We start from the raw sequence: 55469 nt of genomic DNA, 5'->3' as shown, positions 1-55469 counted from the left end.
TCGTCACGGCCGCCGAGAACTGCATCGGATGAGACGGCACGACGTGCGTGAGGCCGGCCCAGCCGCCGATATCGCGGGTGGCGATCCACATCGACGTCATCAGAAGCACGAACATCAACGGCACGGAGACGCGCGACAGCACATCCATGCCGCGATATCCGATGATGGCCGTGATGGAAAATCCGAAGCCGAAGAGGATCATCAGCGGCGTGGTAACGGAGGCCGGCCACCCGAGCAGCTTGACCAATACGACGGCCACCGTGGCGGTTCCCCATGCGTACCAGCCGAGTTCGGCGAAGCCGAGCAGAAAATCGGACAGCTTGCTGCCGATTTCCCCGAAGCAGAAGCGCCCCATCAGCACGGCATTCAGGCCGCTGCGGGCGGCAATCAGCGCGAGCGACGCCGCATAGGCGGCGAGCAACAGGTTTCCGATCACGGCGATCTGGATCATGCCGACGACGTCGAAGGCGACGCCGATCTTGCCGCCGGCAAACATCGTTCCGGTGAAGAACGTGAAACTCAACAACACCATCGTGATGGACAGGAATCCGGTGCGTTTCTCGAGCGGGACTTCGCTTAGCGAGAATTCTCCGTGATCCGATTCGTCCGTCGGGCGTGAATCCTGGTTCGTGGGCATCTGGGCTCCCGTCAGCGATTGGGTTGGGTCCGAAAGGGTTTGCGAGGGCGATGTGTGGACAGATGACGCTCTGTTTCAGCGCGTCATTCTCTCCGGCCAAAATTTTCACGATCGTAAAATTTGGGACGGGCGGATGGGGCGAAACATCACCGGACTGAGTGAAATGCCGATCGAGTCGCGAAAGGGGCGTGCCGGACAATCAAGCGGGTTTTCTCGGATCGCGGGAAGACCTGCGTGAATCGCCCGATCGGGATTTGTTTCGTGAAACGCATGCGCGACAAAGCGGAATATCGGTGTGAAAGTCAATAGAAGAGTCTAAAAGTTCTGTATTCGATCCCGATGCGCGGAAGCCGTGCCGGCGGGCCCGGCCACGCAGCGCCTGGTGAGGCTCGCGCGGACTTTGCCGCGGCGGGCTTTGCTTCACCGGCCGGCTTGCGTGCGCGAGGCGCGGGTCGACGCAATCGAATCGGTTTGTTTTATTGTTCATTCGCGCGCATCGTTTCATTTAAACCGGATATGCAGCGCGTCCGGTTGCGATTTATTGCAGCGCGGTGCACAATCGTTCACAAGTGCAATAAATCCGCAGCGGATTTTCTCAGCGGCACGAATACTCCCCGCCATTCACTGCACGCCATTTCGGCGGGCGCACGATCGTGCGTCAGGCTCGGCGGCGCGACTGCCGATTTCCGGTATATCGCGATCACGGAGCACATACGCCCGAGGCACGATGCCGTTGGCCCATCGGCCGGCCGGTCCCGACAGTACAGCATGGGCGCAACATGGCGACTTCCATCGACCTCAATCTTCTCGTCGTTCTGGACGCGTTGCTGTCCGAGAACAGCGTCGTGGGCGCGGCCAACGCGCTCGGCCTGAGTCCGTCCGCACTCAGCCGCTCGCTTGCGCGGCTGCGGGTGATGACGGGCGACCCGTTGCTGGTGCGGGCAGGGCGCGATCTCGTCCCGACCCCGCGCGCGCTCGAGTTGCGCGACAGGGTGCATGCGCTCGTCATGGAGGCGCATTCGGTCATGTGCCCGTGCGAACGGGTCGACATGAGTACGCTCAAGCGCACGTTCTCGATTCGCGCGAACGAGGCATTCGTCGAGACGTTCGCGCCGGCTCTGCTCGAACACGCGTCGCGCACCGCGCCCGACGTGCGGCTGCGCTTCGCGCCCAAACCCAACAAGCATGTCGATGCGCTGCGCAACGGCGACATCGATCTCGAAGTCGGCGTGATCGGCCAGGCCGGCCCGGAGCTGCGCGTGCAGGCGCTGTTTCGCGACCGTTTCATCGGCGTGGTCCGCGCGGATCATCCGCTGGCGACCGGCGAGATCACGCCGCAACGCTTCGCGTCGTTTCCGCAAGTGGGCGTGTCGCGCCGCGGGCAGTTCAACGGCCCGATCGATACGCTGCTCGATTCCCTCGGCATCGCACGTTCGGTGACCACCGTCGTGTCGAGCTTCCCGACCGCGCTGTCGCTCGCGCGCAGCTCGGACTTCGTCGCCAGCGTGCCGGAGCGGCAGACCGAGCGGTCCCGCGTCGGCATGTACAGCTTTACGCTGCCGCTGCCGATCGCGGACCTGACCGTCTCGCAGATCTGGCACCCGCGTTTCGATCGCGACCCCGCGCATCGCTGGCTGCGCGATTGCGTGCGCAGTATCTGCGCGCCGCGCGTTGCCGATGCGATCGCCCGCTAGCCGCGCGGGCGCTTCGATGTGACGCGCCATGCAACCCTGGTGGCATGCGTCAACGTCATTGATATATTGCGTTTCGTGCATCTTCCGAAGCGTAAATCGATTCGGTATGCTCGATTCCGTTCGGACGACACTTGAGATAATAGGCAGGGCAATTTTCGCTTTTGAATTCGCCGAACATTCGTGACGCCTTTAAATAATAAATATCCAATCCGAGGGGTATGTGAATTGAGGTGAACATTGGAAATCGTGAATCTGACATATTGGCGTCTTATTCTGGATGGGGATACGAATGGTTCAGTTTGCAGCGAATATAGCGACTCCCGCGGATGTCACGTTGAGTATGCGCGAATGCGAGGTGTTGCGATGGGCGGCGGAAGGGAAGACCGCGTATGAGATCGGCGTCATTCTCGGCTTGACCGAGCGCACGATCAATTTCCATATTTCGAGATCGATTGTGAAGCTCAACGCGTCCAACAAGACCAATGCGGTCGTGAAAGCCGTGTTGATGGGCCTGATCGTGTTTGCATGAACGGGCACCGGGGCGTCCGTCCGTGGACCCCCGGTTGCGGCATCAGATCGCGCCCTGGAAGGACAGCACGCGCGTCCTGAACTCTTCCGGCACCGGCACCGTGGTCTTGCTGCCGTAGTCGAACATCACGTGCGTGGACACGGCCCGCGCAACCACCGCATGATCGTCGGCCGAATCCTCGGCGTCCGCCTGCCCGTCGCGCACCATCAGGTATTCCAGTTCGAAGCTCTTCGAGCCGAATCGCGTGACGCTGCTGCGGACCGTGATCGTATCGCCGTACTGCGCGGGCTTCAGATATTCGCACGAGGTCTTGACCATGATGTGCGGCAGCTTTTCCGAATAGGGCAGCTCGAGCAGATCGTGCATGTAGGTCAGGTACGCGTGCTGCAGATAATCGTAATAGACGGGGCTGCTCACATGGCCCATCGCGTCCGTTTCCCGATACTTCACGTCGATTCGGGTTTCAAAATATTTTCTTGTCATTACCAGGCTCCTTGGCAGAACGGCGGGTGAGAACGTGTTTGTGCAGGAGTTAAGTTAGACGTGATCCGCATATCGGAATACTGTCGGAAATCACAGATATCCACTATGTGAAATGCTTCTGAGATAAATGACAGTATCCCCGGGGATTTGACCGCGCTCTAATTGCCTCCGTAAATCGGCATCCGATCAGCGAGAGTGGAGCGTTAAATGGAAAAATCCGTTGGGGCAGCGTTGACGCAAGGCGTGGCGGTGATCAGTGCGCAGCGGTTGCGCGCCGAATTGCCGTGCGATCCCGGCCTGGCACGGTCGATCGGCGATGCGCGGCGCGCATTGGCGCGCATCATCGCGGGCGAGGACGACCGGCTTGCGCTGATCGTCGGCCCGTGTTCGATCCATGACGCGGAGGCCGCGCTGGCGTTCGCGCGCCGGCTCGCGCCGCTGCGCGAGCGGTACGCCGATGTGCTCGAGATCGTGATGCGCGTCTATTTCGAAAAGCCGCGCACCACGGTCGGCTGGAAAGGGCTCCTGAACGACCCGTATCTCGACGGCAGTTTCCGGATCGAGGACGGCCTGCGCGTCGCACGCAAGGTGCTGCTCGGCATCAATGCGCTGGGCCTGCCGGCCGCGACCGAATTTCTCGATCCGATGACCGCGCCGTATCTCGACGACCTCGTGTCCTGGGGCGCGATCGGCGCACGGACGACCGAATCGCAGATCCATCGCCAGGCGGCATCGGGGCTCGACCTGCCGGTCGGCTTCAAGAACGGCACCGACGGCAACGTGAAGGTCGCGATCGACGCGATCCGCGCGTCGCGCGTGTCGCACAGTTACCTGAGGTCGTCCGTCTCCGGCAGCGTGGAAATCGCGACCACGCGCGGCAATCCCGACACGCATATCGTCCTGCGCGGCGGCAAGACCCCGAACTACGACGCCGCCAGCGTCGCGGCCGCCTGTGCCGCGCTGCGCGACGCGCATCTTCCCCCGTATGTCGTGATCGACGCGAGCCATGGCAACAGCGGCAAGCAGACGCGCGCGCAGATCGACGTCTGCGGCAACCTCGCCGCGCAACTGCATCGCGGGGAGCGCGCGATCGTGGGCGTGATGATCGAGTCGTTCCTCGTCGAGGGGCGGCAGGACCTGGTGCCGGGCACGCCGCCGGTGTTCGGCCAAAGCATTACCGACGCATGTCTCGGCTGGGATCACACGGCCGAGCTCGTCGAGCAGTTGGCTGCCGCGGCGGTTGCGCGGCGGCGTTCGCCAGCCGGCTTCATCGCGCACGGCGCCGCCGTCGCGATGCAGGCCGCTTCTTACTGAAAGGAGCTCTCTTGAACTCACCCATCGACATCGCCCGCGCGCTCGACTGGAAAGGCGACGGCGCCAGCCGCACGCCATACGAGGCATATACGAGTGAAGCGCTGTACCAGCGCGAACTCGAGCGCCTGTTCTACGCGAATCACTGGTGCTACATCGGCCTCGAAGCCGAAGTGCCGTCTCCCGGCGATTTCCAGCGCACGGAAGTCGGCGAGCGATCCGTCGTGATGACGCGCACGGAGGACGGCGAAATCGTCGTCTTCGAAAACGCGTGCGCGCACCGCGGCATGCAGTTCTGCCGCGAGCGCTCGGGCAAAGCGAAGGATTTCCACTGCCCGTATCACCAGTGGAACTACGACCTGAAGGGCAACCTGATCGGTGTGCCGTTCCGGCGCGGCGTGCGTCAGGGCGGCACGATCAACGGCGGCATGCCGGCGGATTTCGATCCGGGCAAGCACGCGCTGCGGCGCCTGCGCGTGTCGACGCGCGGCGGTGCCGTGTTCGCGTCGTTCGACGAGAACGTCGAATCGTTCGAGGATTTCCTCGGCCCGCGCATCCTGCCTTACTACGATCGCCTGTTCCACGGCCCGAAGCTGACCGTGCTCGGCTACACGCGGCAGCGCGTGCCGAGCAACTGGAAGCTGATGGTCGAGAACATCAAGGATCCGTATCACGCGGGGCTGCTGCATACCTGGTTCGTCAACTTCGGCCTGTGGCGCGCGGACAATCCCGCCAGGCTCGTGACCGATGCGCATCACCGGCACGGCGCGATGGTGTCGATCCGCAGCGGCGGCGGCGGCGGCGAGGTGACCCACAACGTGACGAGCTTCAAGGAGCGCATGACGCTGCACGATGACCGCTTCCTCGATGTCGTGCACGAACCGTGGTGGGGCGATCCGACCGTCGTGATGCTCACGCTGATGCCGAGCGTCATCATCCAGCAGCAGGTCAATGCGCTGTCGACGCGTCGCATCCGGCCGATCGGCCCGGGCGTGTTCGACTACGTGTGGACGCATTTCGGTTTCGAGACCGACACCGAGGAGATGACGCGGCGGCGCCTGCGCCAGGCCAATCTGTTCGGGCCGGCCGGTTTCGTGTCGGCGGACGACGGCGAGGTCATCGAATGCGTGCAGCAGAGCTTCGAGCAGATCCAGCACGGCAACGTCTACAACGAACTCGGCGGCCGGCAGATCGACGAGCAAACCGACCATATGGTCAGCGAAACGCTGGTGCGCGGCATGTACCAGTACTGGCGCCAAGTGATGGAGGCCTGAATGAGCACGATCACGACACGAACGGACCGGCTGGCCGCCGTGCCCCACGCGAGCGACGCGAGCTTCGAGGATTTCTACGCGCTCGTCCAGCTCAACGCGCGGTATGCGGCCGTGCTCGACGGCGGCGACTGGGATGCGTGGCCGGAATTCTTCATCGAGCAATGCAGGTACACGGTGGTGCCGCGCGAGAACCACGAGCGCAACCTGCCGCTCGCGGTGATGGATTTCGAGAGCAAGGGCATGCTGAAGGACCGCGTCTACGGGATCAAGGAGACGCTGTTCTTCGACCCGTACTACCAGCGCCACGTGATCGGGCTGCCGCTCGTCACGTATCTCGACGACGCGGCGATCGAGGCGGAGACGAACTACGCGGTGCTGCGCACGAAGACCGAGCAGATGAGCGACGTGTACAACACGGGGCGCTATCTGGACCGGATCGTGCGCACGCCGCAGGGGCTGCGTTTCGAGTCGCGCATCTGCGTCTACGACAGCGAGATGATTCCGAACTCGCTGATTTATCCGATCTGAACGAGGTGCCGAAAGTGACTACGGAATGGATCGATGCGGTCGCGCCGGAAGCGGTGCGCACCGACGGAATACTCGGCGTCTGGGTGGGCGGCCGCGACATCGCGCTGTATGCGGTCGGCGACGAGATCTTCGCGACCGAGAACCAGTGCACGCACGGCGACGCACGCCTGAGCGACGGTTTCCTGCTCGACGACGAGATCGAGTGCCCGCTGCATCAGGGGCGCTTCAGCGTGCGGACCGGCATCGCGCTGTGCGCGCCGCTGACGACGTGCGTGCGCACCTATCCGGTGAAGATCGAGAACGGCCGCGTGTTCGTGCAGCTCGCGCCGGCCGATGCGGCGGCGCCGGCGGAGGTGCGGTCATGAGCGCGTACGTGGTGTTCGATATCGACGTGCACGACGTCGACGCATACCAGGCGTACCGCCGGCTCGGCGCGCCGACGGTGGCCGCGTACGGCGGGCGCTTCCTGGTGCGCGGCGCCGAAGTCGAGACGCTGGAGGGAGACTGGGCGCCGAAGCGCGTCGTCGTGCTCGAATTCGAGTCGGCGGAGCGCGCCCGCGAGTGGTATCGGTCGGAGGGCTATCAGGCCGCGAAGCGGTTGCGCGAGCCGGCCGCGCGGACGATCGGCATCCTCGCCGACGGATACGTGCCGGCCGCCGGCGATCCACGTTAAGCGGTGCAGGTGAAGGGGCTCCGCGTCGTGTCGAGCGGCGCTGAGCCCCTTTTTCATTTGGGGTGCCGTCGAGCGCGACCGGCACAATCGATTCATCGGCGATGGCGATGCGATCCGGCAGATGCCTTCGCCGCCTTTCGGCGGCCCGGTTACCCGGTCGGTCGCTCCCGTCGGGCGAGGCGGGTTCCGGATATGTCCCCTCGCACGTTTTCATCCATGCCGTTGCCCGGCGCACGCAGCGGCTGTGCATGCGCGGGCGCGCTTTGCCGTCAGGAGCGCATCACGCATGGCGGTAGCGGATCGACCAGACCGTCAGCAGCGTCGCGCCGAACAGCAGCAGGCAGCCGAACGAGAAGTCGTTCAGCGCGAGCATGTGCGCTTCGACGTCGATCGCATGCGAGACCGACGCGAGCGCGCCGGACGGCGACAGCCCCGCGTGATCGAGCCGCGCGAACCAGTCGCCGGACGCGAAATCGTACGGCGTGATGTGGTCGACGAGATAGGTGTTGTGCACGCGGGAGCGGCGCTCGAAGTAGGTCGGCGCAACCGACGTCGCGACACTGGTGCCGATCCGCCGCAGCGCGTTCTGCAGCCCGGATGCCGCGGGCAGCCGCTCGCGGGGCAGCCCGGCGAGCGACAGCGACACGAGCGGCGTGATGAAGAACGCGGTGGCGGCGCCCATCAGCAGCGAATTGGCGGCGATGTCGCCGATCGTCACGTCGCTGTTGAAGTGCATGCGCCAGAACGAGGCGGCGCCCCAGCCGACGAGCGCGACGGTCGCGAGCAGGCGCGGGTCGGTACGGCCCTGGAAGCGGCCGAGCAGCGGCGCGATCACGATCCCCGCGAGGCCGAGCGGCGCGGTGGCGATGCCGGCCCAGGTGGCCGTGTATCCCTGCTGGGTTTGCAGCCACAGCGGCACGAGCACCAGCGCGCCGAAGTAGAGCCCGAAGCCGACCGTGATCGCGAGCGTGCTCGTCGTGAAGTTGCGGTCCGCGAACAGCCGCAGGTCGACGATCGGATGGCTGTCGGTCAGCTCCCAGAGGATCAGCGCGACGAACGACACGACGCCCACGACCGCCAGCATGCGAATTTCGCCGGATGCGAACCAGTCGAGGTTCTGGCCGCGATCGAGCAGCAGCTGGAACGAACCGAACGCGGCGGTGAGCAGCAGCAGCCCGACGACGTCGACCGGCAGCCGCCGCGTCGCGTTGTCGCGTCCCGCCAGCAGCCGCGCGAGCACGCCCAGCACGAGCACGCCCGGCGGCACGTTCACGTAGAAGATGTACGGCCAGCTCAGGTTGTCGGTGATCCAGCCGCCGGCGATCGGCCCGAGCACCGGCGCGACGAACGTCGTGGTCTGCCACACGGCCAGTGCGACGTGGCGGCGCGTCGACGGGAACACCGCGAGCAGCAGCGCCTGGGACAGCGCGGTGATCGGGCCCGACGCGGCGCCCTGAAGCGCGCGAAACAGCAGCAGCGACTCGAAGTTCGGCGCCATCCCGCACAGGATCGACGTGAGCACGAACAGCAGCACCGACACGCGGAACAGCCGCACCTGGCCGAAGCGCTGCGTGAGCCAGCCGGTGAGCGGCAGCGTGATCGCGAGCGGCGTCGCGAACGAGGTCAGCATCCACGTGCCCATGTCCGGTGCGACGCCGAGATCGCCCGCGATGGTCGGGACGGCGACGTTCGCGATCGTCAGGTCGAGCGTCTGCATGAAATTCGCGACGCTGACCGCGATCGCGACGAGCGCCAGCGGCATGCCGGCGAGCGGCTCAAGCGGCAGTTTCGGCGCCGCGTTCCGGGCGAAGAAGCGCATCGTCAGGCTCCCGGTGCGAGCGGGCGCGCGCCGCTGTTCGCGCGAATCGTCTTGGCGACGAGCGTATCGCCCGCTTCGTCGTCGGCACGATAGATCGACGTGGCGTCGATCGACCTGCGCGCTTCGGGCGCACGGGCGGGCGGCGACGCCGATGCGGTGCCGGGGCCGTGATCGATCGGCACCGATGCCGTCATCGACAGGCCGATGCGCAGCGGGTGCGCGCGCAGCTCGGCGGGATCGAGCGCGATCCGGACCGGCACGCGCTGGACCACCTTGATCCAGTTGCCGGTCGCGTTCTGCGCGGGCACGGCCGCGAAGGCGGCGCCGGTGCCGGCTTCGAGCCCGACGATGCGCCCGTGGAACACCACGTCGCTGCCGTACAGGTCCGAGAACAGCTCGACCGGCTGCCCGGCGCGCATGCCGCGCAGTTGCGATTCCTTGAAGTTGGCCTCGACCCACACGTGATCGAGCGGCACGAGCGCCAGCGACGGCGTGCCGGGCGAGACGTGCTGGCCGACCTGCACGACCCGGCGCGTGACGAGCCCGCCGAGCGGCGCGCGTATTTCGGTGCGGCGCAGCGCGAGCGCCGCGCTGCGGACCCGGGACGCCGCCGCGCGCACGAGCGGATTCGTATCGATCGACGTGCCGTCGGTGCGCGCGAGCGTCGCGTCGTACGCGGCCTGCTGCGCGTTCAGCGCGGCTGCCGCGCCGTCCATCGCATCCCGCGCATGGCGAAGATCCTCGCGCGACACGCCGCCGTCTTGCGCGAGGCTCAGCCGGCGCTGCAGGTCGTCGTTCGCCTTGGACCATTCGGTGCGCCGCACCCGGATCTGCGCTTCTTCGCGCACCGCGTCCGCATGCGCGGTGCGGTATTGGCGCACCGCGTGCGCGAGTTGCGCGACCGCTTCGTCCAGCGCGAGCCGGGCATCGGTCTTGTCGACGCTGAACAGCAGGTCGCCCGGACGGACCCAGTCGGCGTTCTGCACGCGCACCGCGTCGACGGTGCCGCCGATCTGCGGCGAGATCTGCACGACGTCGCCGGACACGTACGCATCGTCGGTCGTCTCGGTGCCGCGGGTGGTGGCCCACACGACGGCGGCGAGGCCGGCCGCGCCGGCGAGCGCGATGAAGAACCAGCGGAAGTAGCGCCGTCGCGCGCGTTGCAGCGACGGCTCGGCGGCGGGGGATTCAGGACGGTTCATTGCGTGACTCCAGTGGAAGTGGTGCCGCCGAGCGCGGCGATCAGGCGGGCATGCTCGATCGCGAATGACGCATCCGCACGCGCGACCGACGCGCGATCGTCGAGCAGCCGGCCTTGCGCGAGCAGGACGTCGAGGTAGCCGGAAATGCCTTTCCGGTAGCGCTGCGTCTCGATGTCGTAGGTCTGTTGCGCACGCGCCAGCGCTTCGCGCTGAAGCGCGCGCTGCCGGCCGAGCGTATCGATCTGGACGAGGGTGTCGCTGACCTGCGCGAGCGCGTTGACGACCGTGTCGTCGTACACCGCGACGGCGGCGTTGTAGGCGGCGGTTTGCGCGCGCAGGCCGGCGCGCAGGCGGCCGCCCTCGAAAATCGGCAGCGTGATCGCGGGGCCCGCGCCGAACGTGCCGCTGTTGCCGTGGAACAGCGCGCGGAAGCCGAAGCTCTGCACGCCGGCGAAGGCCAGCAGGTTGACGTCCGGATAGAACGCGGCGCGCGCCGCGTCGATGTTCGCCGCTTCGGCCTCGACCCGGTAGCGCGCGGCCAGCACGTCCGGCCGGCGGCCGATCAGCGCCGCGGGCAGGACGGCCGGCATCGGCAGCCCGGCTGCCGGCGGCGCGGCAGGCTTCAGCGCATCGGCGTAACCGGGCCCCCGGCCGACGAGCGCGGCGAGCCGGTGGCGCAGCCGGGCCGACTCGGCCGCATGCGTGTTGATGTCGGCCTGCGCGTGCGGGATGGGTTCGCTCGCCCTGAGCACGGCGACCTGCATGTCGAGACCGGCATCGGCGCGTTGCGAGGTGAGGCGGAGCAGATAGCTGTGCTGCTGCAGCGTATCGCGTGCGATCGCGAGCAGTTGCTGTTCGAGCGCGAGCTGCAGATAGGTTTCGACGATCGCCGCCTGCAGCGACACGGTGGCCGCGTGCTCGAGCGCGCGCTGCTGGTCCGCGCGCAGCGCGGCGGCGCGCGCCAGCGCGTGCTGCCGGCCGGCGATGTCGAGATCCCACGACGCGCCGAGGAGCGCCTGCGCGTCGACTTGCCAGTGTCCGGCCGCGGGCGGCGGCGTCCGGTAGCTGCCCGGCAGGCGGGTCGGCACTGCGCTCACCGTCGCGCCGAGCTGCGGCAGCAGCGCGGCGCTTTCGACGTCGGTGTCGGCCAGCGCCTGCGCGACGCGTTCGCGCTGCGCCTGCAGCGTCGGTGCGCCGGCCAGCGCATCGTCGACGAGACGATCCAGCTGGGCATCGCCGAACGCGGTCCACCAGCGTTCCGCGATCGTCGGCGCGCCGGTGCCGGCGGAGCGGATCGCGGCGCCCGCATCGAGCTGCTCGACGGGGGTGATCCGGGCCGCCGGGCGTTGCGGGCCGAACGGGGCGCAGCCGGCGAGCGCGAGCGCGGCGAGCGCGGGAACCAGGCGGCGGGCGCCGCGCGCTCGGTCGATGAGGAAGGGCATGGTCGGTTTCCTGTGACGCGATGGCGAACGATTTATATCTAAAAATATATCTTTAGATATTATTTGACGATCGGCAACTGTCAGAAATGGCAGTCGGCCGAACCGGCCGGCATCGTTGAAACCGCTGAAGGGGACGGATAAGGTCGCGCGGGTTACGCCATCGCGAGCGCGTCGAGCGCTGCCGCGAGCGTTTGGGCGACGGACTGGCCCGACGTGTCGATGCGGCAGTGCGCGCAGGCGTGGTACAGCGATTCGCGCGCGTCGTGCAGCGCGGCGAGCGCCGCGCGCGGGTCGGCGACGTTCAGCAGCGGGCGGGACGCGTCGTCACGCGTGCGGTGCCACAGGGTGTCGAGATCGCTCGCGAGATGGATCACGAAACAGCGCTGGCCAAGCCGGGCGCGCGTATCGGCGCGCAGCACGGCGCCGCCGCCGGTCGCGAGCACGAGCGCCGGCCCGCGCGTCAGCGCGTCGATGACGTCGGCTTCGCGCGCGCGGAAGTCGCCTGCATGGAATTGCGCCGCAACGGGCGCGCCGAAGCGGCGTTCGAGTTCGCGGTCGGCGTCGACGAACGGCAGCGCGAGCGCGCGGGCCAGTGCGCTGCCGAGGGTCGTCTTGCCGGCGCCGGGCATGCCGACGAGCGCGATGCGCGTCGGGCCGGCCTGCTGCGGGCGCGGGCTCACAGGCGGCTCCGCAGCGACGGGGCGCGGCGCGTCACGGCGGCGATGCGCTGCATCCGGACGTAATTGGCGAGCGGGTCCAGCGCATCGGTGACGAAGGTGTGAGGTGCGCCTGGGGGCGTGTCCAGCGCGATGCCGGCGACCACGAGCGAGCCGTCGCACAGTGCGTCGGTGAATGCGCCGATCCGGGCGCCAAACGCCGGCGACGCAGCGCCGAGATCGGCGACGACGCGGCGCGAGCGCGGCCAGTCGACCGGCTCGGCCGCGCGTGCCGGCCAGCGCGCCAGCAGGCCGCCGGGCAGCGGCGTCGCGGCCCGTGCAGCGGACGTTTCGAGTACCCGCCAGGTCAGTGGCGCGACGGGCAGGCACGCGCGCCAGCGGCTATAGGCGGACGCCGCGGCGTCGCCGATCGCCACCGCCGGAAGCTGGAGCCGCGCGCAGCGCCGCAGCAGGCACGCGGTGTCGGCGGCATCCGGCGTGCCGCGCACGAACGGCAGCAGCTCCAGTTCGTCGTCGTATTCGGCGCGCAGCGCGCGCAGCCATCGTCCGGCGGCGAGTGGCAGGCAGCCCGCCGCGGCGATGCCGCACAGCACGAGCAGGCGATCGTCGCGACCGTCGCGAATCGCGAGCAGCCGGGCGGCGACGCGGGACGAAGCAGGCGCCGTCGTCATCACGCGGCCGGGCCGTCGGCGTGCCCGTCCGTCTCGCCCGCGGCACGCGGATAGGCGCCGAGGACGCGCAGTTCGGATGCGGCGAGCGCGATTTCGTCGAGCGCCGCGCGCACGTTCGGATCGCGCCGGTGCCCGCCGAAGTCGATGCAGTACCGGTACGCATGGCCGGCCGCCCGCGCCGGGCGCACATCGACCCACAGCAGCGGCGCGCGGTGGTGGGCGAGCGCATCGAATATGCGCGCGAGCGCGTCGGGCGCATCGGTCGGCCGCAGCACGATGCTCGTGCGGTCGTGGCCGGTCGGGGCGGGCGTCTGGCCGCCGACGACCACGAAGCGCGTGCGGTTGTCCGGGTGATCCTGGATCGCGCGGGATACGATTCGCAATCCATAAAGAGCGGCCGCCGGTTCGCCGGCGATCGCCGCGCAGTCATACAGGTTCGCGGCCTCGCGCGCGGCCACCGCGTTGCTGGATACCGGGATGCGGCGCAAGCCGGGCGCATGCGCGTCGAGCCACGCGCGGCATTGCGCGAGCGCCTGCGGATGGCCGACCACGCTGTCGACGCCGGCGAGCGATCCGCTGGCGCTCAGCAGGCAGTGCGCGACCGGCAGTTCGATCTCGCCCGTGACGGGCGCCGCTTGCGCGATCAGCAGGTCGAGCGTGCGGGTCACGCTGCCTTCGGAGGAATTCTCGACCGGCACGACCGCGCATTCCGCGTCGCCGCGCGCGAGCGCTTCGAATACCGCGTCGATCGTGTCGTGCGCCTGTCCACGGGCGAATTCGCCGAAGTGACGCAGCATCGCGGCTTCGGTGTAGGTGCCCGACGGGCCGAGGAACGCGACGGACGGCAGCGATTGCGCGTCGCGGCTCGCGCGGAACAGCGTCTGCCAGATGGCTCTCAGGTCGCGGTCGCGCAGCCCCCACGGCGCGCGCGCGCACAGCTCGGCGACGATCGACGCTTCGCGGGCCGGCTGCCGCACCGCGAGCCCCGCATGCCGCTTGAGATGGCCGATTTCGGTCGCGTGAACGATGCGCTGGCCGATCAGCGCGAGAAGCTCGTCGTCGATCACGTCGATCTGCGCGCGGCGGCGCGCGATCGCATCGTCGACGGACGGCGGGGCGGCAAGCTCGGAGGGCGTCATGGCGTTTCGATCCGTGAAGTCGGGGAAACGGACGGGCGGCGTGCGGCGACGTGCGCGGCAGCGCCCGGCTGCACGCGCGCGACGGCGCGGTCGTATTCGGCTTCGAGCCGCTCGACGATCTCGGCGACGCTGAGCACCGCGTCCATCGCGCCGACGCCCTGGCCGGCCCCCCAGATGTCGCGCCACTGCTTCGCGCCGCCATCCGGCGAGAAATCGAGCTGCGCGCCGTCGACCCGCGCGAGACGGCGCACGTCGAGCCCGGCCGCTTCGATGCTCTGGCGCAGGTAGTTGCCATGGACGCCGGTGAACGCATCGGTGTAGACGATGTCGGATGCGTTGGCTTCGACGATCGTGTCCTTGTATCGCTGCACCACGTTTGCTTCGTGCGACGCCAGGAAGCGCGTACCGATATACGCGAAGTCGGCGCCGAGCGCGCGCGCGGCGGCTATCGCGTCGCCCGTCGCGATCGCGCCGGACAGCGCGATGAAGCCGTCGTAGAAGCGCCGCACTTCGGCGACCAGCGCGAACGGCGACAGCGTGCCGGCATGGCCGCCCGCACCCGCCGCGACGAGAACGAGGCCGTCGACGCCGGCCTCCAGCGCCTTCTGCGCGTGCCGCACCGTCGTGACGTCGTGCAGTACGATCCCGCCGTACGCGTGGATCGCATCGACGACGTCGCGCGACGGCGCGCGCAGGCTCGTGATCATCAGCGGCACGCGCCGGTCGATGCAGATGCGCAGATCCTGTTCGACGCGCGGATTCGACGGATGGCAGATGTGATTGACCGCATACGGGCCGACCGGCGCGTCGGGATGGGCGTCCCGGTACGCGCGCAGCGTGCCGTCGATGGTGTCGATCCAGTCGCCGAGCTGCGCGCTGGGCCGCGCGTTGAGCGCCGGAAATGCGCCGACGATCCCGCTCTTGCACTGGGCGAGCACCATCTCGGGATAGCTCGCGATCAACATCGGAGACGCAATCACCGGCAGCCGGAGACCCTGCAGCGGAAGCGGAATCATGGTCGGGCTCCGGCTCGTCAGCGCGCGAGCGCCGCGCTGTCGCGCCGCTCGTCGAGGCGGCGGTGGAAGCCGTCGCGGCTGACGGCGCAGCGCGTATGGACGCCTTCGCCGACGACGCCCACCGCGTCGCGCACCTCGACCCGGTACGTCATCATGCGGCCGTCGACCTCGATCAGTTCGGCGTCGATCGTCACGTCCCATTCGGGCGGCGTCGGCGCGAGATGCTTGATCTCGAAGTTGTAGCCCACCGTCATCTGCCCGGCCGGCAGCAGATGGTCGGTTGCCTGCATGCAGGTCTGTTCGATGAAGATGATCATGATCGGGCTCGCGAGCGCGTGCGCTTCGCCTCCCCATTGATCGGCGAGCGAAATCGTGTCGACGCGGTGGGTGGCGCGGGCACGCAGGCCAGTCTGGATAGTCAAGGGCAGCTCCTGAAGGGGTGATGGAAGGGTGAGCGGTTACGCCGCGCGCGCCGTGGCGGCCGCGCGTCGTTGCATCTGGCTGAAAATGTTCCGGTAATGCATTTCCTCGGTGCCGCCGGCCGAGCCCATCGCGAGCGCGTCGGCGACGAAGGTGGCGAGCGGGCCGCGCCGGTAGCCGTCGCTGCCGTGAATCGCAAGCAGGTGCAGCGCGGCCTGCGCGAGATCGCGCGCGCCTGCGAGCTTCGCGATCGAGCAGTTCGCGAGCGCCTCGGGACGTTGCCCGACGAGTTGATCGAGCGCTGCGCGCGCCGTCCAGCGCGTGCGTTCGATGCCGACCTGGACGTCGACCAGCCGGCGCTGCACGTGCTGATGGGTGTCCAGCGCGACACCGAGCGTCTTGCGGGCGCCGGCGCGCTCGAGCGCGTCGGCGAGGAACGGCTGGGTGACGTTCGCGCACAGCAGGCCGAACAGCGCGCGATTCATCGACGCGATGTCCATCAGCAGGCGCAGCCCGTCGCCGGGCGCGCCGAGCAGTTCGTCGGCGTCGACGCGCACGCCGGATAGCGCGAGATCGCCGATCGGAAGATCCGCGACGCCGAGCGTCGCCTGCGGGGCGCTGCGCCGCACGCCCGCGCGTTCGGGATCGATCAGCACCAGCGCGGTGGCCGGCTTGCAGTCGCCGGTCAGGGTCGCGACGATCATCATCAGGCGCGCTTCGGGCGCGTGACTGATGTTGTACTTGTGGCCGTCGAGCCGGTAGTGGTCGCCGTCGCGCACGAGGCTGGTTTCGAGCGCGCGCACTTCGGTGCCGGTGCCTTTCTCCGAGATCGCCGTGGCGCCGATCGCGCCGGACAGCAGCGGCGGCAGATGCCGCGCGCGCTGCGCGTCGGAACCGTATGCGACGATTGCGCGAATCAGCGTCGCCTGATTGGCGAGCGCCATCGCGAAGCCGACGGAGCGCTGCGCCGCGGCGACCGCTTCGAATGCATCGACGAAGTCGTGCCACGTGCGCCCCGAACCGCCGAGTTCGCGCGGTACGGGCAGGCGCCACAGTCCCGCGTCGGACAATGCATCCCACGCATCGCGATGGAACGCGCCGGAAGGGGCGGACCGCGCATGGCGTTCGGCGATGTCCCGGTACGTGGCGGTCGTCGTGGGCTGTGCTTCGGTGGCAGTGAGAGTCATGTCGATGAGCGAGACTTTGCATGGATCGTGTCGCCAATCTAATGAAAAGCCCCCGGACGAGAAACTGTCAGTTATTGCACTTCGAGGCGGCACGCAGCGGCGGATGATTCGAGCGTAATCGGCGATGCGACGGGCGGCGGGGCGCGATTGCCGAACGTGATCGTGACGCCCGTCGCGCACATCGGCGCGAGCGATTGCTGTCGGACGACAACTGAACGATGGCGGTCACGCCGTGCCGTCGTCGGCGGCGTCGCGGCGCTTCGATGACGGGAGACGATCGCGCGCCGGTCGGTTAAAGATCTGCCACGCGTCGATCGTGATGGCGACACGATGCCGGGTTGCCGACGCTTCGTCGTTCAGGTCGAGGCGATTGATTTCGCATTGCAGATCATTCGGATGACGTGCGATGAGATCGCATCGAATTCCCGGCGCTCGTGTCGTTGCCGTCACACCTGCCGGGCGTCGGGCGCTCGTCGGCGGAGCGTGCGACAAATGACTGGTCCTACGATTCGGAAGGCCCGATCCCGTCGCTCCGACGATCGGCGAAATCATGTTCCGCCTTGCTCCCATGAAATTGTCGTGCTAGTTTTTCATGAAATTTATCGACGAAAATTTCACGGGAGTCCGCATGTTCGTGCAGTCCGACCGTCACGTCGCAAGCTACTACGCCGGCACCTACCCGGCGCCGATCCCGCATCGTCCGGAACTGGACGAGCGCATCGACGCCGACGTGCTCGTCGTTGGCGCGGGCTTCAGCGGGCTGCATACGGCGTTGCGCGTCGCGCTTGCCGGTAAGCGCGTCGTCGTGCTGGAGGCGAGCCGCGTCGCGTGGGCCGCGTCGGGCCGCAACGGCGGGCAGGCGCTGCTCGGCTGGTCGTGCGACATGCAGCCGCTCGAGGATTCGCTCGGCCGCGACGGCGCGCGCCTGCTGTGGGACAGCATGCGCTGGGCCGCGGCCGAGGTGCGCGAGTTGCCCGGACGGCACGGCTTCGACATCGACTACCGGCCCGGCAGCCTGTGGGCCGCGGTGCGGCCGCGCCGCGTCGCGATGCTCGCGCAGGCCCGCGACGAGGCGGCCGAGCGCTGGGGCTACGACCGGCTGCGCGTGATCGGGCGTGACGAGATGCCCGAATGGATCGGCGGCACGCGCTATCTCGCCGCACTCCACGATCCGGAAGCCGGCCACCTGAATCCGCTGAAACTCGCGCTCGGCCTCGCGCAGACGATCGAGCGCGCAGGCGGCCGCATCTTCGAGCAGAGCCGCGTGCTCGACTGCCGCGAGACGGCCGGCGGCCACATCGCCCGCACGGCGCGCGGTGAAGTGCGCGCGGACGTGCTCGTGCTCGCGTGCAACGCGTACGTCGACCGGCTCGATCGCGACCTGGCGCGCCGGCTGTTGCCGGTTGGCACGTACCAGGTCGCGACCGCACCGCTCGCACCCGACGTCGCGCGTTCGCTGCTGCCGCAGAACAGTTGCGTGATCGACAACCAGTTCGTGCCCGACTACTTCCGGCTGAGCCCCGACCACCGGCTGCTGTTCGGCGGCGGCTGCACGTATCTCGGCGGCATCCCGGCCGATATCGCGGCGGCGACGCGCCCGCACCTCGAACGCGTGTTCCCGCAACTGGCCGGCGTGCCGTTCGATTACGCGTGGGGCGGCCATATCGACATCAGCATGCGCCGCACGCCGGACATCGGCCGCCACGGGCAGCGTTTCTGGCTGCAGGGCTTCTCGGGGCACGGCGTGCTGCCGACGCTCGCCGGTGCGCGCGCGGTCGCCGACGCCGTGCTCGGCGACGAGCGCCTGCTCGCGCAATACCGGCGCATCCGCAACCCGCGCTTCCCCGGCGGCGACCGGCTCGCCGCGCCGCTGGAAGCGATCGGCAAGGCCTGGTACCGTTTGCGCGACACCGTCTGACCGTTTCGGAACCCATCATGAACGAACAGGAAGAGATAGAAAGTCTGGCGATCCTGATCCGCGACCTGCGCAAGCATCGCAAGGTCACGCTGAACGACCTCGCCGAGCGGATCGGCCGCTCGGTCGGCTTTCTGTCGCAGGTCGAGCGCGGGCTGTCGCGCCCGACGGTCGCGGATCTGACCGCGATCGGCGAGGCGCTCGGCGTGCCGACCACGTATTTCTACAGCCTGAGCAAGCCGCGCAGCGTGCCGTGGGTCACGCGGCCCGACGAGCGGCGCACCGTGTATTACGCGGCCGGCATTACCGACATCCTCGTATCGCCGAACATGCGCTCGCGCTTTTCGGTTCTCGAAAGCCGTCTCGCGCCAGGCGCGAGCAGCGGCGAGCGACCCGTCGACGACAGCGACGAGCAGGGCGGCTTCGTGCTCGAAGGAGAACTGACGATCTGGATCGATGGCGATGAAACGCCCGTCACGCTCGGCCCGAACGATGCGTTCCAGCTGCCTGCGCACAAGCGGTTCCGTTATGCCAACCTGACAGACGCGCCGACGCGCGTGATCTGGGTGTTCACCTGAGTCGTCGGCGGGGCGGGCGGTGTCGCAGGCCGCCGCGCCATGCAGCATGTTTGCAGTACTGATTTAAACGCGGCGTGCGTTGTCATGTGTGCCGCGTGAATCCGGTTCGCCGCGCAGCGGCACCGCCATACAAGACATGGAAAGGATGAGACATGGCTGACGTCGTTCCCGCGCTGGTCGGTGAAGTCCGCGCATTCCGGCAGGCGCACCCCGAGATCCGTTATGTCGACCTGATCTGCCTCGACCTGCCGGGGCACTTCTACGGCAAGCGCTACCCGATCGATGCGCTCGAGAAGATCGCGTCGGGCTCGCTGCTGAAGCTGCCGCAGAACTGCGTGCTGCTCGGCACCCAGGGCGGCCTCTACAAGATCGGCGACTACTGCTTCAACGACGGCGACCCCGACGCGCCGCGCCGCCTGATTCCCGGCACGCTGAAGCGCGTGCGCTGGGAGCGGCAGCCGCTCGCGCAGATGCTGATCAGCTCGGACGGCACGGATACGCCGATCGAGTTCGAGCCGCGCGAGGTGCTCGCGCGCGTGCTGCGGCGCTTCGCGGCGCGCGGCATCCGGCCGGTCGTCGCGTTCGAGCTCGAGTTCTACCTGTTCGCCGCGCAGCTCGCGGAAGGGATGCCGCAGTACCCGCGCGATCGCCTGAGCGACGATCGCGACGATCAGCCGAACATGCATATCGAGCGGCTGTCGCGCTTCTCCGACGTGCTGCACGAGATGGTCGAGGCCGCGCGCGAACAGGGCGTCGATGCGACGGTGATCACCGCCGAGCTCGGGCCCGGCCAGTTCGAGATCAATTTCGGCCATACCGACGACGGGCTGCGCGCGGCCGACTGGTCGGCGCTGTTCTGCCGCAGCACACGCGGCGTCGCGTTGCAGCACGGCTATCGCGCGAGCTTCATGGGCAAGCCATATCTGCATGCGCCGGGCAGCGGGATGCACGTGCACGTGAGCCTGTACGACGCCGCGGGGCGCAACCTGCTCGCGGCGGACGGGCAGCGCCCGCTGCGGCACGCGGTGGCCGGATGCCTCGTGCTGCTGCCGCATTGCATGCCCGTGTTTGCGCCGAATCACAACGCGTTCCGGCGCTACGGGTCGATGGTGAACGCGGCGAGCCGCGCAAGCTGGGGTTTCGAGGATCGCGATGCCTGCATCCGGATTCCCGAGTCGGATGCGCGTAACCTGCGGATCGAACACCGGCTCGCGAGTGCGGACGCGAATCCGTACCTGGTGCTCGCGGCGATCCTCGCCGGGATGGAGCACGGGCTCGATGCACGGATCGAACCGATCGCGCCGCTCAACGAGGATCGCGGCAGCGGGATCGATTTTCCGAAGGAGATGCTGTCGGCCGTCGCGGCGATGCAGGATCACCCGGCCGTGCGCGAACGGCTCGGCAGCGAGTTCGTGATGGTGTACTGCGAGAACAAGCGGCAGGAGGAGCTGGATTTTCGTAATGAAATCGGCGCGCGGGAGTATCGGTGGTTTTTGTGATTGTCGCGCGCGTCGACGAAGCAAACTAGGGAAGTGCGCGCCAATAGCGCACTTCTTCGATCGGCGTACCGTCGATCTCGAACGTCTTGATGTCGTCTTCGGCGGCGAAGCCCTCGCGTTCATAGAATGCCCTTGCGCGACGGTTTTCGACGAGTACCCAGAGCGATACCCATGCATGGCCCGCGTCGTGCAGCGATCGGCACGCATGATCGACCAGCGCCGCGCCGATTCCTTGCCCGCAATGCGACGGATGCAGATAGATCGCTTCGATCTCGCCCCACGCGCGATCCTTGTCGGTGTCGCGCGTCGGACCATAGGCGATCCAGCCCGCCGCGTCATTGCCCGTGAATGCGAGCGCGACGCGCGGGCGGCCGCCATCGAGCGCACAGCGCCAGAAGGTCGTGCGCTTTTCGACCGACAGACCGGCGAGGAACGGGGCCGGCATGATGCCCGTGTAGGTCGCTTGCCACGAGGCGACATGGATGCCGGCGATGGCCGCGGCATCTGCGGACGTGGCGGCGCGGATGTCGATCGTTGTCGTATTCGGTGTCATGCGTGTTCTGCCTGATCGAACGATTCTCGATGCGTAGCGCATGCCGTGCCGCGAAACGCTTCGCGGCACGGCACCTGCGAAGCGCTTACTCGCCGAGCTTCGACGCCACGCACCCCGTGCTCGTGCATTCACGCTCGCGCTCGCGCAGGAACGACAGCCGCGACGCCGTCATGTCGGTCGCGCACTGGAGATCCACGAGGTAGCCGTTGTTGCGGGTTTCGCTGCACTGCGCGTCGCGCTGCTTCAGCCACGCGAGCTGGCCGGCCTTCAGCGTCGCCTGCTGGTCGCCGCTCAGTTGCTTGCGCAGGCGGCCGTATTCGTCGTTGAGTTCGCGGTCGGTCTGCGAGAACTGCGTGCTGCTGCAGTACACCTGGTCGAACGCGCTGTGCGGCTTCGCACAGCCGGCCGCGTGCGCGGCGAACGGAACGGCAAGCGCGAACAACGCGCAGGATGCGAACAGATTCTTCTTTTTCATTTTGATGCTCCTGACTGGGTGAAAACCGTTGGGCCCGATGGGCGATGCCGTCACTTCGGCGCCGTGCATGCGTCGATCCCGCCCGCGATCGCGGCGGACAGGCGCTGGATCGTCCCGCGTTGCGCGAGCCGCGCTTCTTCGTCGGGATTGACGATCACGCCGGCCTCGACGAGCACGGCCGGAATCGGCGCGGTGCGCAGCACGACGAGATCGTCGAAGCGGTGGATGCCGAGTTGCGGGTCGATCAGCGGGCGATTCTCGCCGCGGATCGGCTGTGCGTGATACAGCGACGGCCGTTCGCCGGCCGCGACCAGCCGTTCTGCGATCGCCTTCGCGCAGCGCAGGCTTTCCGCGTAGTGCGGATTGCGCTCCGACACGAACACCGAGAAGCCGCGGAATTCGCGCTGTCTGCCGGCGTCGATGAATTGCTGCTGCATCGAGTCGTGATGGATCGACACGAACAGGTTCGCATCGGGCGCCTGCGTCGAGCGCTGGTCGAGCGCGATCTCGCGGCCGTCGGCCGACGTGCGCCGCACGCGGTCGCCGTGCGCGGCGAGCTTTTCCGCAACTGCGGCGGACAGATCGAGGTTGTACAGGTATTCGACACGGCCGCTCGCGCCGGTGGAACCCGGATGAGCAGGCGTATGGCCGGTGTCGACGACGACGTAGCGCCCGGATGCGGGCTCGGTGCCTGCGGTGTCGGCCGCATGCAGCGCCGGCGGCGCGCCGAGCAGCGGGGCGCACGCGAGCACGCGCACGGCGGCGCGCACGAACGGGCGAAGGCGTTGGATGGTTCGGTTCGTCATTGTTGTTGTCGAGGAGGGCATGCGGCGCGTCGCACGGCGCGGCACCGTCGGCCTGCTCAATGCAGTCGGAATGTCGCGCGATTATAGCGGGCGGCGGTGCCGCCGCAATGACGAATGGTGGCCGTCAGGGTGACGGCCGCCCGTCGCTTTCCCGTGTTCGGCGAATCCCGAAATTGCCAGATGAAGCGGCCATGGCGGGTTCGAACGCATCCGGAGGGAGACGGCGCAGACACGCCGGACCGCACGGCAGTGCGTATCAGCGCGGCAGCGCTTCGGCTTCGGCCCAGCGCTTGAACGAATCGAGACGCCGGCGCGTCTGCACGAGATAGAACGCGCCGATCAGCGGTTCGAGCAGCCAGCGCAGCCAGGACGGCTGCACGCGGAAGTTGTACGTGAACTTCACTTCGGTCGAACCCGGCGTGTGTTCGGTGAAGTTCCAGCTTCCGCTGAAGCGTTCGAGCACCTTCGGCCCGTCGACCATTTCGACGGCAGCAACCTGCGGCGGGCGGTACGAGATGTAGCGCGACACCATCGTCGCGCCCGACTGGCTGCGGCAGAACGCGTCGACGCCGACGTCGGCCGTCGTTTCGTCGAGCAGATAGGCGTCGGTGAGGAAGCTGTCCCACACGAGCCGCCGCGCGTAATCCTGCGACCACGTGAAGAGGCGTCTGCGATCGACGCCGACGGTCCGGCTGACTGAGATCCTCATGATGGCGGGCGCAATGGTGCGGATTGGGATGAAATCGAGTGTACCCCGCCAATACCGCGCATTTCGTCAGACATGGTCAAGTCGAGCGTGTGCTCGATTGACGCACTCCGGGATTTCACCTAGGATTCGTTCCAACCCTTCGGGAAAGACCCGAAGCGTTTCAATCTCTTGAGGGAGCCTCATGAGTACGCAACAGAACCGGCGCTTCGACGCGCTCGTTTTCATTGGTCGTTTCCAGCCTCCGCATCGTGGTCACCTGAACGTGCTGAAGTCGGCACTGAGCCGGGCCGAGCGCGTGTGCGTGCTGATCGGGTCGACCGACAAGCCCCGCACCATCAAGGATCCGTTCTCGTTCGACGAGCGCCGCCAGATGCTGGCTTCGCTGTTCGACGCGTCCGAGCGCGACCGCGTGACGATCGCGCCGTTGCAGGATTCGACGTACAACGATGGCGACTGGGTGCGCTGGGTGCAGGACACCGTCGCGTCCGCGCTCGGCGAAGTCGCGCAGCGCAAGGTCGGGCTGATTGGCCACGAGAAGGACGCCACGTCGTATTACCTTCGGATGTTCCCGCAATGGGAGCTCGTCGACGTCGATGCGACCGAAGACATTTCCGCCACCGAGATCCGCGATCAGTATTTCGCAGAACGCACCAACAGCTTCGTGCAGTGGGCCGTGCCGGAACCCGTGTTCGGCTGGCTCGAGCGTTTTCGCACGCAGCCGGAATTCGCGCAACTGAAGTCGGAAGCCGAATTCATCGCCGCGTATCGCAAGGCATGGGCGGCCGCGCCGTATCCCGTCACGTTCGTGACGGTCGACGCGGTGGTCGTGCACTCGGGCCATATCCTGCTCGTGCGCCGCCGCAGCGAACCGGGCCGCGGCCTGTGGGCGCTGCCGGGCGGGTTCGTGAACCAGGACGAGCGGCTCGATGCGGCGTGCATTCGCGAGCTGCGCGAGGAAACCGGCCTGAAGCTGCCGGAGCCCGTGCTGCGCGGCTCGATCAAGGATCGGCAGGTGTTCGATCATCCGACCCGCTCGCTGCGCGGCCGCACGATCACGCACGCGTGCCTGTTCAACTTCCCGACCGGCGAGCTGCCGCGCGTAAAAGGCAGCGACGACGCCGACAAGGCGCGCTGGGTGCCGCTCAACGAATTCGCGCAGATGCGCAACGTGATGTTCGAGGATCACTTCGACATCGCGTATCACTTCCTGGGGAAGCTGTGATCCGCTGATTCCCCGCATTCCGGTCCGCCGCGACAGACGCGGCGGCACTTCAACGGCCTAGAGGAGCTCTAGCCATGCAAAACGATCCCGGCGGCTTTGCCGCGGTTCTCGCCAATCCGATCCTCAACACGGATTCGTACAAGGCTTCCCACTTCCTGCAATATCCGCCCGACGCGTCGGCGATGTTCTCGTACGTCGAATCGCGCGGCGGCCGCTACGACCGCACGCTGTTCTTCGGCCTGCAGATGCTGCTGAAGGAATATCTGTGCAAACCGGTCACGCACGCGATGATCGACGACGCGCGCGATTTCTTCACGGTGCACGGCGTGCCGTTCAACGAAGCAGGGTGGCGTTATATCGTCGAACGCTACGACGGCTATCTGCCCGTGAAGATCCGCGCGGTGCCGGAGGGTTCGGTCGTGCCGGTGCACAACGTGCTGATGACCGTCGAATGCGACGATCCGCAGGTGTTCTGGCTCGCATCGTATCTCGAGACGATGCTGTTGCGCGTCTGGTATCCGGTGACGGTCGCGACGCGAAGCTGGCACCTGCGGCAGACGATCCGCCGTTTCCTCGAAAGGACCGACGACGATCTCGCGCAACTGCCGTTCAAGCTGCACGACTTCGGCGCGCGCGGCGTGTCGAGCGCGGAGTCGGCCGCGATCGGCGGCGCGGCGCACCTCGTGAACTTCATGGGCTCGGACACGGTGCTTGGCGTGCTGGCCGCGAACCGTTTTTATCGCGAGTCGATGGCTGCATACTCGGTGCCGGCGGCCGAGCACAGCACGATCACGTCGTGGGGGAAAGAAGGCGAGGCCGATGCGTACCGGAACATGATCCGCCGCTTCGGGCTGCCCGGCGCGATCGTTTCGGTCGTGTCGGACTCCTACGATCTGTTCGCCGCGCTCGATCTGTGGGGCGGCGAACTGAGGCAGGCCGTGATCGATTCTGGCGCGACGCTCGTCGTGCGACCCGATTCGGGCGACCCCGTGAAGATCGTGATGCAGACCGTGCGCGCGCTCGACGTGTCGTTCGGCTCGACCGTGAACGGCAAGGGGCGGCGCGTGCTGAACCGCGTGCGCGTGATCCAGGGCGATGGTGTCGACGAGTTGTCGATCGACGCGATTCTTTCCGCACTCGACGACGCGGGTTATGCGGCCGGCAATGTCGTGTTCGGCATGGGCGGCGCGTTGCTGCAGCAGGTGAACCGCGATACGCAGCGCTTTGCGATGAAGTGCTCGGCGATTCGGCGCGGCGACGTGTGGCACGACGTCCGCAAGGATCCGGTCACCGATCAGGGCAAGCGCTCGAAGAAGGGGCGGCTCACGCTGCTGCGCAATCGCCGCACCGGAGCGTATCGGACGACGACGCTGCCCCTTGCATGGGACGATCGTGCGCTGGAAGGCGAATGGGACGAGGCGCTCGAGACGGTGTTCGATACGGGGCGGCTGCTGGTCGATACGACGTTTGCGGCGGTGCGGGCGAGGGCGCACGCGGGGGAGGCCTGACGCAGGCGGCGGGGCATCCCGCCGCGCTTCCGCCGGCTTTCATCTTTCACCGGCCAGCGCGCGTCCGTCGGCGCTCGCCTGCACGCCGTCACGCTCCGTCGCACGCGCCGCCTCCATCGCCCGCGCCAGCGCATCGAACACCGCCGGCCCCTTGCAGCGCGATACGTTGAAGCGCAGGTACGACGTCGCGCTGCGCGATGCGCTGAACACGTTGCCGGGCGCCAGCACGACGTCGCGGTCCAGCGCGTGGCGCGCGACGCGTGCGGCATTGAGCCCGTCGGGCAGTTGCGCCCATACGAACAGGCCGCCGCGCGGTTCCGTCCAGATCCCGAGCCCCGCGCGCGCGAGGCGCCGGATCGTCTCGCCCATCGCGTCCGCGAGACGCGCGCGCAGGCTGTCGAGATGGCGCCGGTACGTGCCGTCGACGAGCAGCCGGTGCACGACGTTCGCGCCGATCTGCGCGTTGCCGAACGACGTCGCGAGCTTCAGGTCGACGAGCGCCTCGATCCATTCCGGGCGTGCGGCGACGTAGCCGCAGCGGATCGCGGCCGACAGCGTCTTCGAGAAGCTGCCGATCGACACGACGCGCGACAGCCCGTCGAATGCCGCGAGTCGCGGCGCGGGCGTGCTCTCGAAATCCGCGAAGATGTCGTCCTCGACGATCAGCAGGTCGTGCTCGGCCGCGAGCGTCAGCAGCCGGTGCGCGACGGGCGGCGCGAGCGTCGCGCCGGTCGGGTTGTGCAGCGCCGCGTTGGTGATGTACAGGCGCGGCCGGTGCTCGGCGAGTACCTGTTCGAAGCGCGCGAGATCGGGCCCGTTCGGCGTGTACGGGACGCTGACGATCCGCGCGCGATGCGCGCGCAGCAGCGCCTGGAAGTTGAAGTAGCACGGATCGTCGAGCACGACCGTGTCGCCCGGCTCCAGCAGCAGGCGACATACGAGGTCGAGCGCATGCGTGCCGCCGTCGGTCAGCATGATCTGCGCGGGTTCCGCGTGGACGCCGTGCTGCGCGAGCCGCCACGCGAGCTGCTGGCGCAGCGCGGGCAGGCCGAGCGGCGTCGCGTAGTCGGTCAGCGCGTCGGATTCGTCGCGCGACACGGCGCGCAGCGCGCGGCGCAGGCTCTCGTCGGGCAGCCACGACGACGGCAGCCAGCCGCAGCCGGGCTTCACCGTCGTCGGCGCCGCCTCGAGCGACTGGCGCGACAGCCACAGCGGATCGAGTTCGCGGTCGAGGCGCGGGCCGAGATCGGCGAGCGCGAGCGGCGGCGCGTGGCCCGACACGTAAAAGCCCGAGCCGCGCCGCGCGACGAGCACGCCTTCGCTCGCGAGCCGCTCGTATGCATCGACGACCGTCGATTTCGACACGCCGAGCGCGTCGGCCATCATCCGGATCGACGGCACGCGCGCACCGGGCATCAGCGCGCGGCTCGCGATCCGCGCGCGCAAGGTATCCATCACGGTTTCGACGCGCGTGCGCGACGGCGCGGGCGGAACGGGAATCGGGGTGGTATGGCTCATGGCGAAGAATGAACTGTACGGCCAGTTGTTCAGTACAGTTTGTCCGGATTGTATTGGGGTGTAGCTTACGCGTTTTCCGCGGGCGGCGGATCATCGGTCATCCACCTTTCCCCGTTCAGGATTTGCCGTGCAAAAGACGACCGACGGATGGCTCAGCGGCCTGCTGGGCGTGATCATCTTCAGTGGCTCGCTGCCTGCGACGCGTGTCGCGGTGCAGGGGCTCGACCCGCTGTTCCTCACGTTCGCGCGCGCGACGATCGCCGGCGCGCTCGGCCTGTTGCTGCTGGTCGTACTGAAGCAGAAGCGGCCGACGCGGGCCGAGACCGTGTCGCTGGCGATCGTCGCGCTCGGGGTCGTGGTTGGTTTCCCGCTGCTGACGGCGCTTGCGCTGAAGCATGTGACGTCGGCACACGCGATCGTGTTCGTCGGGCTGTTGCCGCTCGCGACCGCGCTGTTCGGCGTGTGGCGCGGCGGCGAACGGCCGCGGCTGCCGTTCTGGATCTTCTCGATCGTCGGCAGCGGCGCGGTGGCCGCGTTTGCGCTGCGCAACGGCGGCCAGGCGTCGGTGGTCGGCGATGCGCTGATGCTGGCCGCGATCGTCGCGTGCGGGCTCGGCTACGCGGAAGGCGCGCGCCTGTCGCGCGATCTCGGCGGCTGGCAGGTGATCTCGTGGGCGCTCGTGCTGTCGCTGCCGCTGATGCTGCCGCTCATGTGGCTAACGTGGCCCGCGTCGTTCGACGGTGTCGATGCCGCCGCACTGTGGGGGCTCGCGTACGTGTCGCTGTTCAGCATGCTGATCGGCTTCGTGTTCTGGTATCGCGGGCTCGCGCTCGGCGGGATCGCGGGCGTCGGCCAGTTGCAGCTGCTGCAGCCGTTCTTCGGCTTCCTGCTGGCCGCCGGGCTGCTGCACGAGACGGTGCCGCCGTCGATGGTCGTCGTGACGGTCGTCGTGGTCGGCTGCGTGGCGGGCGCGAAGTACTTCTCGAAAATGGCGCCCGTGCAGCGCGCGGGGTGACGCTGCTGCGGTGCGGCCGAGCGGTTGCTCCGGGCCGCGACCGCGCGAACCGGCGGCACGCCGAAAAGCAAAACGGCCAGGCTGCCGGTAGCGGCAAGCCTGGCCGTTGGCCTTCGTCACGCCGAAAGCGCGTTACTCGAACGTCTCGAGCGCGAGCAATTCGTCGATCGTCTGCCGGCGGCGGATCAACCGCGGCGCGCCGCGATCGACGAGCACTTCCGGCGCGAGCGGCCGGCTGTTGTAGTTCGAGGACATCGACGCGCCGTACGCGCCCGCGTCGTGCAGGAACAGCAGGTCGCCGATCTGCGGCTGCGCCAGCTTGCGGTGCGTGACCACGCCGCCCGCATCCTGCGTGAACACGTCGCCCGATTCGCACAGCGGCCCCGCGATCGCGAGGTCGACGAGCGGCCGGCCGGCCGGCAGCGCGCCGTCGTGCGTGTGCACGGACACCGCGTGGTAGCTGCCGTACATCGACGGGCGCATCAGGTCGTTGAAGCCCGCATCGATCAGCACGAAATCGTGTTTCGGCCGGCGGTTGACGGCCTGCACTTCGGTGACGAGCGTGCCGGCTTCGGCGACGAGGAAGCGGCCCGGTTCGATCTCGATGCGCACCGGGTGGCCGAGGTGCCGTTCGATCCGCTTGCGCGCGGCGTCCCACTGGCTGAAGTAGTGACCGACGTCGACGCGCGGCTCGCCGTCGCGATACGGAATCGACAGGCCGCCGCCGGCCGAGATCGCGTCGATGTCATGGCCGAGCGACGTGACGAGGTCGACCATCGCATCGCACACCTGCGACAGGTGGCCGTAGTCGACGCCCGAGCCGATGTGCATGTGGATGCCGACGAGCTTGAGCCCGTACTGGCGCACGATTTCGATCGCGCGCGGCACGTCGTCGATCCAGATGCCGTGCTTGCTCTGCGGGCCGCCGGTGTTGGTCTTGTTGCTGTGGCCGTGCCCGAAACCGGGGTTGACGCGCAGCCACACGCGGTGGCCCGGCGCGTGCTCGCCGATGCGCGCGAGCATGTCGAGCGAACCCGCGTTCACGGTCACGCCGTGCTTCAGCACGGCCGCGAGCGTCGGGCGGTCGATCAGGTCGGCCGTGAACACGACGCCTTCCGGCTCGCCGGCCGGACTGAACCCGGCCGCGAGGCTGCGCTCGATCTCGCCGAGCGACACGGCATCGACGCACGCGCCTTCCTCGCGCATCAGCTTCAGGATATGGATGTTCGAATTCGCCTTCTGCGCGTAGCGGATCACGTCGAACTGGCGCAGTTGGGCGATGCGGTCGCGGATGACGTCGGCGTCGTACACCCACAGCGGGGTGCCGTATTGCTGCGCGAGCGTCGCGAGCTGGCGGGAATCGAGGGACATGGCGGATGAATCAGGTTGAATGAACGGATAGCGTGAATGATGCGCCTGTTCGGCTATACAGTAAAATGCCTGTTATTCGACATTCGATTCATTTCTGATATAGAAGACCATGCTCACGCACCGCCATATCGAGGTCTTTCGCGCGCTGATGGTCACCGGCAGCACGACGCGCGCGGCCGAGATGCTCTATACGTCGCAACCGACGATCAGCCGCGAGCTCGCGCGGATGGAGCAGGTCGTCGGCTTCGCGCTGTTCGAGCGCGCGCACGGCCGGTTGCGGCCGACGATGGCCGCGCTCACGTTGTTCGACGACGTGCGGCTTGCGTATGTGGGGCTCGAGCGCGTCGCGGCGACGGCCGCGCGCCTGCGCGAGTTTCGCGACGGGCAGCTTTCGGTGATCGCGCTGCCGGCGTTCTCGCACGCGATCCTGCCCGGCGCGTGCCGGCGCTTTCACGCGGCCCACGCGGGCGTCAGCGTGTCGGTCGCAACGCAGGAATCGCCGGTGCTCGAGGAGTGGCTGACCGCGCAGCGGTACGACCTCGGGCTGACCGAGCACGACGTCGCGCCGGCCGGCACCGTGCTTACGTCGCTGCTCGAAGTCGACGAAGTATGCGTGCTGCCCGACGGCCATCCGCTGCTCGCGCACGACGCGATCGATCTGCTGGATCTCGCCGATCGGCCGTTCGTGAGCCTGTCGCTGAACGATCCGTATCGCATCCTGATCGACGAGGCGTTTGCTCAGTTGGGCGTCGCGCCGCGCTCGGTGGTCGACACGCCGTCGGCCGTGTCGGTATGCGCGTTCGTGCGGCAGGGGCTCGGCGCCGCGATCGTCAATCCGCTGACCGCGCTCGATTTCGTCGGGCGCGACCTGCACGTGCGGCCGCTCACGCGGTCGTTTCCGTATCGGGTCAGCATGATCGTGCCCGAGCACCGGCCGAAGAACCTGCTCATCGATGCGTTTGCCGATGCGTTGCGCGGCGAGGCGAAAGCGATCCGTCGCCGGCTGGCCGCGCACCTCGGTTAAACAGCGCCGTATGATGGGCGTTTTGCCGCTATCGTCCCGACTTTTCGGAACTCCGTCATGACCGCCGCATCGTCTTCCATCGAACCACCGACCCTCATCGGCGAGCGCGTCGAACTGCGGCCGCTCGAAGCATCCGACCGGCAGGCGCTGCTCGATGCGGCCGCGGACGGCCAGTTGTGGAACCTGAAGGTCACGGTCGTGCCGGGCGCGGAGACGATCGACGCGTATATCGACACGGCATTGCAGGGGCGCGCGGCCGGCACCGTGATGCCGTTTGCGATCGTCGATCGCGCATCGGGCCGCGTGATCGGCAGCACGCGCTTCTGGAAGATCGATCGCGAGAATCGCAAGCTCGAGATCGGCCATACCGTGGCTGAGCGAATCGGCGCAGCGCACGCGCGCGAATACCGAAGCGAAGTGGCTGTTGCTGGCCTATGCGTTCGACACGCTGCACTGCGTGCGCGTGCAGTTCACGACCGACGAGCTGAACGAGAAATCGCGCGCGGCGATTCTGCGGCTCGGCGCGAAGCAGGAAGGGATCGTGCGTCACGAACGGATCATGCCGGACGGCCGCAAGCGCAATTCGGTGCGCTTCAGCATCATCGACGAAGAATGGCCGGACGTGCGTGCGCGGTTGATGGCGAAGCTCGCGACGTAACGTATGACGCGTGACGTGCGGCGCGCGTATTCGCGGGTCGGCCGGTCAGGCGCGCATCGCGCAGCCGGCAGGGGACGCGGCTGCGCGACGACAGGGGAAGCGGTGCGCCGCGCACGACGCGCGGCGCTGCATCGTTACTGCGCCGATGCGAGGTGGTGACGCTCCGCGAGTTTCTGCGCGTCCGCGTAGTGCTTCTGCAGAATCGGCAGCGACTGGCGTGCGACTTCCTTCAGCTTCGTGTCGCGGCCCGATGCGATTTCGGCCTGGAAAGCCGAGATCGTCTTCTGCTGGCCGGCGAGCGCGACCTGCTCGATATACGCCTTGTCGAACTCGGCGCCGCGCAGGCTCTTGATGCTGTTCAGCACCGTCGTGTCGGGGTCGTTGGCCGGCACGTCGACGCCGCGCGGGCTTGCGGCGCGCATCGCCTGGATGATCTTTTCATCGTCGGCCGACACGCGTTGCGCGAAGGCCTTGACCTGGCTGTCCGACGTGCGCGCATCGGCGATGCGTGCCGCGTCGTGCTGCGTCGACACGGTCTTCGTGCCGTCCGTGATGAAGGCCTGGTCGGCTTCGTGAATGCGCGTCGCGGCAGCGGCCGGCGCGGCGGGCGCTGCGGGTGCCGGTTGCGCCGTTTGCGCGGTCGCCGTCACGGCGACGAGAAGCAGGCCAGCGGCAGACAAGGCAAGGCGCGAGATGTGGGGAAAGCGGTTCATGGGACCTCCTTTCGATCGGGGCTCTGGTTAAAAAACGGATGACGTGATCCGTAGCTGTGCGAGAGACCGGGCGCGCCCGGGCCGGATTCGACCGCCGCTCTGCCGCGGCGACGGTCGAAGTGTGTCCCGGCCCGACTGATTCTAGGAGAGCGGTCGGGTAGCAGGTGCAACCGTGCTGTGGTTTGTGTAACGGTTGGTAAGACGAATCGATGAGCGGGTACGCGTGCCGGTATTGCGTACCGGATGCACGCGCGGCGGCGGCAATTTTTGCGCGCGTGAGGTGAGAGAGATGCACGTGCGTGTCATCTGCATTTCATCGTCGTGTTGCTGTTGTTGTTGCAGTGTCGTGCGCGTCGAACGACGTGCGGACTCGAGCGTGCAATGCGCTTGAAAGCGTCACACGCGATCGAGCAGCGCATCGAGGCGCGGCAGCAGCGGCGTCGCGCAATGCGCCTGCAATGCGTCGGGTGCGGTGTAGCCCCACGCGACACCCTGGAAGGCGATATGCGCGCGTCGTGCCGCGTCGGCGTCGCGGATTTCGTCGCCGACATACAGCACTTCATCGGCGCGCACGCCGGCCTCGCGAACGAGCGCGCGCAGGCGACGTGCCTTGCCGAACAGCGGAATGCCGCACGCGAAGGTGTCGACGCGGCCGCTGGCACGCGGGCCGAGCCGGTCGCGCACGATGTCCTCGGTATTCGACGTTGCGATCGCGATGCGGATGCCGCGCGCGGCGAGCGCGTCGAACGTTGCTTCGACGCCGGGGAACAGCATCACTTGCACGACGCGCGGCCGCATCAGGCGGCGCATGTCGATCGTTACGCGCGGCACTTTCCACATTGGCACGTCGAGCGCACGGATGATGTCGCGCGCCGACATGCCGCGCAGCGCCGGGCGCAACTCCGGCGTGGCGTCGCGAAAGCCGTGCAGGCGCGACGCTTCCGACAGCGCCGCGAGAAAACTGTCGAGCGAATCGGCGAGCGTGCCGTCGAAGTCGAATGCGATGAGGCGGTAGGGCATGACGCGATGTGGCAGGTTGATCGAGCGGGCTACATCATCCACCGAAATGCGTGTGCGGGTAAGCGGGCGAGTGCAGCGAGCTTTCCCGGTGTGCCGGTATCCGGTGGCGAGTACGCGCATTTTGCCCGATACGCGTGCGTTGCTGGCGCCGTGAGGCGGAGAGGGTGGTGCTCCGGAGGGGGGCTACTCGTAGTGGTAGCGACAGGACACGATGCTGATCTGAAGGTCGTCAGCCTCGTAGACCAGGCGGTTCGTGTCGTCGATACGGCGCGACCAGAAGCCGGAGAGATAGGCCTTTAACGGTTCGGGTTTGCCGATGCCTTCGAACGGCGTTCGCTGGGCTTCGCGAATGAGCTGCTTGATGCGCTTGAGCGTCTTGCGATCCTGCCCCTGCCAATAGACACAGTCGTCCCACGCGTCGGCAGTAAAGAGCACGCGGCGTACGCTCATTCATCATCCTCGGCGAGCTTGTGTTCCTTCGCCTTGCCCTTGCGCAGTTGCGCGATCGAACGTTCGAGATGGGCGACGTTGGCCGGCGAGCGCAGCAAGTGAACCGTCTCCATCAGGCTGTCGTAGTAGTCCTGCGACATGATGACGGCGTTCGGTGCATCGCGGCGCGTGATGAGCGTCACGTCCGCATCGTCGACAACCTGGTCGATGACGGTCTTCAGATTGCCGCGGGCATCCGAAAAATGAATCGTGCGCATGATTTGCCTCACTTGTACATATAACCGTACAAGTATAGCGCGGTCGATAAAATATGTACGGGTTGCTGTACAAGTTTCCCGGTGAGTGTATGTGGTTGCGCGCCGCAGTCCGGCAAGAGGATTCTCACCTATCGTGCAGCAGCGGTGTGGCGGTGCCGCTTGTAGCCCGCCGCGCAGCGCGGTATCGTCGATGCTCCGCGTTCCGCGCCCCACCGGAGAACCGACGTGCCCGCTGCCACCCCCGCCACGCTGAGATTTTCCACCGACAAGCGCGAACTCGACATCGACGCGATCTTCGACTTCCTGCATCGCGATGCGTACTGGTCGCAGGGCATTCCGCGAGACGTGGTCGAGCGTGCGATCGAGGGTTCGCTGTGTTTCGGTGCGTATGTCGGCGACCGGCTCGTCGGGTTCGCGCGGCTCGTCACCGATCACGCGACGTTCGCGTACCTGTGCGACGTGTTCGTGCTGCCGGCCGAACGCGGCAACGGCTACGGCCGCGCGCTGATCGATCACGTATTCGCGCAGGAGATGGTGCAGCGCCTGCGCCGCATCATGCTCGTGACGACCGACGCGCACGAGCTGTACCGGCCGGTCGGCTTCGGGCCGTCCGCGAATCCCGAGCGGCTGATGGAGATCCGCCGTCCCGACATCTATACGAAACGCTGACGCGCGGCGCAGCGCATACAATACGCGCTTTCCGTTTTTGCCGAAGAGAAGCCCATCATGACCGAACAGGAAGCCGAACAGCTCGCGACGCATCGCCACTACAAGGGCGGTTTGTACCGTTACATCGGCGTCGCCCGCCATTCCGAAACCGAGGAATCGGTGGTCGTGTACGAGCATCTGTGGCCGCATGCGCGCGGCCTGTGGGTGCGGCCGGAAGCGATGTTCAACGGCAACCTCGAAGACGGCACGCCGCGTTTTCGCAAGCTGCACGACTGAGCGGGCGGCACCGGAGCCGGCGTCTAGCCGGCTCCGCCCGGCTTGTCGTACGGCGCCTGTTGCCGCAGCGCCATCGTGAAGAAGCGCCGGACTTCATCCATCAGTTCCGCGCGGGCCGACGCGAAATCGAACGCGCGCCGGTTTTCGTGCGCATAGCGCCGGCGCCAGTCGTCGGCCGCATGCCGTGCTTCGCGTGCGCGCAGATCGTCGAGTTCGGGCGTGCGCAGCGCGTGATCGGCGATCAGCGTCACGCCGTCGCGGCCGACCTCTAGCACGCCGCCCGCGACGAGGAGGCGGCGATGCTCGCCGGTCGGCGCGTCGACGAGCGTCACGACGCCGGGCCGGATCCGCGTGAGCAGCGGCGCGTGGTGCGGATAGATCCCCAGTTCCCCGCTTTCGCCCGGGACGACGACGAAATGCGCGTCGCCGGCATACAGCACCGCTTCCACGCTCAGGATGTCGAGCCTCATCGACGTCGTCATGCGCGCCCCCTTCAGACCGCCGCCGCGCCGGCGACGATTTCGCACAGCTCGGTGGTGATCTGCGCCTGTCGCGTCTTCTGGTACAGGTGCCGCAGTTCGCGCAGCACGCGGTCGGCGTTGTCCGTCGCGGTCTGCATGCTGAACATCCGCGCGCATTGTTCGCACGCATAGTTCTCGACGACCGCCTGATAGAGCGTTGCCTCGACGTAGCGCAGCAGCAACGTGTCCACGACCGGTTTGGGCGCGGGCTCGTAGAGATAGTCGGATGCCGCCGCGCCGTCGGCCGGCGCGCCGGTGTCGAATCCGGCGACCGGCAGCATCGCATCGATACGCGGCTCGTACGCGAGCGGGCTCGTCAGCCGGTTGTAGGCGACGTGCACTTCGTCGAGCTCGCCGTTGACGAACGCGGTCAGCGGCACGAGCAGCGCGCCGAGCAACTGGTCGAAGTGCGGCTCGGCGGCCAGGCCGCTCGCGCGCGCCGTGATGGTCGCGCCGTGGCGCATCAGCGGCGCGATGCCGCGTGCACCGATCACGCTCAGTTCGCACGTGACGCCGGCCCGGTCCCAGCGTTCGAGCGCATCCACGCATGCGACGAGCAACCGCGCATTGAGCGGGCCGCACAGCCCGCGATCGGTGCTGACGACGATCAGGCCGACGCGGCGCACGGGGTCGCGTCGCGCCATCAGCGCCGACACGTGGTCGGGCCGGTCGCGCAGCACGCGTTCGGCCATCGCCCCGATGCGCGCCGCATACGGGCGGAACTCGCGGGCGCGTCGCTGCGCGTTCGCCATCTTGGTGCGCGCCATCATTTCCATCGCCTTGGTGATCGTGCGCGTGGACGACGTACTGGCGATCTTCGAGCGGATTTCGCGTATGTGCATGTCAGGGGGCGCCGCGGCCATCCGGATGTCATCGTGTGGCTTCATGCTATCGGGACTTCACCTGAAACGATTGACAAGGGTCAAACGATTTCGCCCGGTCTCGCACCAGAATCCGTTCACGTGATCCTCGCGAAGGGGTATTCGATGACCGATTTCCGCCAGCACCAGAAGTACGACGCGCTGATTGCGCGTTGCCGCTCGCTACGCCCGGTGACGGTCGCGGTCGCGCATCCTTGCGACGAGGTATCGCTGCGCGCGGCGGTCGCCGCCGCTCGGGCCGGTATCGTCGTGCCCATACTGGTTGGGCCGACGGCGCGCATCACGGCGCTTGCCGCGACGCTCGGCGTCGACCTGTCCGGCTACCGGCTCGTCGATGCGCCGCACAGTCACGCGTCGGCCGCGCGCGCCGTCGAGCTGGTGCGCTCCGGCGACGCGCAGGCGCTGATGAAGGGCAGCCTGCATACCGACGAGTTGCTGGAGGAAGTGGTGCGCGCCGATACGGGGCTGCGCACCGGGCGGCGCCTGAGCCATGTGTTCATCATGGACGTGCCGACTTACCACAAGCCGTTGTTCATCACCGACGCGGCGGTCAACATCCGTCCGACGCTCGAGCAGAAGGCCGACATCGTGCAAAACGCGATCGATCTCGCGCACGCGCTCGGCATCGGTCAGCCGAAGGTCGCGATCCTGTCGGCGATCGAGACGGTCAGCTCGAAGCTGCCGTCGACGCTCGACGCGGCCGCGCTGTGCAAGATGGCCGAGCGCGGCCAGATCACCGGCGCGCTGCTCGACGGGCCGCTCGCGCTCGACAACGCGATCAGCCCCGAAGCCGCGCGGCTCAAGCATCTCGATTCGGCGGTCGCGGGCGATGCGGACATCCTTCTCGCGCCCGACCTCGAGGCGGGCAACATGCTTGCGAAGGAGCTGACGTTCCTGGCGAACGCCGATGCAGCCGGCATCGTGCTCGGCGCGCGCGTGCCGGTGATCCTGACGAGTCGCGCCGACAGCGAACGCACGCGCCTGGCGAGCTGCGCGGTCGCGGCGCTCGTCGCGGACGCGGCGCGCACGACGGCGGCGCTCGCGGCCGCGCCGGCCGCTGCGGCCGGCGCACACTGACGGGGCCGCGATGCGACATCCCGTGCTGGTCCTCAATGCCGGCTCATCGAGCCTCAAGTTCTCGGTCTACGACACGCGCGAAGATCGCTCGCTCGATGCGGGCCTGCACGGGCAGGTCGAGAACCTGCATGGCGCCCCGCGTCTGTGCGTGGCCGACGCGCACGGCGCGACGCTCGCCGACAGCCCCGTCGCGCGACCGGGGCACCAAGGCGCGATCGAAGCGCTGCACGCGTGGTTCGCGGCTCACGTCGGGCGGGAGGCCGCGTTCGACGGCGTCGGGCACCGGGTCGTGCATGGCGGCCCGTATTTCACCGCGCCGGTGCGGATCGACGCGCGCGTGCTCGATGCAATAGCGTCGCTTTCGCCGCTCGCGCCGCTGCACCAGCCGCATCACGTCGACGCGATCCGCGCGGTCGCCGCGGTCGCACCGAGCCTGCCGCAGGTCGCGTGTTTCGACACGGCGTTCCATTCGACGATGCCGGCGCTCGAACGGGAGTTCGCGTTGCCGCGCGCGCTGACCGGGCAGGGGATCGTGCGCTACGGTTTCCACGGGCTGTCGTACGAATACATCGCGACGGCACTCGCGGGGCTCGATCCGTCTTGGGCGCAGCGCCGGACCGTCGTCGCGCACCTCGGCAACGGCGCGAGCCTGTGCGCGCTCGCGAACGGCCGCAGCGTGGCGACGACGATGGGGTTCACGGCCGTGGACGGGCTGCCGATGGGCACGCGCACGGGCGCGCTGGACCCGGGCGTGATCCTGTACCTGCAGCGTCACGAGGGCCGGTCGCTCGACGAGGTCGAGCATCTGATCTATACGGAATCGGGCTTGCTCGGCGTGTCCGGCGTGTCGAGCGACATGCGCACGCTGCTCGCGAGCGACGCGCCGTCGGCCGCGCATGCAGTCGAGCTGTTCGCGTACCGCGCGGCTCGCGAACTCGCCGCGCTGGCCGGCGTGCTCGGCGGTCTCGACATGCTCGTGTTTACCGCCGGCATCGGCGAGCACGCGCCGCGCGTGCGTGAACGGATCTGCAGCCGCGCGGCGTGGCTCGGCATCGCCCTCGACGACGCGGCGAACGCCGCCGGCCTGCCGGTGATTTCGAGCGACGCGTCGCGCGTGACGGTGCGCGTGATCCCGACCGACGAGAACCTGATGATCGCGCGGCACACGCGCCGCGTGCTGGACGACGCGAGCCCTTCCACGCCGTATCCGACCCGGTGAAACCTTCGATGACAGCACGCGACACATCCTCCCCTGCCGTCAGCGCCCCCGCGCTGCCGATGTTCTGGCCGATGGCCGCCGCCACGGCGATGTTTGCGGCCGGTTCCGAGATCGCCGCGCGCAATCTCCGCTTCCTCGCGGAAGAGGAGAAGCTGCATTTCGAAGTGCATCCTGCGCTGGCATCGACGAACCGGCCGTTGCTGGAGCTGCGGACGATGACGTTTCGCGATTATTCGGCCGCGCCGGCGCACGGGCTGCCGACGATCGTCGATGCGCCGTACGCGGGACACAGCGCGATGATCGCCGACTACCAGCCGGGGCAGAGCCTGATGCAGACGCTGCGCGAGCACGGCGTGACGCGTCTGTACCTGACCGACTGGCGCTCGGCCACCGAGGACATGAAGGACCTCGAGATCGACCAGTATCTGGCCGAGCTGAACGTGTGCGTCGACGAGCTCGGCGGCCGCGTGAATCTCGTCGGGCTGTGCCAGGGCGGCTGGATGTCCGCGATGTATGCGGCGCGTTTCCCGCACAAGGTCGCGAGCCTCGTGCTGGCGGGCTCGCCGATCGACACCGACGCGGGCGACGGCCCGATCAAGCGGATGGTGCACACGTATCCGACGTCGTTCTACGAGGAGCTCGTGGCGATGGGCGGCGGGCTGATGCGCGGGCGCTTCATGCTGCGCGGCTGGAAGAACATGCATCCCGACCAGCACTATCTTGCCGAGCACATCGACCTGTACGAGCATCTCGACGATCCCGAATACCTGCGCAAGCGCGAGGTGTTCGCGAACTGGTACGAAAGCCCGATCGACCTGCCGGGACGCTGGTACCTGCAGGCGATCGTGCAGATCTTCAAGGAGAACCGGCTCGCGAAGGGCACGTTCGTTGCGCTCGGGCGCACGCTCGATCTGAAGGACGTCGCGTGCCCGGCCTATCTGCTCGCCGGCGAGGCCGACGACATCACGACGCCGGAGCAGGTGTTCGGGGCGCGCGATCGCCTCGGGACGCCCGCGTCGCGGATCGAGAGCCGGCTCGTGCCGGGCGGCCATATCGGCCTGTTCATGGGGTCGCGTACGCTGAAGACGGTGTGGCCGGACATCGCGCGATGGATCGCGGCGCAGCGCTAGGCCAGCGCGGATCGACAGGGGGCGGCATGACGTTGCGACACAAGCGGGGGCTCGTCGTCGGCATGGCGAACGAGCAGAGCATCGCGTGGGGATGCGCGCGTGCGTTTTGCCGGGCGGGCGCCACGCTCGCGGTGACCTGGCAGTCGGAGAAGACCTTGCCGCACGTCGAGCCGCTGTTCGCGCAACTCGACGCGCCGATCCGGATGCCGCTCGACGTTGGGCGGCCCGACCAGATGGCGGCGGTGTTCGACGCAATCGCGGTGCAATGGGGCGCGATCGATTTCGTGCTGCATTCGGTTGCGTATGCACCGAAGGCCGATCTGCACGGCCGCGTCGTCGACAGCTCGCCGGAAGGCTTCTCGGTGGCGATGGATACCTCGTGCCATTCGTTCATCCGGATGGCGAGGCTCGCCGAGCCGCTGATGACGCAGGGCGGGAGCCTGATGGCGATGAGCTATCTCGGCGCGGAGCAGGTCGTCGCGAACTACGGGGTGATGGGGCCGGTCAAGGCCGCGCTCGAATCGAGCGTGCGGTACCTGGCGGCCGAACTCGGCGGCACGGGCATTCGCGTCAACGCGATTTCACCGGGCGCGCTGCCGACGCGCGCGGCATCGGGCCTGCCGGACTTCGACCGGCTGCTCGACGACACCGCGCGCCGGGCGCCGCTGCATCACGCGCTGGACATCGACGACGTCGGCGCGTTCTGCGCGTTCCTGGCGAGCGACGGTGCACGGGCGATCACGGGCGGCACGCACTATATCGACGCCGGCATGCACATGCTCGGCTAGCGTGCCGGCGGCACGCGGCGTCAGGTGCGCGCCAATGCCTGCACGAGGGCCGGCGGCGCGTGTGCGACCGCGACCTCCGGCGTGCCGTGCCACGCCGCGAGCTTCTTCACGGCCTTCGCGACGTCGGCCGCGAGCCCCGTGCCGAACCGCACGCCCGGCTCGACATGCACGGCCTTCAGTTCGAACGTGCCGAGCGTGCGGTGCGCTTTCGCGTCGACGCGGCCGACCAGCCGGCCGCGATGCAGCACGGGCAGGCAGAAATAGCCGTAGCGCCGTTTGTGCCCGGGCGTATAGCACTCGATCGTGTAGTCGAAACCGAACAGCGTCGACGCGCGCCGCCGGTCCCATACGACGGGGTCGAACGGCGACAGCAGCGTCGTGACCGTCGAGCGCAGCGTGTCGGCCGCGGCGGCCGGCAGCAATGCGTCGAGCGAGCGATGCACATAGGCCGGCTCCTTCCAGTCGTCGATCTGCACCGGAATCAGGTCGCCCGCATCCGCGAGCCGTTCCAGCTCCTCGCGATACGAACGGCGCGGCAGCCGATAGTAGTCGGCCACCCAGTCCGCGCGCACGACGCCGAGCGCGCGGCACGTGTAGTCGAGCAGCGCGGGCAGCACGGCTTCGCGCGGCGGCAGGTCGCGCGTGTCGTCCCAGCCGGGCAGCACGCGTTCGCGCACGTCGTACACGCGCTGGAAATTGCGGCGTTCCGACACCATCAGGTCGCCCGTCGTGAACAGCACTTCCAGGTGGCGCTTCTCGGGCTTGCGGTCCCACCAGCCGTTGCCCTTCACGCCATCTTCGCGGACGAAATCGGCCGATCGCACCGGGCCGTCGTCGCGAATCCGCGCGAGCAGCCGCTCGATCTCGTCGCGATTCTGCGCGTGCCACTCGGCCGCGTATTTCCAGCCCATCCCCGACGGATCGAGCATCTTGTACCGCATCAGGCCGAACTGCTCGATCGGCAGGAAACACGCTTCGTGCGACCAGTATTCGAACAGGCGCGCCTCGGCGAGATGTTCGTCGAGCCACTGCGGCGAGAAATCGCCGAGACGGCTGAACAGCACGAGATACGGGCTGCGCGCGACGACGTGAATGGTGTCGATCTGCAACTGCGCCATCCGGCGGATCGTGTCGAGCACGTCGGCCTTGGTCGCCTTGCGGCGGGGCGGCGTCAGCAGACCTTGTGCGGCGAGATGCAGCGCGCGGGCGGCGGCGGGCGAGAGCGTAAGCATCGGAATGGCGGATGAGGGTGGCGGTCGGCGATCACTTTAGCGCGAAAGCGGCGCGCGTGTGCGACGCACCGATGCAACGCGTCTGACAATGCTTGACAGATGCGTTTCGCAAGTTTCCCTATAGTGCAGAGCATGGCGCGACGACAAGTGCGCGCAACGATTCCGCTTCCGACGCACATATGTCCATGGCACGCAGGAAGCGAATCCGGGATTCTCAACCCCCATCGGGAGACCCGGAGCCCTGAGCGGACATCCATGCGGCTGAGCACCGGCCCCGTGTGGATGTCCGCTGATTTTTTTGTTTTTCCGGTTTTTCGCCGGCTGCCGCGCGACGTGTCATGCCGCGGCACACGTTTCCCCCGGCCGCAGCGCGCGGGACAGGTCGTCGTGTTTTGCCGCGCCGCAACGCTTGCCGCTTATTGCCGCTTGCCGCGCGCGACTTCGTCGCCGGCGCCGGGCGGCAGCCGCCGCGTGATCGGAATCGACGCGAACGAGCACAGCCCGACCACGACGAACGCGGGCCAGAAATCCGACCACACCATCGTCTGGTGGCCCTGCAGCCAGTGCGACACGTGCAGCACGATACCGGCCACCGTCACGCCGAGCCCGAGCGACATCTGCTGCACCACGCTGCCGAGGCTCGTGGCGCGCCCCGCGTCGCGCGGCGAGATGTCCGCGTAGATCATCGAGTTCAGGCTCGTGAACTGCAGCGCGGGGAAGATGCCGCCGACGAGCACGATCAGCCAGATCGCCCAGGTCGCCATGCCGGGATGGAACACGCCGTACGCGGCGATCGCGAGCCCCGCGAATGCCGCGTTGTAGATCAGCACCGTGCGAAAGCCGAAACGGCGCAGCGTATGCGTGGCCGTCGAACGGCTCATCGCGCCGCCGAGCGCGGACGCGCACGTGATGAGCCCCGAATGGAACGCGCTCATGCCGAGCCCTTCCTGCAGCGCGAGCGGCAGCAGGAACGGCACCGCGCCAAGGCCGATGCGGAACAGCGACCCGCCGACGACGCTCGCGTGGTAGGTCGGGATCTTCAGGAAACTGAGGTCGAGCACCGGGCGCTCCTTGCGGCGCGCGTACGGCACGTAGAGCGCGAGCAGCACGGTGCCGGCCGCGCACATCACGATCGCGTTCGAGCGCGAGGTGAGCGAGCCGTCGAGCAGCGTAAGGCCCATCAGCAGCAATGCGGCGCCGCTTGCCGACAGCAGGAAGCCGAACCAGTCGAGCGGGCCCGGATCGGGCTCGTGCGTGTTCGCGATGTGCTTGCTCGCGAGATAGATCCCGTAGATGCCGATCGGCACGTTGATGAAGAAGATCATCCGCCAGTGCAGGTAGGTCGTGATGAAGCCGCCGACGAGCGGCCCGACCGTGGGCCCGAACAGCGCGGGAATCGCGAGATAGTTCATCGCGCGCACGAGATCCGAGCGCGGCACCGCGCGGAAGATGATGATGCGGCCGACGGGCACCATCATCGCGCCGCCGACGCCCTGTATGAAGCGCGCGAACGTGAGCACGCCGAGGGAACTGGAGGCCGCGCACATCAGCGAGCCGACGACGAAGATGCCGATTGCGGTGCGGAAGACGGAGCGTGCGCCGAAGCGGTCGGCGAGCCAGCCGCAGATCGGGATGAACACGCCGAGCCCGACCACGTAGGCCGTGATCGCAACGTTCAGCGTGACGGGGTTGTGCCCGAAGTCCCTCGCCATCGCGGGCAGCGCGGTGACGATGATGTTCGCGTCGACGCTTTCCATGAACAACGCACAGGCAACGATGAGCGGTGCTAGAAAGACGGGCGACATGGGCTGGGCGCGCGGTAAAGACGCCATTATGCCCATATTGTTGTCGATGCGTCACGCGCGACAACACTTGTTCCGCATGTTGCAACAGTCGTTCCTGCTTCCGCGCGCGAAAGAAGAGACGACCGCCGCGCCGGCTGCGGCGCATGACATCGACCTGTCGCTGCGACCGCGAAACTTGCGTGCGGTGCACGTTTTATGCGACAGTCGGACCCACTCGCAACACAACATATGACGCGCATCGATCGAGGGCCATCGAGACGGGCGCGCGCGCGAACGAGACCTCGTGCCGAGCCACTCACCATCGAAAGGAGGGGACACGCCATGACGTCACGTCGTGCCGCATCGATTGCATCTCGCTTCTCACGTCGCTTCTCGCGTCATCATGCACCGCGTCATGCGCCGCCCGCGCCGCGTCTGCGCTGGGCCGCCGCACTGGCCGTTGCGTATCTGGCCGTCGCCGGCTGCGCCGCGCAGGCCGATAATGCGAACCAGGCCGCCGCTCAGGCGGCCAGCCAGTCGGCCGTGCCGACCGCGGCCGCGATTGCTGGCCCCGCGTCGGGCACGCTGCTGCCGCCGCCGAGCCAGCTCTACGGCGACCTGTTCGTCGCGGTGCAGACCGCGCAGATCTATCCCGACCAGAAGACCTTCGTCGACGCGACGCCCGATACCGATCCCGCGACGATCGTGCAGTTGTATCAGCAACAGAAATCGCAGCCGGGCTTCTCGCTGAAGACGTTCGTCGGCCAGCACTTCACGCCGCCCCCGGAAGGCGGCGTGACGCCGCCGCCGAACCAGACGCTGCGCCAGCACATCGACTGGCTGTGGCCGCAGCTCACGCGCACGAGCGTCACGGTGCCGCAGTACAGTTCGCTGATTCCGCTGCCGAAGCCGTACGTCGTGCCGGGCGGCCGCTTCCGCGAAGGCTACTACTGGGATACCTATTTCACGATGCTCGGGCTGCAGGTGTCGGGTCGCGAGGATCTCGTCGACGACATGCTCGACAACTTCGCGCATCTGATCGACACGATCGGGCACATCCCGAACGGCAACCGCACGTACTACGCGAGCCGCTCGCAGCCGCCGTTCTTCGCGTACATGGTCACGCTCGCCGCGCAGGCCGAAGGCGACAAGGTCTACCAGAAATACCTGCCGCAACTGCGCAAGGAGCATGCGTACTGGATGCAGGGCGAAACCACGACGCCGCGCGGGCAGGCCGCGCGCAACGTGGTCGCGATGCCCGACGGCGCGGTGCTGAACCGCTACTGGGACGCGAGCGACACGCCGCGCGACGAGTCGTATCTCGAGGACGTGACGACCGCGAAGTCTGCGCCCGGCCGTCCGGCGAACGACGTGTACCGCGACTTGCGCGCAGGCGCCGAAAGCGGCTGGGACTACAGCTCGCGCTGGTTCGGCGACGGCAAGACGCTCGCGACGATCCGCACGACGTCGATCGTGCCGGTCGACCTGAACAGCCTGATGTTCCATCTCGAGACGACGATCGTGAAGGGCTGCGCGGTCACGCGCGACGTCGCATGCGTGACCGACTTCGCGGGGCGCGCGGCGCGGCGGGCGGCCGCGATCAACCACTATTTGTGGAACCGCCGCGGCTACTACGGCGACTACGACTGGCAGTTGCGCAAGCCGCGCGACGGCGTGACGGCGGCCGCGCTGTATCCGCTGTTCGCGGGCGTCGCATGGCCCGAGCGCGCGAAGGCGACCGCGCGCGAGGTGCGCAAGACGCTGCTGAAACCGGGCGGCCTCGCGACGACGACCGAGAATACCGGCCAGCAGTGGGACGCGCCGAACGGCTGGGCGCCGCTGCAGTGGATCGCGATCGACGGGCTGCGTCGTTATGGCGAACCGGCGCTCGCGAAGGACATCGGCACGCGTTTCCTGTCCGACGTGAAGCATGTGTATGCAACCGAAGGCAAGCTCGTCGAGAAGTACGTGGTCGAAGGCGCGGGCACGGGCGGCGGCGGTGGCGGCGAATATCCGCTGCAGGACGGCTTCGGCTGGACCAACGGCGTCACGCTCAAACTGCTCGGGCTGTACGGCGAGTGACGCACGGCGCCTGCGGCGTGTTCAGCGCGCTGCAGGCGAACGCACGGGCCGGACTGTCGCGCAAGCGGCCGTCCGGCCCGTTTTCGTTTCCGCTTCCGTATGCGGCTTGCGTCAGAACGTGATCGTCGTGCGCACGCCGACCACCGTTTCGTCGCCGATGCGCGCACCCGCCGCGTTCGGGTTCGGGATGCCGCCGCCCGGACGGAAGAAGTGCTGCAGGTCGGCTTGCAATTGCCACCACGGCGCGACCTGGTACTGGTAGGTCGCCTCGACGACGGTTTCCGCGCGGCGCACCGGATAACCGGGCGTCGTGTAGGTGCCGGTGTCGCCGTCCAGGCCACGCGCATGCGAGCCGATCTTCGCGTAGCCGACCGCGATGCCCGCGACGTCGTTGTCGCGCCCCTTGAACGGCGCCTTCAGCGTCACGCCTGCATTGGCGGCGAAGTCGACGATATTGCGATCGCCCGGCGCGCCCATCACGCGCGCGAACACGCCGACCGAGCGCGGGCTGTCGTCCGACGGCCGCCAGACCATCTGGTCCGCGACCGCATAGAGCCCGTAGTTGCCGCGATGGGTGGCGGGAATGCCGTTGCTCGCCGGATTCGCGAGCGACAGGCCGTCGGTGCCGTAGCGCGGATCGTTCGCATGCTGCGACTGATACCAGAAGCCGAGCTTGTAGGTGCCCGGCAGGCCGGCTGGTTGCGGCGCCTTCGGGTCGGCCGGCGGCGCGTTCAGCACGTACTGCACTTCGCCGATCACGAACGCGCCGCTGCGCAGGTTGAAGTTGGTGCCGTGCGCGTTCAGCACCTGCGCGTCGCCGTCGGTGCGGCCGGCCGGGTTGCCGTCGAATACGCCGACCATCGCGGTCCATGCATCGGCCGGCTTCACGCGCAGCCGCACGCCGAGCGACGACAGCGGATACGCGGGGCCGCCGGACGGCAGATCGGTGGAAGGCAGCACGGGCCAGCCGAACGTGGCGTTCATGAACGTCGCCGCGTTCTGGCTCACCATGAACTCCTGGTCGACGCTCTGCTGGCCGACTTTCACGTCGACCTTGCCGTCGAGCAACGACTGCTGGTACCAGAGCTCCCACAGGCGCGTAGTCGAATTCGCTTCGATGCCGGTCGCGGTCTGCAGCGTCTGCAGGTAGCGCTGCGTGGCGTTGGTGCCGTGGATCTGCAGCGCCGACACGTTGAACGTGCCGCCCGGCAGGCCGATTGCCTTGCCGGTGTCGACGTTGAAGCCGAATTGCGTGAGCCCCTGGTAGGCGCCGCCGCGCTTCGTGCCGCCGGACGTGTTGTACAGGTACTCGCTGGTTTCCTGCAGGCTCAGCGTGACGCCGTGATCGCCGAGCAGGTCGCGCAGGCCGCCCATGTTGCCGAGCAGGTTCGAGCGCTCCCACAGGCCGGTGGGGGCGGGCGTGGCAGCATCGGCGGCCTGTTGTGCGGGAGCGGCGGCGTCGCTGGCGCCGGCCGCCGGTTCGGCCGCGGCCGGCAGCGGCGATTGCGCGAATGCGGGCGCGGCGGCGAGCGACAGCAGCAGCGCGGCGAGCGCATTGACGCGCGGCTTGCGCGGAACGGGTTCGAGAGGGTTCTTCATGCGGACTCCGTCGGCGATTTGATTAGTTAGGCTGAAGAAAAGAATACGTGATGCGGGAAGCGTGGCGAGGCGCTCGCGCGGCGGCACATGGCACATGTGCGCGTGGCGCCACCGCGCGCCGCGGACTTATGGCAACCAGCCGCCTACGCGCCACACTTGCGCGAAGCCGAGGCGCGATGCAGCCGAGCATAGCAGCGCGGCGAGCGCCACCGCGGCCGCCATCGCGGCGACCAGCACGCAGTCGAGCGGGCGCGGTGCCGCCGGCACGTGGGCGAATGCCGCGCCGCGCCAGTTGCCGAGTGCATGGGCGAGCGGCGAGCGGCCGGAAACGAAAGAGCGGTCGCACGCGACATGCACGATGCGCTTGAGTCTGACCGCGAACGATTGAAAGAACATGACGCTGCCTCCGTCCGGTCCGGCGCAGGCCGGACGACGTGATCGAGCGCGGGCGCATGACGCGGCCTGCGATCGGAGGTTGGAACATAACGGAGCGTGCGACTGATGAACCGGCGACGGCCGGCCCGGGGGGAAGCGCGCTAACCCGACGAATGCGAGCTAGCGGCGAAAGACATGCGTCTGGCTGCTATCTCGCGATGGCTTGGCCGGCCTGGACCGGCATCGAACTGCAACTGGAGCATGTGTCCACGGAGGGACTCCGTTGATGAATTGGGGCGGATTGTAGTCGCGACTTTTGCTGCGGTGCAAGTAAAAAACGCAGAAAAGACGATGTGTGTGTGGCGTGCGAGTCGCGGCGGCACGCGGTCGGCAAGCAGAGGGCGCTGCCGGGCGCCTGCCGTTGTTCGCATGCATCGGCGCGTGACCGGTTCATGACGTGCTGAAAGGTTTCGGTACGTCATTTCAAGGGCAAATCTTTCAGCGCCGCAAGGCGGGAAATTTATTTCTGGAAAGGGGGTTCGGAGGGGTTGACTTCACTTTCGGGCGGTTCATAGAATTCGGCATCTTCACTCTTGGGGCCGCCGCCTTGGACGCCTGCAGTAGTCGATCTTCGAACGAAATTTCCGCCTGAGCGACCGACGTCCGCGCCTCATCGAAGCCGCCGTTTGTCCCCCGGGCAAACGGTGCGCGCAGCAGTATTCCGCAGTAACTCCCTACGTGCACCCTGATTCGCGCCGGTTAGCGTGATGCGTTTTCGCATGCGCCGTCCGGATATGCCGCCGCCTGGTATGCGGCCGCGTTCGCGTATGCGTTTTTCATGCGCGCGAACGGCGGCCCGCAAGCCGGACGGCGGTCAACCGTGTTCCCCGGAACACCGCACAGGAGCCGCCATGAACGACAGTGACAGTTGTCCCTTATGCCCGTTTCACGCACCGACCCTTTTGAACCCGGGTCGCAGGGACACTCCGGCCGACTAGCCTGACATGTCGTTCAGGCCCCGGACTGGCCCCGCGCCCACCACGCGGCCGGCACGCCTGCCGTCGCCGCAAGGAGCCAGACCATGAACTTCGGCCTTCTGCTGTCGAACCTGCCGCACGTCGCGGAATCGCGCAACCAATACGACGCGATGCTGACGCTCGACGCCCGTCCGCGGGTGTTCTCCCGCCTGTTGAACCAGCTGAAATCGTTGATCCGCCACTGAAGAAGCGCCGAGCGCGCCTCGGCATGCGCACGCGCGGCTGCCTGCGGGCAGGCCCCGCGTACGCATCCCAAGGTCACACGCTCATCGGATAACCATTAGCCGTACGGAACAAATCATGTCCACGCCATCCAACGTCTCTCCACCGATCGTCGCGGAACGCAGCGCCGTGCTCGACGAAGCCCATGTCGGCGACATCCGCGGCGCGCTCGGCACGATCGCGCATCACGACACCGCCGCGCGCGGCACATGGTGGGCGCGGCTGCGCACGCTGCTCGCGATCATCGGCCCGGGCCTCATCGTGATGGTCGGCGACAACGATGCCGGCGCATTCGGCACCTACACGCAGGCCGGCCAGAACTACGGCACGACGCTGCTGTGGACACTGCTGCTGCTCGTGCCCGTGCTGTACGTGAACCAGGAAATGGTGCTGCGCCTCGGCGCGGTCACGGGCGTCGGCCATGCACGCCTGATCTTCGAGCGCTTCGGCAAGTTCTGGGGTGCATTCAGCGTGATCGACCTGTTCCTGCTCAATGCGCTGACGATCGTCACCGAGTTCATCGGCATCACGTTCGTGCTGGATTTCTTCGGATTGCCGAAAGTGGCCGGCGTGTGCGTGGCCGCCGCGCTGACGATGGCCGCGGTGAGTACCGGCGATTTCAGGCGCTTCGAGCGGTTTGCGATCGGGCTGTGCGTGCTGAGCCTGCTGCTCGTGCCGGTGCTCGTGTCGATCCATCCGCCCGTCGCGCAGATGACGCGCGATTTCCTCGTGCCGAACTGGCCCGCGCACGCGAAGCTGTCGGACGTGATGCTGCTCGTGATCGGCATCGTCGGCACGACCGTCGCACCGTGGCAGCTGTTCTTCCAGCAGAGCTACGTGATCGACAAGCGCATCACGCCGCGCTTCATGAAGTATGAAAAGGTCGACCTGTGGATCGGCATCGCATTCGTGCTGATCGGCGCGGTCGCGATGATCGGTTTCAGCGCCGCGCTGTTCGGCGGGCATCCGGAAGCCGGCAACTTCACCGACGCGGGCGGCATCATCGCGGGCCTCGAGAAGTATGCGGGCCGCACGGGCGCGACGCTGTTCGCGGTGGCGCTGCTCGACGCGTGCATCATCGGCGCGGCGGCCGTGTCGCTGTCGACCGCGTATGCGATCGGCGACGTGTTCAAGATCCGCCATTCGCTGCACCGCGGCGTGTCCGACGCGAAGGGCTTCTATCTCGTGTACTTCGGCATCGTCGCGGCCGCGGCCACGCTCGTGCTGATCCCGGGCAGCCCGCTCGGCCTGCTGACCGAAGCCGTGCAGACGCTCGCGGGCGTGCTGCTGCCGAGCGCGACGGTGTTCCTGCTCGTGCTGTGCAACGACCGCCAGGTGCTGGGGCCGTGGGTCAACTCGACGAAGCTCAACGTGTTCACGGGCGCGGTGATCTGGGTGCTCGTGCTGCTGTCGATCATCCTGACCGCGTCGGTGATGTATCCGGACATCAGCGGCGAAGCGATCGTCGACGTACTGGTGGGCGGCACCGTGCTTGCGATTGCCGGCTATCTCGCGACGGTGCTGATTCGCCGCCACAAGCGCGTCGTCGAACCGGCGCTCGATCGCTCGCTGCGCGACACGTGGCGCATGCCGCCGCTCGACACGCTCGAGCCGCAGAACATGACGCTCGCGACGCGGATCTGGATGGCCGTGCTGCGCGGCTATCTGGTGATCGCGGTCGGTCTCGTGATCGTGAAGGTCGTGCAGATGACGCTGCTGAAGTAACGCGGATCGTTTGCCAGGAAGCGGCGCCGGACCCGGCACCGCGCCGCAACCCGCACATGCCGGCCCGCGAGGCCGGCATGTGCGTTTACACGTTGCACGTTCGCTCGTCGCAAGCGTCGCAAGCGCTGCGCCGCCGTCAGATCAGCTCGAGCTTCGACGTCAGGTACGTGAGCTGGATCCGGTTCGCGACGCCGAAGCGCTTGCGCAGTTTGCGCAGGTGATAGTCGACGTTGTGCGCGCTGGTGTCGAGGCGCCGGCCGATCTCCTTGTCGGATGCGCCTTCGGCGATGCCGAGCAGCAGTTCCTGCTCGAACGGCGTGAGCCCGTTTACCGTACGCTCGCGCGACGTCGCGATCAGTTGCGGCGACGCGAACTTGTGCACCGACAGCCCGATCGACAGCGCCTGCTCGATCGTCGCCGGCGTGATCCATTCGCGCGTGCGGCGCGGCGCGGTGAAGCTCATGAACGCATGCAGCCGCGTGCCGGGCACGGCCATCGAATACATGATGCCGCTGCACATCCCGTCGTCCTGCATCGTCTGCAGGAAACCGTCGAGCGCGGCCGGCGTCACGCACGGGCCGGCGTCGCGCTCGCGGTGTTCGCGGCGCAGCTGCTGCAGGTCCCACACGATCGGCATGTTGCATACGCGCGCGCCGAGCGTGCGCGGATCGACGTCGTGATGGCTGTGCCGCACGTAGTCGCCGCGATAGGTGGCCGGCGTGAACGCTTCGTGCAGGTAGAGACTTTCGACACGCTCGCGCGCGAATTCGAGCGCGAAGTACGCGAACGTCGAGAAGCCTGTCAGGTGCAGCAGGCTCGTGACGATCCGGTTGCGCTCGGCGGTGCTCTGCGCATGCGCGAGCGTATCGGCGACGCCGAGCGTCGGCGCGTGCGGCTGCGCGACTTCGCCGCGCTTGACGTCGTCGCACCAGACGACCTGCACGGTACGCTCCCGCAGCGCGTCCGCGCATGCGCTCGACCCGCGCGACGGGCGGGAAAAGGTCGGGGCGACCGCTTCTTCATGCAATGCAATATCGGACATGAGCCATCCCTCGGAATCGACGCGCATCGCCTGGCGGCGGCCGTATCGTATACGGCATTCGCGGCGGTGCGATCGAGCATCGTTTTGATATGCGCCGATCGTCATCCCTGACGAAACGCGGGGGCATTGTACAAAAAATGTCTGTGTGCGCGTAATATGCCGTAATACTAATTGCGGCGAAAGGTTCATATTCGCACGCATATAACAACGACCAGAAAACCATAAAGAAAAGACCAGATCGTGACGGGGCGCAGTTTCACATATTGGGAAAGGGCGGGCTCCTCATGACATATGCTGACGGCGCACCACGCGTCGAATGGTTTTCACAGGCCGATATAGCGGCCGCTGCCGCTTATTCGAACGAATATCAGGCAATCGATCGCGACGTTTTTACCGGCATTCAAATTGCGCTCGGTAAAACCGACCTTGCTTCGGCCGATTTCGCGCAATGCCATGCGCGATTGCGGCAAATCGGTTTCAGTACGCTCGGTTACGGCGCCTATGAAATGATCGGGCGGCGCATCCTGTGCGCGCATCTGCTGCGCGACCTCGCGCCGGCGACGTTCATGCAGCCGTTTATCGAAGGGATGCTGTACGAGAGCGACCCGCGGTTCGCGCAGGTGCGGCAGAGCGGCTTTCCGGTCGCGTGGCGGCTCGACGAGATCGAGGCGGCCGCGCAGGGCAGCGGCGACCGCAAGGTGCTGGCCCTCGCCGGCCATCTGCGCGCGCACGCGATGAACAGCGGCGTGATCTTCAGCCTGTCGGCGCCGCGCCTCGACCTGCGCGTCGCGGTGAACGTGACGTCGGAGACGCACGGCACCGAATGGATCGACGATCGCGTGATCGGCGGCGCGCTGGCCGTGAGCCTCGCCGTGCATCGTGTCGCGCTGCCGTTCCTCGAGGCGCGCATCGCGCGCATGCGCGGCTTCGCGCTCGGCGACGAGCAGCAACAGGTGCTCGACCGTCTCGTGCACGGGCTGTCCGACCAGGAGATCGCGAGCGCGCTGCGTACGTCGCTGCACAAGGTCGGCCACCATATCCGTTCGCTCGAAAAACTCTTCAACGTGCAGAACCGCGCGCAGCTCGCGTACCTCGCCGCGCGGCGCCTTCAGCCCTGACCCGACGCGCGCGCGGGCGGCCCGGCGCGCGCTGGAAGCGGTTCCGGCCGCGCGTGCCCGAATGCGCCGCCGGGTTTCGTAGTCCGATCCGATCGCCGCCGGCAAACGCGCTTTCGCGCTACGAGGTGCATCCCTTTTTCCATCGGTTCGCATCGCTACACTCGTCCCATTCAACGGTCCGTGCGGCACGGGGCAGGGTTGCCCGCGCCAGCCGGCGATAACGACGACAGGACAACGGCACGATGGCAGAACCGAAGGCGCTCCCCCGCGACTGGCAGCGGTTGTTTTCCGCTGGCCGCGGCGTGTCCGGACGGCGTCTGCGGGGCGCGTCGCCGCGCGCCGACCTGTTCCTCGCCGCGTTCATCGTCGCGGTCGTCGCGCTGTTCATCCTGCCGCTGCCGCAGGCCGCGCTCGACGGGATGATCTCGCTGAATCTCGCCGTGAGTGTCGTGCTGCTGACGGTATCGACCTACGTGCCGTCGGCGGTCAGCTTCTCGTCGTTTCCCGCGCTGCTGTTGTTTACGACGCTGTTCCGGCTCGCGCTGAACATCGCGTCGTGCAAGCTGATCCTGCTGCATGCGAACGCCGGCCACGTGATCGACGCGTTCGGGCGGCTCGTCGTCGGCAACAACGTCGTGGTGGGCGGCGTGGTGTTCCTCGTGATCGCCGTCGTGCAGTTCATCGTGATCGCGAAAGGGTCGGAGCGGGTGGCCGAAGTCGGCGCGCGCTTCTCGCTCGACGCGATGCCGGGCAAGCAGATGAGCATCGACGCGGACCTGCGCGCGGGCATCATCAGTGCCGACGAAGCGCGCGAGCGCCGCGAGAAGCTCGAGCAGGAATCGCAGATGCACGGCGCGATGGACGGCGCGATGAAGTTCGTGAAGGGCGACGCGATCGCGGGCCTCGTGATCGCGTTCATCAACATCGTCGCGGGGATCGCGGTCGGCACGCTGATGCACGGGATGGATATCGGCGCGGCGCTGCAACGCTACGCGATCCTGACGGTCGGCGACGGGATGGCGTCGCAGATTCCGTCGCTGCTCGTGTCGATCGCGGCCGGCATCGTGACGACGCGCGTCGCGACCCGCGATGCGCGGCAGCGCCAGCTCGGCGAACAGCTCGGCGAGCAACTGGGTGCGCATCCGCGCGCGCTGCTGATCGCGGCGCTGGTGCTGGCCGGCTTCCTCGTCGTGCCCGGCTTTCCGAAATGGTCGTTCGCGCTGATCGCGCTCGGCCTCGGCGCGTTCGCGTTCTCGCAGATCAAGCACAAGACGACCGCGCCGAGCTTCAACCTGATTCAGATCGCGGGGCGCGTCGGTACGGCCGACGACGGGCAGCCCGCGAAGGTGTCGCACGCGGCGGGCGTCACGTCGCTGATCGCGGTATCGCTGTCCGACGACCTGCGCACGAGCCTGAACCTCGCGCAACTGCAGGCCGCGCTGTCGAGCGCGAAGGCGCGCGTCGACGCGGATATCGGCACGGTGTTCCCGCGCATCACGCTGAACGACGACGAAGGTGCGGCGGCCGGCACGTACCGGATCTACCTGCAGGACGTGCTCGCCGCGCACGGCGCGCTGAAGCCGGGCTGGCTGCTGTGGGACGGTGTCGCGCCGCTGCCCGAACGCGCGGAGCGCCAGCCGGCCGAGGCGTTCGGCCCGTTCGCGACCGCACTGTGGATCAAGCCCGACGGCGCCGCGCCGGACGGCAAGTGGCTGTCGAGCGAAAGCGCGCTCGCCGCGCACGTCGAGCAGATCGTGCGCCAGCATGCGGACGAACTGCTGGGCATCCAGGAGACGCAGGCGCTCGTGCATCTCGTGCGCCGCGAACACCCCGAACTCGTGGGCGAGCTGACGCGGCTCGTGCCGCTGCAGCGCGTGACCGAAGTGCTGCGCCGGCTGCTCGCCGAACAGGTGCCGATCCGCAACCTGCGCGTGATTTTCGAGAGCCTGATCACGTGGGCGCCGAACGAACCCGACGACGTGATCGCGCTGGTCGAGCTCGTGCGCGTCGACCTGCGCCGGATGATTACCGACCGCCATGCGGGCACGACGCGCCAGCTGCGGGTCGTGCTGTTCGAGCAGAACCTGCAGGAGCGGATCGAGAGCGCGGTGATGCGCACCAAGCAGGGCAATTTCCTCGCGCTGTCGAGCGCGATCAAGCAGGACATCGGCGAACAGGTGCGCGCGATCGTGCAGGCCGCGCAGGCGGCCGGCCCCGGCGGCCACGGCAACGCGCAGGGCGCGGCGCGGCTCGCGGTGATGGTCGCGCTCGGCGCGCGCCGCTATGTGAAGACGATCCTGCAGCCGGTGCTGCCCGAACTGGCGGTGCTGTCGTACCAGGAGGTCGAGGAGGACGTGCAGCTGCACACGATCGGCTGGGTGAAGAACCCGCCGGACGACGGCTCGGTCGGCGCGGGCGCCGACGTGCGCGTGCCGGGAGCCGTGCAATGACGAGCTCGACGATCCTCGACCTGACGCGCCAGGCGCTGATGCTCGTGCTGCTGCTGTCGCTGCCGATCGTGCTGATCGCCACCGTCACGGGCCTCGTCGTCGCGATCCTGCAGGCCGTCACGCAGGTGCAGGACGCCAACATCGGCATCGCGGTGCGGCTGATCGCCGTGATGGTCGCACTCGTGCTGCTGTCGGGCTGGCTCGGCGGCGAAGTGCTGCGCTTCGCGCAGCAGGCGCTGGAACGCATGT

At 67.7% G+C, this 55469-nt stretch carries 55 protein-coding genes and 2 pseudogenes (2 of these 57 cut by a window edge); 28 read left to right on the top strand and 29 right to left on the bottom strand.

The annotated features are described in order from the left end of the window. Positions 1 to 637 carry the 5' end (the start) of a cytosine permease gene (codB, locus tag AC3WLY_RS05450; RefSeq protein ID WP_175959615.1) on the bottom strand. 659 nt of this gene lie to the left of the window's left edge, so the window shows 637 of its 1296 coding nt (coding positions 1-637); its start codon is at positions 635 to 637; the stop codon falls past the left edge of the window. A gap of 779 nt (positions 638 to 1416) precedes the next feature. Here codB and AC3WLY_RS05445 point away from each other — a divergent pair. Beyond that, positions 1417 to 2331: a LysR family transcriptional regulator gene (locus AC3WLY_RS05445; RefSeq protein ID WP_105391196.1), complete on the top strand. Its 915-nt coding sequence runs from the start codon at positions 1417 to 1419 to the stop codon at positions 2329 to 2331. A 322-nt stretch (positions 2332 to 2653) separates the two neighbouring features. Beyond that, positions 2654 to 2860: pseudogene (locus AC3WLY_RS05440) on the top strand (LuxR C-terminal-related transcriptional regulator); the annotation flags it as partial. 42 nt (positions 2861 to 2902) lie between these two features. Here AC3WLY_RS05440 and AC3WLY_RS05435 read toward each other — a convergent pair. Continuing rightward, the gene (locus AC3WLY_RS05435) at positions 2903 to 3343 is read right to left on the bottom strand and encodes an acyl-CoA thioesterase (protein WP_175959614.1); all 441 of its coding nucleotides are present in this window, start codon (positions 3341 to 3343) and stop codon (positions 2903 to 2905) included. Positions 3344 to 3550: 207 nt separating this feature from the next. Here AC3WLY_RS05435 and AC3WLY_RS05430 point away from each other — a divergent pair, with 207 nt between their 5' ends. Genes AC3WLY_RS05430 through AC3WLY_RS05410 form a run of 5 tightly spaced genes read left to right on the top strand, consistent with a single transcriptional unit; the run spans position 3551 to position 7129 of the window. Then, positions 3551 to 4657, top strand: a complete 1107-nt coding sequence (locus AC3WLY_RS05430; protein ID WP_175959613.1) for a 3-deoxy-7-phosphoheptulonate synthase — start codon at positions 3551 to 3553, stop codon at positions 4655 to 4657. Between the two features lie 11 nt (positions 4658 to 4668). Next, on the top strand, positions 4669 to 5928 hold the full coding sequence (locus AC3WLY_RS05425) for an aromatic ring-hydroxylating oxygenase subunit alpha (protein WP_175959612.1): 1260 nt from the start codon (positions 4669 to 4671) through the stop codon (positions 5926 to 5928). After that, positions 5929 to 6456 (top strand): aromatic-ring-hydroxylating dioxygenase subunit beta, encoded by a 528-nt coding sequence (locus AC3WLY_RS05420; protein ID WP_175959611.1) that lies wholly within the window; start codon positions 5929 to 5931, stop codon positions 6454 to 6456. A gap of 14 nt (positions 6457 to 6470) precedes the next feature. After that, entirely contained in the window at positions 6471 to 6821 is a 351-nt protein-coding gene (locus AC3WLY_RS05415; protein ID WP_175959610.1) for a non-heme iron oxygenase ferredoxin subunit, read from the top strand. After that, positions 6818 to 7129: a DUF1330 domain-containing protein gene (locus AC3WLY_RS05410; RefSeq protein ID WP_047902672.1), complete on the top strand. Its 312-nt coding sequence runs from the start codon at positions 6818 to 6820 to the stop codon at positions 7127 to 7129. The genes AC3WLY_RS05415 and AC3WLY_RS05410 overlap by 4 nt, the downstream gene beginning before the upstream one ends. Before the next feature lie 280 nt (positions 7130 to 7409). On the opposite strand, the gene AC3WLY_RS05405 is transcribed toward AC3WLY_RS05410, so the two are convergent. From AC3WLY_RS05405 to AC3WLY_RS05360, 10 genes are all read right to left on the bottom strand, one after another. After that, complete coding sequence (locus tag AC3WLY_RS05405) at positions 7410 to 8948, bottom strand: DHA2 family efflux MFS transporter permease subunit (RefSeq protein ID WP_175959609.1); 1539 nt, start codon at positions 8946 to 8948, stop codon at positions 7410 to 7412. Positions 8949 to 8950: 2 nt separating this feature from the next. Further along, positions 8951 to 10150 (bottom strand): HlyD family secretion protein, encoded by a 1200-nt coding sequence (locus AC3WLY_RS05400; protein WP_492308143.1) that lies wholly within the window; start codon positions 10148 to 10150, stop codon positions 8951 to 8953. After that, entirely contained in the window at positions 10147 to 11592 is a 1446-nt protein-coding gene (locus AC3WLY_RS05395) for an efflux transporter outer membrane subunit (protein WP_492308144.1), read from the bottom strand. Before AC3WLY_RS05395 ends, AC3WLY_RS05400 begins: the two co-directional genes overlap by 4 nt. Before the next feature lie 152 nt (positions 11593 to 11744). Then, positions 11745 to 12272, bottom strand: a complete 528-nt coding sequence (locus tag AC3WLY_RS05390; RefSeq protein ID WP_244137233.1) for a shikimate kinase — start codon at positions 12270 to 12272, stop codon at positions 11745 to 11747. Then, positions 12269 to 12940: a hypothetical protein gene (locus AC3WLY_RS05385; RefSeq protein WP_492308145.1), complete on the bottom strand. Its 672-nt coding sequence runs from the start codon at positions 12938 to 12940 to the stop codon at positions 12269 to 12271. Before AC3WLY_RS05385 ends, AC3WLY_RS05390 begins: the two co-directional genes overlap by 4 nt. Continuing rightward, the gene (gene pheA, locus AC3WLY_RS05380; RefSeq protein ID WP_492308146.1) at positions 12940 to 14079 is read right to left on the bottom strand and encodes a prephenate dehydratase; all 1140 of its coding nucleotides are present in this window, start codon (positions 14077 to 14079) and stop codon (positions 12940 to 12942) included. Before pheA ends, AC3WLY_RS05385 begins: the two co-directional genes overlap by 1 nt. After that, entirely contained in the window at positions 14076 to 15095 is a 1020-nt protein-coding gene (locus AC3WLY_RS05375) for a nitronate monooxygenase (protein ID WP_310132720.1), read from the bottom strand. The genes pheA and AC3WLY_RS05375 overlap by 4 nt, the downstream gene beginning before the upstream one ends. A gap of 17 nt (positions 15096 to 15112) precedes the next feature. Beyond that, positions 15113 to 15517: a thioesterase family protein gene (locus AC3WLY_RS05370; RefSeq protein ID WP_034180561.1), complete on the bottom strand. Its 405-nt coding sequence runs from the start codon at positions 15515 to 15517 to the stop codon at positions 15113 to 15115. A gap of 36 nt (positions 15518 to 15553) precedes the next feature. Continuing rightward, the gene (locus tag AC3WLY_RS05365) at positions 15554 to 16702 is read right to left on the bottom strand and encodes an acyl-CoA dehydrogenase family protein (protein WP_492308147.1); all 1149 of its coding nucleotides are present in this window, start codon (positions 16700 to 16702) and stop codon (positions 15554 to 15556) included. 225 nt (positions 16703 to 16927) lie between these two features. After that, positions 16928 to 17254, bottom strand: coding sequence for a hypothetical protein (locus AC3WLY_RS05360; RefSeq protein ID WP_492308148.1), 327 nt, complete (start codon positions 17252 to 17254; stop codon positions 16928 to 16930). 76 nt (positions 17255 to 17330) lie between these two features. On the opposite strand from AC3WLY_RS05360, the gene AC3WLY_RS05355 reads away from it, so the two are divergent. The 3 genes from AC3WLY_RS05355 to AC3WLY_RS05345 all read left to right on the top strand — a co-directional run bounded on the left by AC3WLY_RS05355 (position 17331) and on the right by AC3WLY_RS05345 (position 20694). After that, positions 17331 to 18620: an FAD-binding oxidoreductase gene (locus AC3WLY_RS05355; protein WP_310132727.1), complete on the top strand. Its 1290-nt coding sequence runs from the start codon at positions 17331 to 17333 to the stop codon at positions 18618 to 18620. Between the two features lie 17 nt (positions 18621 to 18637). After that, complete coding sequence (locus AC3WLY_RS05350) at positions 18638 to 19195, top strand: helix-turn-helix domain-containing protein (RefSeq protein WP_492308149.1); 558 nt, start codon at positions 18638 to 18640, stop codon at positions 19193 to 19195. A 152-nt stretch (positions 19196 to 19347) separates the two neighbouring features. Next, positions 19348 to 20694 (top strand): glutamine synthetase family protein, encoded by a 1347-nt coding sequence (locus AC3WLY_RS05345; protein ID WP_175959599.1) that lies wholly within the window; start codon positions 19348 to 19350, stop codon positions 20692 to 20694. Between the two features lie 25 nt (positions 20695 to 20719). Here the strand turns inward: AC3WLY_RS05345 and AC3WLY_RS05340 are convergent, their stop codons facing one another. The 4 genes from AC3WLY_RS05340 to AC3WLY_RS05325 form a co-directional block, all read right to left on the bottom strand. Continuing rightward, entirely contained in the window at positions 20720 to 21247 is a 528-nt protein-coding gene (locus AC3WLY_RS05340; protein WP_492308150.1) for a GNAT family N-acetyltransferase, read from the bottom strand. Positions 21248 to 21332: 85 nt separating this feature from the next. Beyond that, entirely contained in the window at positions 21333 to 21722 is a 390-nt protein-coding gene (locus AC3WLY_RS05335) for a lysozyme inhibitor LprI family protein (RefSeq protein WP_175959597.1), read from the bottom strand. 50 nt (positions 21723 to 21772) lie between these two features. After that, positions 21773 to 22528: an N-acetylmuramoyl-L-alanine amidase family protein gene (locus tag AC3WLY_RS05330; RefSeq protein WP_175959596.1), complete on the bottom strand. Its 756-nt coding sequence runs from the start codon at positions 22526 to 22528 to the stop codon at positions 21773 to 21775. Positions 22529 to 22784: 256 nt separating this feature from the next. Continuing rightward, positions 22785 to 23237: a type II toxin-antitoxin system RatA family toxin gene (locus AC3WLY_RS05325; RefSeq protein ID WP_072444216.1), complete on the bottom strand. Its 453-nt coding sequence runs from the start codon at positions 23235 to 23237 to the stop codon at positions 22785 to 22787. A 181-nt stretch (positions 23238 to 23418) separates the two neighbouring features. Between AC3WLY_RS05325 and AC3WLY_RS05320 the strand changes: the two genes are divergently transcribed. Continuing rightward, positions 23419 to 24459 carry a bifunctional nicotinamide-nucleotide adenylyltransferase/Nudix hydroxylase gene (locus tag AC3WLY_RS05320; protein ID WP_175959595.1) on the top strand — a complete coding sequence of 347 codons (1041 nt, stop codon included), beginning with the start codon at positions 23419 to 23421 and terminating at the stop codon, positions 24457 to 24459. Between the two features lie 74 nt (positions 24460 to 24533). Then, positions 24534 to 25967, top strand: coding sequence for a nicotinate phosphoribosyltransferase (locus AC3WLY_RS05315; RefSeq protein WP_492308151.1), 1434 nt, complete (start codon positions 24534 to 24536; stop codon positions 25965 to 25967). Between the two features lie 39 nt (positions 25968 to 26006). Here the strand turns inward: AC3WLY_RS05315 and AC3WLY_RS05310 are convergent, their stop codons facing one another. Then, a complete protein-coding gene (locus tag AC3WLY_RS05310) occupies positions 26007 to 27485 on the bottom strand; it encodes an aminotransferase-like domain-containing protein (RefSeq protein ID WP_492308152.1) in 1479 nt (492 codons plus the stop codon). A 127-nt stretch (positions 27486 to 27612) separates the two neighbouring features. Between AC3WLY_RS05310 and AC3WLY_RS05305 the strand changes: the two genes are divergently transcribed. Then, positions 27613 to 28500, top strand: coding sequence for a DMT family transporter (locus tag AC3WLY_RS05305; protein WP_072444204.1), 888 nt, complete (start codon positions 27613 to 27615; stop codon positions 28498 to 28500). A 132-nt stretch (positions 28501 to 28632) separates the two neighbouring features. Here the strand turns inward: AC3WLY_RS05305 and lysA are convergent, their stop codons facing one another. Continuing rightward, positions 28633 to 29871, bottom strand: coding sequence for a diaminopimelate decarboxylase (lysA, locus tag AC3WLY_RS05300; RefSeq protein ID WP_175000722.1), 1239 nt, complete (start codon positions 29869 to 29871; stop codon positions 28633 to 28635). A 109-nt stretch (positions 29872 to 29980) separates the two neighbouring features. Between lysA and AC3WLY_RS05295 the strand changes: the two genes are divergently transcribed. Beyond that, entirely contained in the window at positions 29981 to 30895 is a 915-nt protein-coding gene (locus tag AC3WLY_RS05295) for a LysR family transcriptional regulator (RefSeq protein WP_175959589.1), read from the top strand. Between the two features lie 57 nt (positions 30896 to 30952). Next, a pseudogene (locus tag AC3WLY_RS05290) lies at positions 30953 to 31553 on the top strand (GNAT family N-acetyltransferase). A gap of 134 nt (positions 31554 to 31687) precedes the next feature. Here AC3WLY_RS05290 and AC3WLY_RS05285 read toward each other — a convergent pair. The 4 genes from AC3WLY_RS05285 to AC3WLY_RS05270 all read right to left on the bottom strand — a co-directional run bounded on the left by AC3WLY_RS05285 (position 31688) and on the right by AC3WLY_RS05270 (position 33993). After that, on the bottom strand, positions 31688 to 32266 hold the full coding sequence (locus tag AC3WLY_RS05285; RefSeq protein ID WP_072444196.1) for a DUF4142 domain-containing protein: 579 nt from the start codon (positions 32264 to 32266) through the stop codon (positions 31688 to 31690). Between the two features lie 396 nt (positions 32267 to 32662). After that, positions 32663 to 33286 carry an HAD hydrolase-like protein gene (locus tag AC3WLY_RS05280; RefSeq protein ID WP_175959587.1) on the bottom strand — a complete coding sequence of 208 codons (624 nt, stop codon included), beginning with the start codon at positions 33284 to 33286 and terminating at the stop codon, positions 32663 to 32665. A gap of 183 nt (positions 33287 to 33469) precedes the next feature. Then, a complete protein-coding gene (locus AC3WLY_RS05275) occupies positions 33470 to 33736 on the bottom strand; it encodes a Txe/YoeB family addiction module toxin (protein ID WP_175959586.1) in 267 nt (88 codons plus the stop codon). Next, complete coding sequence (locus tag AC3WLY_RS05270) at positions 33733 to 33993, bottom strand: type II toxin-antitoxin system Phd/YefM family antitoxin (RefSeq protein ID WP_011547275.1); 261 nt, start codon at positions 33991 to 33993, stop codon at positions 33733 to 33735. The genes AC3WLY_RS05275 and AC3WLY_RS05270 overlap by 4 nt, the downstream gene beginning before the upstream one ends. Positions 33994 to 34218: 225 nt before the next feature. Between AC3WLY_RS05270 and AC3WLY_RS05265 the strand changes: the two genes are divergently transcribed. Further along, positions 34219 to 34662, top strand: coding sequence for a GNAT family N-acetyltransferase (locus tag AC3WLY_RS05265; protein ID WP_034180528.1), 444 nt, complete (start codon positions 34219 to 34221; stop codon positions 34660 to 34662). A gap of 57 nt (positions 34663 to 34719) precedes the next feature. Continuing rightward, the gene (locus AC3WLY_RS05260) at positions 34720 to 34938 is read left to right on the top strand and encodes a DUF1653 domain-containing protein (protein ID WP_310132784.1); all 219 of its coding nucleotides are present in this window, start codon (positions 34720 to 34722) and stop codon (positions 34936 to 34938) included. Between the two features lie 23 nt (positions 34939 to 34961). Here the strand turns inward: AC3WLY_RS05260 and atpC are convergent, their stop codons facing one another. Further along, positions 34962 to 35420 (bottom strand): ATP synthase F1 subunit epsilon, encoded by a 459-nt coding sequence (atpC, locus tag AC3WLY_RS05255; protein ID WP_425133067.1) that lies wholly within the window; start codon positions 35418 to 35420, stop codon positions 34962 to 34964. Positions 35421 to 35431: 11 nt separating this feature from the next. Further along, on the bottom strand, positions 35432 to 36301 hold the full coding sequence (atpG, locus tag AC3WLY_RS05250) for an ATP synthase F1 subunit gamma (RefSeq protein WP_175959733.1): 870 nt from the start codon (positions 36299 to 36301) through the stop codon (positions 35432 to 35434). Between the two features lie 87 nt (positions 36302 to 36388). Here atpG and AC3WLY_RS05245 point away from each other — a divergent pair, with 87 nt between their 5' ends. The 4 genes from AC3WLY_RS05245 to fabI are packed head-to-tail and all read left to right on the top strand — an operon-like array spanning position 36389 to position 40554. Then, positions 36389 to 37417: a phosphate acetyltransferase gene (locus AC3WLY_RS05245; RefSeq protein ID WP_279610691.1), complete on the top strand. Its 1029-nt coding sequence runs from the start codon at positions 36389 to 36391 to the stop codon at positions 37415 to 37417. Between the two features lie 10 nt (positions 37418 to 37427). Then, on the top strand, positions 37428 to 38636 hold the full coding sequence (locus AC3WLY_RS05240) for an acetate/propionate family kinase (RefSeq protein ID WP_310132789.1): 1209 nt from the start codon (positions 37428 to 37430) through the stop codon (positions 38634 to 38636). A gap of 8 nt (positions 38637 to 38644) precedes the next feature. Continuing rightward, complete coding sequence (locus AC3WLY_RS05235) at positions 38645 to 39766, top strand: alpha/beta fold hydrolase (RefSeq protein ID WP_492308153.1); 1122 nt, start codon at positions 38645 to 38647, stop codon at positions 39764 to 39766. Positions 39767 to 39792: 26 nt separating this feature from the next. Continuing rightward, positions 39793 to 40554, top strand: a complete 762-nt coding sequence (gene fabI / locus AC3WLY_RS05230; RefSeq protein WP_310132793.1) for an enoyl-ACP reductase FabI — start codon at positions 39793 to 39795, stop codon at positions 40552 to 40554. 20 nt (positions 40555 to 40574) lie between these two features. Here fabI and AC3WLY_RS05225 read toward each other — a convergent pair whose 3' ends face one another. Next, the gene (locus tag AC3WLY_RS05225) at positions 40575 to 41786 is read right to left on the bottom strand and encodes a DNA glycosylase AlkZ-like family protein (RefSeq protein WP_310132796.1); all 1212 of its coding nucleotides are present in this window, start codon (positions 41784 to 41786) and stop codon (positions 40575 to 40577) included. Between the two features lie 416 nt (positions 41787 to 42202). Then, the gene (locus AC3WLY_RS05220) at positions 42203 to 43591 is read right to left on the bottom strand and encodes an MFS transporter (RefSeq protein WP_310132799.1); all 1389 of its coding nucleotides are present in this window, start codon (positions 43589 to 43591) and stop codon (positions 42203 to 42205) included. Between AC3WLY_RS05220 and AC3WLY_RS05215 the strand changes: the two genes are divergently transcribed. Beyond that, a complete protein-coding gene (locus AC3WLY_RS05215; protein ID WP_492308235.1) occupies positions 43542 to 43823 on the top strand; it encodes a hypothetical protein in 282 nt (93 codons plus the stop codon). The two genes, AC3WLY_RS05220 and AC3WLY_RS05215, sit on opposite strands and share 50 nt — an antisense overlap. An 89-nt stretch (positions 43824 to 43912) precedes the next feature. After that, positions 43913 to 45652: an alpha,alpha-trehalase TreA gene (gene treA, locus AC3WLY_RS05210; protein WP_492308154.1), complete on the top strand. Its 1740-nt coding sequence runs from the start codon at positions 43913 to 43915 to the stop codon at positions 45650 to 45652. 111 nt (positions 45653 to 45763) lie between these two features. Here the strand turns inward: treA and AC3WLY_RS05205 are convergent, their stop codons facing one another. Together AC3WLY_RS05205 and AC3WLY_RS05200 are read right to left on the bottom strand one after the other, a co-directional pair. Beyond that, the gene (locus AC3WLY_RS05205) at positions 45764 to 47251 is read right to left on the bottom strand and encodes a carbohydrate porin (protein ID WP_492308155.1); all 1488 of its coding nucleotides are present in this window, start codon (positions 47249 to 47251) and stop codon (positions 45764 to 45766) included. 126 nt (positions 47252 to 47377) lie between these two features. After that, a complete protein-coding gene (locus AC3WLY_RS05200; protein WP_175959576.1) occupies positions 47378 to 47647 on the bottom strand; it encodes a hypothetical protein in 270 nt (89 codons plus the stop codon). A gap of 1060 nt (positions 47648 to 48707) precedes the next feature. Here AC3WLY_RS05200 and AC3WLY_RS05195 point away from each other — a divergent pair. Together AC3WLY_RS05195 and AC3WLY_RS05190 are read left to right on the top strand one after the other, a co-directional pair. Next, positions 48708 to 48848: a hypothetical protein gene (locus tag AC3WLY_RS05195; RefSeq protein WP_165948028.1), complete on the top strand. Its 141-nt coding sequence runs from the start codon at positions 48708 to 48710 to the stop codon at positions 48846 to 48848. Positions 48849 to 48963: 115 nt separating this feature from the next. Continuing rightward, positions 48964 to 50610, top strand: a complete 1647-nt coding sequence (locus tag AC3WLY_RS05190) for an Nramp family divalent metal transporter (RefSeq protein ID WP_175959575.1) — start codon at positions 48964 to 48966, stop codon at positions 50608 to 50610. A gap of 136 nt (positions 50611 to 50746) precedes the next feature. Here AC3WLY_RS05190 and AC3WLY_RS05185 read toward each other — a convergent pair whose 3' ends face one another. Further along, positions 50747 to 51652 carry a helix-turn-helix transcriptional regulator gene (locus AC3WLY_RS05185; RefSeq protein ID WP_492308156.1) on the bottom strand — a complete coding sequence of 302 codons (906 nt, stop codon included), beginning with the start codon at positions 51650 to 51652 and terminating at the stop codon, positions 50747 to 50749. 284 nt (positions 51653 to 51936) lie between these two features. Between AC3WLY_RS05185 and AC3WLY_RS05180 the strand changes: the two genes are divergently transcribed. From AC3WLY_RS05180 to sctS, 3 genes are all read left to right on the top strand, one after another. Further along, positions 51937 to 52770 (top strand): helix-turn-helix transcriptional regulator, encoded by an 834-nt coding sequence (locus AC3WLY_RS05180; protein ID WP_034180515.1) that lies wholly within the window; start codon positions 51937 to 51939, stop codon positions 52768 to 52770. A 242-nt stretch (positions 52771 to 53012) separates the two neighbouring features. Next, positions 53013 to 55220, top strand: coding sequence for a type III secretion system export apparatus subunit SctV (gene sctV / locus AC3WLY_RS05175; RefSeq protein WP_175959574.1), 2208 nt, complete (start codon positions 53013 to 53015; stop codon positions 55218 to 55220). Then, positions 55217 to 55469, top strand: partial view of a type III secretion system export apparatus subunit SctS gene (gene sctS, locus AC3WLY_RS05170; protein WP_006480854.1) — the 5' portion only. Its footprint extends 26 nt past the window's final position; only the first 253 of its 279 coding nucleotides appear in the window; it begins with the start codon at positions 55217 to 55219; the stop codon falls past the right edge of the window. Before sctV ends, sctS begins: the two co-directional genes overlap by 4 nt.

Source organism: Burkholderia sp. FW306-1C-G01B, from assembly GCF_058781685.1.
This window is presented reverse-complemented; position numbering and strand designations above follow the sequence as displayed.

What these genes read in the sequence shown, in the direction of transcription:
- pheA (WP_492308146.1), bottom strand. Translation starts at nt 14,079, where the DNA reads ATGACGCCCTCCGAGCTTGCCGCCCCGCCGTCCGTCGACGATGCGATC.
- AC3WLY_RS05195 (WP_165948028.1), top strand. Translation starts at nt 48,708, where the DNA reads ATGAACTTCGGCCTTCTGCTGTCGAACCTGCCGCACGTCGCGGAATCG.
- AC3WLY_RS05185 (WP_492308156.1), bottom strand. Translation starts at nt 51,652, where the DNA reads ATGTCCGATATTGCATTGCATGAAGAAGCGGTCGCCCCGACCTTTTCC.
- AC3WLY_RS05385 (WP_492308145.1), bottom strand. Translation starts at nt 12,940, where the DNA reads ATGACGACGGCGCCTGCTTCGTCCCGCGTCGCCGCCCGGCTGCTCGCG.
- AC3WLY_RS05330 (WP_175959596.1), bottom strand. Translation starts at nt 22,528, where the DNA reads ATGACGAACCGAACCATCCAACGCCTTCGCCCGTTCGTGCGCGCCGCC.
- AC3WLY_RS05235 (WP_492308153.1), top strand. Translation starts at nt 38,645, where the DNA reads ATGACAGCACGCGACACATCCTCCCCTGCCGTCAGCGCCCCCGCGCTG.
- treA (WP_492308154.1), top strand. Translation starts at nt 43,913, where the DNA reads ATGACGTCACGTCGTGCCGCATCGATTGCATCTCGCTTCTCACGTCGC.
- atpG (WP_175959733.1), bottom strand. Translation starts at nt 36,301, where the DNA reads ATGCACATACGCGAAATCCGCTCGAAGATCGCCAGTACGTCGTCCACG.
- AC3WLY_RS05220 (WP_310132799.1), bottom strand. Translation starts at nt 43,591, where the DNA reads ATGTCGCCCGTCTTTCTAGCACCGCTCATCGTTGCCTGTGCGTTGTTC.
- AC3WLY_RS05345 (WP_175959599.1), top strand. Translation starts at nt 19,348, where the DNA reads ATGGCTGACGTCGTTCCCGCGCTGGTCGGTGAAGTCCGCGCATTCCGG.
- AC3WLY_RS05400 (WP_492308143.1), bottom strand. Translation starts at nt 10,150, where the DNA reads ATGAACCGTCCTGAATCCCCCGCCGCCGAGCCGTCGCTGCAACGCGCG.
- AC3WLY_RS05340 (WP_492308150.1), bottom strand. Translation starts at nt 21,247, where the DNA reads ATGACACCGAATACGACAACGATCGACATCCGCGCCGCCACGTCCGCA.
- AC3WLY_RS05295 (WP_175959589.1), top strand. Translation starts at nt 29,981, where the DNA reads ATGCTCACGCACCGCCATATCGAGGTCTTTCGCGCGCTGATGGTCACC.
- AC3WLY_RS05365 (WP_492308147.1), bottom strand. Translation starts at nt 16,702, where the DNA reads ATGACTCTCACTGCCACCGAAGCACAGCCCACGACGACCGCCACGTAC.
- AC3WLY_RS05310 (WP_492308152.1), bottom strand. Translation starts at nt 27,485, where the DNA reads ATGAGCCATACCACCCCGATTCCCGTTCCGCCCGCGCCGTCGCGCACG.
- fabI (WP_310132793.1), top strand. Translation starts at nt 39,793, where the DNA reads ATGACGTTGCGACACAAGCGGGGGCTCGTCGTCGGCATGGCGAACGAG.
- atpC (WP_425133067.1), bottom strand. Translation starts at nt 35,420, where the DNA reads ATGACGACGTCGATGAGGCTCGACATCCTGAGCGTGGAAGCGGTGCTG.
- AC3WLY_RS05410 (WP_047902672.1), top strand. Translation starts at nt 6,818, where the DNA reads ATGAGCGCGTACGTGGTGTTCGATATCGACGTGCACGACGTCGACGCA.
- lysA (WP_175000722.1), bottom strand. Translation starts at nt 29,871, where the DNA reads ATGTCCCTCGATTCCCGCCAGCTCGCGACGCTCGCGCAGCAATACGGC.
- AC3WLY_RS05320 (WP_175959595.1), top strand. Translation starts at nt 23,419, where the DNA reads ATGAGTACGCAACAGAACCGGCGCTTCGACGCGCTCGTTTTCATTGGT.
- AC3WLY_RS05240 (WP_310132789.1), top strand. Translation starts at nt 37,428, where the DNA reads ATGCGACATCCCGTGCTGGTCCTCAATGCCGGCTCATCGAGCCTCAAG.
- AC3WLY_RS05360 (WP_492308148.1), bottom strand. Translation starts at nt 17,254, where the DNA reads ATGATTTCGCCGATCGTCGGAGCGACGGGATCGGGCCTTCCGAATCGT.
- AC3WLY_RS05335 (WP_175959597.1), bottom strand. Translation starts at nt 21,722, where the DNA reads ATGAAAAAGAAGAATCTGTTCGCATCCTGCGCGTTGTTCGCGCTTGCC.
- AC3WLY_RS05280 (WP_175959587.1), bottom strand. Translation starts at nt 33,286, where the DNA reads ATGCCCTACCGCCTCATCGCATTCGACTTCGACGGCACGCTCGCCGAT.
- AC3WLY_RS05275 (WP_175959586.1), bottom strand. Translation starts at nt 33,736, where the DNA reads ATGAGCGTACGCCGCGTGCTCTTTACTGCCGACGCGTGGGACGACTGT.
- AC3WLY_RS05285 (WP_072444196.1), bottom strand. Translation starts at nt 32,266, where the DNA reads ATGAACCGCTTTCCCCACATCTCGCGCCTTGCCTTGTCTGCCGCTGGC.
- AC3WLY_RS05215 (WP_492308235.1), top strand. Translation starts at nt 43,542, where the DNA reads ATGAACAACGCACAGGCAACGATGAGCGGTGCTAGAAAGACGGGCGAC.
- AC3WLY_RS05325 (WP_072444216.1), bottom strand. Translation starts at nt 23,237, where the DNA reads ATGAGGATCTCAGTCAGCCGGACCGTCGGCGTCGATCGCAGACGCCTC.
- AC3WLY_RS05205 (WP_492308155.1), bottom strand. Translation starts at nt 47,251, where the DNA reads ATGAAGAACCCTCTCGAACCCGTTCCGCGCAAGCCGCGCGTCAATGCG.
- AC3WLY_RS05355 (WP_310132727.1), top strand. Translation starts at nt 17,331, where the DNA reads ATGTTCGTGCAGTCCGACCGTCACGTCGCAAGCTACTACGCCGGCACC.
- AC3WLY_RS05270 (WP_011547275.1), bottom strand. Translation starts at nt 33,993, where the DNA reads ATGCGCACGATTCATTTTTCGGATGCCCGCGGCAATCTGAAGACCGTC.
- AC3WLY_RS05180 (WP_034180515.1), top strand. Translation starts at nt 51,937, where the DNA reads ATGACATATGCTGACGGCGCACCACGCGTCGAATGGTTTTCACAGGCC.
- AC3WLY_RS05420 (WP_175959611.1), top strand. Translation starts at nt 5,929, where the DNA reads ATGAGCACGATCACGACACGAACGGACCGGCTGGCCGCCGTGCCCCAC.
- AC3WLY_RS05435 (WP_175959614.1), bottom strand. Translation starts at nt 3,343, where the DNA reads ATGACAAGAAAATATTTTGAAACCCGAATCGACGTGAAGTATCGGGAA.
- AC3WLY_RS05375 (WP_310132720.1), bottom strand. Translation starts at nt 15,095, where the DNA reads ATGATTCCGCTTCCGCTGCAGGGTCTCCGGCTGCCGGTGATTGCGTCT.
- AC3WLY_RS05445 (WP_105391196.1), top strand. Translation starts at nt 1,417, where the DNA reads ATGGCGACTTCCATCGACCTCAATCTTCTCGTCGTTCTGGACGCGTTG.
- AC3WLY_RS05395 (WP_492308144.1), bottom strand. Translation starts at nt 11,592, where the DNA reads ATGCCCTTCCTCATCGACCGAGCGCGCGGCGCCCGCCGCCTGGTTCCC.
- AC3WLY_RS05225 (WP_310132796.1), bottom strand. Translation starts at nt 41,786, where the DNA reads ATGCTTACGCTCTCGCCCGCCGCCGCCCGCGCGCTGCATCTCGCCGCA.
- AC3WLY_RS05315 (WP_492308151.1), top strand. Translation starts at nt 24,534, where the DNA reads ATGCAAAACGATCCCGGCGGCTTTGCCGCGGTTCTCGCCAATCCGATC.
- sctV (WP_175959574.1), top strand. Translation starts at nt 53,013, where the DNA reads ATGGCAGAACCGAAGGCGCTCCCCCGCGACTGGCAGCGGTTGTTTTCC.
- AC3WLY_RS05200 (WP_175959576.1), bottom strand. Translation starts at nt 47,647, where the DNA reads ATGTTCTTTCAATCGTTCGCGGTCAGACTCAAGCGCATCGTGCATGTC.
- AC3WLY_RS05190 (WP_175959575.1), top strand. Translation starts at nt 48,964, where the DNA reads ATGTCCACGCCATCCAACGTCTCTCCACCGATCGTCGCGGAACGCAGC.
- AC3WLY_RS05260 (WP_310132784.1), top strand. Translation starts at nt 34,720, where the DNA reads ATGACCGAACAGGAAGCCGAACAGCTCGCGACGCATCGCCACTACAAG.
- AC3WLY_RS05350 (WP_492308149.1), top strand. Translation starts at nt 18,638, where the DNA reads ATGAACGAACAGGAAGAGATAGAAAGTCTGGCGATCCTGATCCGCGAC.
- AC3WLY_RS05405 (WP_175959609.1), bottom strand. Translation starts at nt 8,948, where the DNA reads ATGCGCTTCTTCGCCCGGAACGCGGCGCCGAAACTGCCGCTTGAGCCG.
- AC3WLY_RS05430 (WP_175959613.1), top strand. Translation starts at nt 3,551, where the DNA reads ATGGAAAAATCCGTTGGGGCAGCGTTGACGCAAGGCGTGGCGGTGATC.